A 57,671-nucleotide genomic window follows, 5' to 3' on the forward strand; every position below is an offset into this window, starting at 1 on the left:
ACATCCTGCTCGCGGCGGACACCGCGAAGTTCGGCCAGCCGGAGATCAAGCTGGGGGTGATCCCCGGGATCGGCGGTTCGCAGCGGCTCACCCGGGCGGTCGGCAAGGCGAAGGCGATGGAGCTGTGCCTGACCGGCCGGATGATGGGCGCCGAGGAGGCCGAGCGGGCCGGCCTGGTCTCCCGGATCGTCCCGGCCGACCAGCTGCTGGCCGAGGCGCTGGCGACGGCCGGGAAGGTCGCGGAGATGTCCGCGCCGGCGAGCATCATGCTGAAGGAGGCGGTCAACCGCGCCTTCGAGACCACCCTCGCCGAGGGCGTCCGCTTCGAGCGGCGGCTCTTCCACGCCGTCTTCGCGACCGCCGACCAGAAGGAGGGCATGGCGGCGTTCGCCGAGAAGCGGCCGGCGTCGTTCACCCACCGCTGACAACTGACGACCGCTGACAACCGGCGTACGGCGGCCGGCGGTTCACGGGCGCCGTCGGCCGCCGGCCGCTGCCCGGCGGCCGACCGGTCAGCGGTCGCCGGTCACCGGTCCGACTGCTGCTCGGCCGTCGCCCGACCGCCGCCCGCGTTCCCCGGCACCGTGTTGAGCCGGGCGAGTCCGCTGCGTGTCGCGGCGACCACGACCCGGTCGCCCGGCTCCAGGCCCCGGGTACGGTCCGCGTAGTTCCAGTGGTACACCTGCGGGCTGCGGGCCAGCCGGACGGCGAGGACCCGGACACCCCCCGGGTCCTCCAGGTCGTGCCGGTTCAGGCCGATCAGGCCGCTGCCGACCTCGGCCCGCAGTTCGGCGATCAGCAGGACGTGCCGGAACACCGACAGGGTGCCGAGCACCTCACGCCCCATCAGGGCCGCGGCGAAGGCGGGCGCCGAGAGGTAGGACGTCGAGCGGGACGCCGCGTTGTCCAGCGTGGCGTACACGTGATGGGCAAAGTTGTCGTCGAAGAGCCGCACGACGACCCGGACATCGGGCCGGACGGCGCGCGCCTCCAGGGCCGCCTCCAGGTTGGTCGCGTCGTCGCCGCTGACCGCGACCACGGCCCGGCTGCGCTTCAGCCGGGCCCGGCGCAGCTGCTCGGCGAGCGGACCGTCGTCGACCACCACCGGGACCCCCAGCGCGCGGACCGCGGAGATGCCGCGGGCCTGCGGGTCGCGTTCGAGCCCGACCACCGGGACGCCGAGGCCGTGCAGTTGGGCGACCACCCGGGTGCCGACGTTGCCGAGGCCGATCACGATGACGTGGTCGCGGGTGCCGGCGCCGGGGTTGCGGGGCTGACCGCGCCGTCCGGAGGCGAGGACCTCGACCATGATGGCCGTGGCGACCGGTGCGAAGGTGATCCCGCAGAAGGTGATCACCACCTGGGCGATCCGCTGCCAGGTGCCGCCGGTGCCCGTCCCGGCGGCGGCGTCGGCGGGCTGGTCCGGCTGAGCCGCGCCGGCCAGGTCGAGCAGCGAGACGTACAGCGACCAGCCGAAGTCGCGGTTGAGGTACCAGAGCAGGCCGAAGGCGAGCAGCACCGCGGCCAGGGCGGTGATCAGCACCAGCCGGAGCCGGGCGCTGGTGAAGAAGCGGAGGGTGTCGAGCAGCCGCCAGCGCAGCCGGCGCCACCAGGCGATCCGGACCGGGGGCTCGCTCGGCAGGGTCTGCAGCGCCGCGACCCCTCCGCGACCCTCGGCGGCGGCCCCGGCGACCCCGGCGACCTCGCGGGCGGCGGTGTCGGCTTCGGCGGCCCGGTCGGCGGCGACCTCGGCGGACTCCACGGCCTCTGCGGACTCCGCAGACTCGGCGGCCTCGGCGGCCTCGGCGGCAGGTTCCCGGGCGGCCTCGCGGCCGGTGTCCCCGTCCCCGCTCCCGGGCGTCCCGGCGGCCCCCTCCGCCCCGGCGGCCCGGCGGGCGGCGGCGCCGGAGCGGATCGGCCCGTCGTCGCCGAACTCCCTGGCCAGCCGCACGAAGGACGCCGAGTCGCCCTCCTGCTCGGGGAGCAGCCGGGTGCGGCCGAGGTCCTGGCGGTCGATCCGGTCGGCGACGACGCAGATCCGGTGGGAGTCGATGTCGTCGTCGTAGGCGATGTGCAGGAAGCGGTCGCCGACCTGGACGGAGTTGGGGCGGGAGAGCGCGGCGGCGGCGAAGGCGGGCGCGGCGGTCGCGGAGCCGGAGAGCGCGGTGCCGTTCCTGAGCAGCCGTTCGATGTTCTCGCCGAGCCGCTGGTTGAACATCCGCAGCACGATGCGGATGTCGGGGTTGTTGCCCTGGGCGGAGAGCGCGGCGTGGATGTTCTCCTGGTCGCGGCCCTCGACCAGGGCGATGCCCCGCGCGGTCTCGACCCGGACGGCGCGCAGCGCCTCCTCGGTGACGCCGGCGTACTCGACGACGGCGGCGACCCCGTCCAGCTGCTCGATCTGCGGTGCGTGGTCGCGGGTCCGGTCCGGGACGAGGACCACCACGGGCACTTCGTAGTGTTCGACGAGTTCGAGCGTGAGGCGGTGGGCGAGCGCGTTTCCGCCGCAGACGATGTAGTGCTGGCTGATCGGTTCGACCGGAGGGGTCCCCCACCCTTCAGAAGTCATATCGCCGGACGATATCGACGCGAGGCGAGGCGGAGATGGACGTCCGGTGGCCTAGGGGAAACAGCCGCGGGGGGAAACGGCGGCGGTGCGGAACGGCCGCGCCCTGAGCCGGGCCGCTCCCCCGAACGGGTGCATCCGGCGGGCGGTGCGCGGCACACGCGGAGATCGTGAGGAACGCCGACCCGCTCCGCTCCCCCAGGAGGACGCCACCGTGGTCTCCCCGATCATCACTCCCGACGGCTCCCCGGTCCGGGGCCCGCTCGGACTGCTCGCCAAGGCCGCCTGGCAGGTCCTGCTGGTCGCCGGGCTCGTCTCGCTCGGCCTCGGGATCATCGTGTTCGTCTGGCCGGAGCAGACGCTGCTGGTGGTGGGCGTCCTGTTCGGCCTCTACCTGCTGGTCATCGGCATCGTCCAGCTGGTCGCGGCGTTCGGCACGCACGCCACGACGGCGCTGCGGGTGCTGGCCTTCATCAGCGGGGCGATCTGCGTGCTGCTGGGCCTGCTCTGCTTCCGCAGCGCGGCCCGGTCGTTGCTCCTGCTGGCGATCTGGATCGGCATCGGCTGGCTGTTCCGGGGCATCACCCAGCTCGCGGCCGTGATCTCGGACGCGTCCATGCCCGCCCGCGGCTGGCAGGCCGTCGCCGGGGTCGCGAACACCCTGGCGGGCGTGCTGCTGATGGTCTGGCCGGTCGGTTCGATCACCGCGCTGACCATCCTGTCCGGGTGCTGGCTGGTGATCCTCGGGTTGGTCGAGATCGTGACGGCGTTCCAGGTCCGGAGCACGGCCGGCCGGATCCCCTCCGGCGTCTGACGCCCCGGCCCCGACCCCACCCGGGGCCGGGGCCGATTCACGGATCGGGGGGTCAGTGCCAGGCGGGGGCGTCCGTCCCCCAACGCCCCGGCGGGCGCGACCACCCCGCCGGGGCGCCCGCGTACGCGACGGGCGACAGGGCGTGGCGCAGCCGCCCGTACGGCGAGTCGGTCTCGGTGATCCAGCGCGCCGGGTCGTACGGCTCGTCGTTCGGAAGGACGCGCGGGTCGGCGGTGGGCGCGATGCCCTCCAGCAGCCAGGAGGCGGTGCCGGCCAGGGAGTAGCGCAGCCGGCGGCCGCCCGGGCGGGTGGTGCGCTGGTCGGTGAGGGCCCGCAGGACCCCGGCCGCGATCAGGTAGCCGGTGCCGTGGTCGAGGGCCTGGGCGGGCAGCACACCGGGGCGGCCGTCGGCGCCGGCCTCGATCCCGGCGATGCCGACGCCTGCCTGGACCAGGCTGTCGAAGCCGCGCCGGCCGGACCAGGGTCCGGTCCAGCCCCAGGCGTTGAGCTGTGCGACGACCAGCCCGGGGCGGCGTGCGAGCAGCGCTTCGGGGGCCAGGCCGTGGGCGTCGAGGGAGCCGGGGCGGTAGCCGGTGACGACGACGTCGGCGGTGGCGAGCAGGGTCTCCAGGACGGCCCGGTCGGCGGGGTCGGCGAGGTCGAGGCGGGTGGAGCGCTTGCCGAGGCCCGTGTCGACGTGGGCGTCCTCGGCCTCGGGGAGCCGGGGTGAGTCGACCCGGAGCACGTCGGCGCCGAGCAGGGCGAGGGTGCGGGTGGCGACCGGTCCGGCGATGACCCGGGTGAGGTCGAGGACGCGGATCCCGGCGGCGGGGAGCGGGGCGGGGCCCAGGGGCCGGGGGGCGGCCTCGTCGACGACCCGGGACTCGACCAGCGGCAGCGCGGTCTCCCGGACCGGCGCGACGGCGACAGCGAGCGCCCCCGCCGCGTACGCGCGCTCCTGGACCGACGCGGCCGGCCGCTGCCGCAGCTCCGCGGCGAGCCGCTCGGGCCCGGTGTCGGCGGGCAGGCCGAGGGCGGTGAGCAGCCGCTCGCGGTGGTGCGGGTAGTTCGCGTGGGTCCGGAGCCAGCCGTCGGCGGTCTGCCAGAAGCCGGAGAGGGGCGCGAAGGAGACCGGGGTCCGGCCGTCGATCCGCAGGTGGCGTTCGCTGACGAAGGCGGTGGCGACGGCGCCGTGGTCGATCCCGACCTCCGGTACCGGTCCGCCGGACCGCAGCGCGGCGAGTTCGGCGGCGGCCAGCGAGCAGGCGGCGACGGTGGCCCGGGCGAGGCGCAGGACGGGGAGCCGGGAGGGCAGCACCGCGTCGGGGCCGTGGAAGGCGACCCGCTCCAGCAGGTCCGCCGGCCCCCCGAGGGCGGCCCAGGCATCGGCGGTGGGCAGGTCCCCGACGGGCACGGGACCGGGGCCGGACGGTGAGGACGTCGAACGGTCTGTCATGAGCGCATTCTGCTCCCGTCCTCAGGCGGTCGCCGTGACACCCGCCACAAGCATCAGCAGGACCGCCGAGACGACGGTCATCCGGCGGGCGGCGGCCGGGTCGGCGCCGAAGCGGCCGCCGAGCCGTCCGCTGGCGTGCGCGACCAGCCCGTAGACGACGGCGCAGGCCAGCACGTTGAGCGTGCCGAGCACGAGCACCTGGCCGCCGACCGGCAGCCCCGCGGCGGGGTCGACGAACTGCGGCACCAGGGAGAGGTAGAGCAGCAGGCCCTTGGGGTTGAGCAGCGCGGTGAGAGCGGACTGGCGCAGCACCGTGGCCGTGGGCTGCGGCCGGGGTGCGGCGAGGGCGGTGCCGCCCCGTCCGCGGCGGAGCGCGAGCAGCATGGTGACGGCGAGGACCAGCAGGTAGACGGCGCCGGTGACGCGGAGGACGGGCAGGGCCGCGGGGACGGCCCGCAGGGCCGCGGCGAGTCCGGCGCTGGAGAGCAGGGTGTGGACCGTGTAGCCGGCGCAGACCCCGGCGACGGCGGTCAGTGCGGCGCGCCGGCCCTGGCCGAGGCCGCGGGCGGCGATGTAGAGCCAGTCGGGGCCGGGCGTACAGACCAGTAGCAGGTCGACCCCCAGGAAGAGGAGGAGGGCGTGGGTGTCCATGGCGGTGACCTGTCGTGCTCGGCCGGGCGGGTTGCGGTCACTGACGGTAGCCGGATCGGCCTGGCACGCGATGGCTACTTCGTGCCCGCCTTCACCATCTTTTGGCAGAATATTGCGTCATGGACCGAATTGACCGCAGAATCCTCCACGAGCTCCAGCAGGACGGCCGTCTCAGCAACGCCGAACTGGCCGCCCGGGTCGACCTCACCCCCTCGCCCTGCCTGCGCCGGGTCCGGCAGCTGGAACAGGACGGCGTGATCCGCGGCTACCGGGCCCTGCTGGACGGCGCGGCGGTCGGCCGCGGCTTCCAGCCCTTCGTGACGATCACCATGCGGCACGAGGACCAGGTCACGGTGGCGGAGTTCGAACGGCGGGTGGCCGAGCTGCCGGAGGTGGTGGAAGCGCACCGGCTGTTCGGGGAGCCGGACTACCTGTTGCGGATCGCGGTGGCGGACATCGCCGCGTACGAGCGGTTCATCACCGACGTGCTCTCCGGGCTGCCGGGGATCGCCCAGGTCAACTCCCACCTGACGATGAAGCAGGTCAAGACCGACCGGGGCATCCCGACCGGCGGCTGACCCGCGCGCCGTGGCCGGCGCGGCCGGCGCTCAGAGGACGCTCGGGAGACGCTCGGGGGCCGTCCGGAGCGCCCTCCGAGCGCGCCCGGAGGGCACTCAGAAGGTGAACCGCAGCGACCGGACCCGGTGGTCGAAGCTGGACGGGACCAGCTCCGGCTCGCCGACCGAGCGGATCCCGGGCAGGCGGGTGAACAGCTCCCGGTAGAGCACCTTCATCTCCTGCCGGGCGAGGTGCGCGCCGAGGCAGTAGTGCGGTCCGCCGCCGCCGAACCCGAGGTGGGGGTTGGGGCTGCGGGTGATGTCGAAGGCGTCCGGGTCTGCGAAGACCGTCTCGTCGCGGTTGGCGGAGCCGAAGTAGAGCACCGCCTTGTCCCCGGCCCTCAGCAACGGGCCGTCGGGGCCGCCGAGCCGGTGGTCGACGGCCAGGGTCCGGCGGAACTGGATGATCGGGGTGGCGTGGCGGACGATCTCGTCGACCGCCCCGCCGAGGTGCCGGTCGAGGTCGCCGACGAGCAGGGCCCGTTGTTCCGGGTGGGCGGTGAGCAGGTGGAGGCCGTGGGCGAGCGCGTTGCGCGTCGTCTCGACGCCGGCGACGAGCAGCAGGGAGAAGAAGGCCCCGAGCTCACGGCCGGTCAGGCGGCGGCCGTCGACGTCGGCGGTGACGAGGGCGGTGACGAGGTCGTCGGCGGGGCGGCGGCGGCGCTCGCGGCCGAGGTCGGCGACCATGCCCTGCATCCGGGCCAGTGCCAGCAGGCCGCGGCCGGGCATCCGGAGCCGGGCGCGCAGCGGGCGGGCGACGCCGGTGTGCTCGGACGCGTGGTTGACCTGGTCGAGGATCACGCGACGGGGCTCCTCGGGGATGCCCATCATGTTGCAGATCACCTGGAACGGGAGCTCGGCGGCGACCGCGGTGACGAAGTCCTCGGGGCGCTCGCGCTCCACCCGGTCGACGAGGTCGGCGGCGACCCGCCGGATGTCGTCCTCGACCTTGGAGATCAGCCGCGGGGTGAAGGCCCGGGAGACGATGCGGCGCAGCTGGGCGTGGCGGGGGTCGTCCAGGTTGACCATGGAGTCCCCGAACAGCAGCCGGACCCAGCGCGCCGGTTCGGGGGTGGTGACGCCTGGTCCGCTGAGGAAGACGGCGGGGGTGCGGCCGGCCTCGACGACGTCGGCGTGCCGGACGAGGGCGTGGAAACCGTGGCCGGGGTGCCCGGAGCCGGGTCCGCCGAACCGGGCCGGGGCGGGGAGGCGGCGCAGTTCGGCGAAGGCGGCGGCGCGGACGGCGGCGGGCAGCCGCCAGAACGCGGGGTCGGCGAGGTCCACGGCGGGGACGCCGGCGCCGGGCACCCCCGCGTCGGCCTCGGGTGCGGCCTCGGGTGCGGCCTCGGCGTCGGGTGTGGCGGCGGTGCTCATGCCTGTCCTCCTGCCCCCTCACACCCCGTGTGCGCGGGGTCACATCGCGGGGTCACATCTAGTACGTACCGGAAAGGAAGCTGTCAAACCGTGCTGCTGGTACGACTAACGGGTATTCAGGCACAGACGTCGCAAGCGGGACGTCCGTACCGTCATGAACCAGCCACCGCACGGCCCCCGGCCACCCCACCCGTTCCCGCCGCCCGCACAGGGCGGTAGTGCCCGAACGGCTTGCCCGGGACAGCGGTGCCCGTGGTGGTCGGACGTGGCGGGACGGGGGCGGAACCGGCCAATACCCGAGGGTGCGGTACTGGCCGACGGAGGCGGGTGCGACGATGAGTGTCATCGTGATGACCGACCGGATCCGCTCGCTGCGCGCCGTGGTCTTCGCTGCGCTCTGCGTAGCGCTGGCCGCCGCGGCTCACGTCGCCATGGCCGGCGCCGGGATCTCCCCCCCGGTACTGGCGGGCGCCTTCGGTCTGACCCTCGGCCTCACCTGGCTGCTGGCCGGGCGACAGCGGGGGCTCGGCCTGATCAGCGTCTGGATGGTGGCCGCGCAGACCGCGCTCCACCTGACGTTCGAACAGGCCGGAACGCTCGCCGGGGGCGGCGGGCTCGGCCGGCTGGCCGGGACCGACTGGGCCTCGCTGCTGCTCTGCAATCCGGAAGCCTCTCCCACCGGCCTCTCGCCGGACGACCTGGCCCGGATGGCCGGACTCGACCCGGCAGTGCCACCGGCCGTCACGACGGCAGCCGTCCAGCACCACGCGCACGGCGCGGCGACCACCGCGGACCCGTCCGCGCTGTCCGGCGCCGCGACGTCCGGGGACGGTCTGGCGGCCCACGGGACGGCGGCGCACGACATGGCCGCGCACGGCATGACGCCCGGCATGATCACCGCCCACGTGCTCGCCGCGCTGGCCTGTGCGCTGCTGCTCTGGCGCGGTGAGACGGCCCTGGCCCGGTTGTTCGAACTGCTCGGTTCGCTGGGCTCGGTGCTGGCGGGCGCACTGCTGGTGCCGCTGCTGGCCCTGCTCGGCTGTCCGGTCGGCCTCCGGCCGCCGACCGCACCGAGAACCGCCGGCCACCGGACCCGGCCGCCCCGGCTGGTGCTGCTCTCGCACGCCCTGGTCCGACGCGGTCCGCCGGTCCTCGCGCTCGCCCGCTGACGCGCCCGCCGCCTCCCCCGACACCACCGGTGTCCGGGGCGCGACGGGCAGGTCGCCCTGCGCCGTTCCGCCGGACACCGCGCACTCCCGAGTACCGCTACTCCGGAGTGCGTCCGGCGCCGCCGCGCCGCCAGGGCCCGGGCCCGGCACGTGCCGCCGCCCCCGCAGTCATGCGGGGCGACGTGGCACGACCGGCCCACCGACGCCGAGGGTGCCGCCCGCAGCGGCACCGCCCCTGTCTTCCCCTCAGGACCTTCCATGCCTGACTACGACGGCGCACCGGCCTCGTCCGGCGCCACCGTCCTACCGCGTCCGCCCGTCGTCCCCCTGCCCGGGACGGCCCGATCCAGCACTGCCCCGGCCCGCGTCTCCGCGGTCCGCGTCGCCGCGCTCCGCCGCGAGGCGGGCGAGGAGCCCCGCGGACCAGTCGTCGGAGGGTCCGTCGGTCCGGTCCGCGAGCAGTGGGCCGCGCAGTCGCTCCGCCTGCTCCAGCCAGTCCCGGCACGCCGCGCAGCGCGCGACGTGCTTGTCCAGCCGACGGTCCGGCACACCGGCGGGTTCGCCGTCGAGGCGTGCGGACAGAGCGGTACGGAGTTGCGCGCATCTCATGTGACCATCGTCCCGCACCCGCCCCGACGTGCGACCGCCCGGGTGGGAGGCCGCCGTGGATGACGAACAGCTGACCGCGCTCGCCCTGGCCGCCCGGGAGGGCCGGCCCGCCGACGTCGAGGCCTTCGTCCGGGCCACCCAGCGGGACGTCTGGCGGTTCGTCGCCCACCTCACCGACGTCCAGTCCGCCGACGACCTGGCCCAGGAGACCTTCCTGCGGGCCCTGCGCAGCCTGCCGGGGTTCGCCGGACGGTCCTCCGCCCGCACCTGGCTGCTGTCGATCGCCCGCCGGACCGTCATCGACCGCTACCGCACCGCCGCCGCCCGGCCCCGCTGCGCCGCGCTGCCGGACTGGCAGGAGGCCGCCGAGCGACAGGGCACCGCGCCCACCGCCGGCTTCGAGGACGGCGTGGCGCTCGGCGACCTCCTGGACCGGGTGCCCGCCCAGCGGCGCGAGGCCTTCGTGCTCACCCAGGTGGTCGGGCTGAGCTACGCGGAGGCCGCCGAGGTGGCCGGCTGCCCGGTCGGCACCGTCCGCTCCCGGGTGGCACGGGCCCGGGAGGAGCTGATAGCCCGTCTGCGGGCGGCCGAGACCGGCGACGCGCCTCCGGGAGCGCCCGCCGAGCTGGCCGCCGCCTGCTGAAGCGGTCGGCACGCCACCGGCACCGACCACGTCGGCCGACCGCCGGCACCGCACCGACGCCAGTACCGCGCCTCCGGAGGGCGGCGCACGGCGGGACTCCCCGCCGTGCGCCGCCCTCCGGCGCGTCCGGAGGCCCCCGGGCGGACAAGATCGGCCACGATCGCCATGATCCGGCCAAGTCATAAAAATCCCTCACCTGTTCGGAACTCACCCTCGTGTGCCTCCGACTGCTGTACCGGACACCGCCGCCGAGGTGGTGTCCGGACGGCACGGGGAACGGACGGAGGATGACCCATGGCAGCGCAGCAGTCGCCCGCCACCAGCAAGGCGGGTGACGACCCGGCGCGGTCGGAGGACCGGTGGAGCCTGGTCCTGGCCGCCGGGCTGATCTCGTTCGTCGCGATGCTCGACATGAACGTCGTGAACCTCGCGCTCACCGACATCGCCGACGCCCTCGACGTCTCCTCGACCACCGCCCAGTGGGCCGTGCTCGGCTACCAGCTCCCCCTGGTGGCCCTGCTGCTTCCCGCCGGGCGGTGGCTCGACCAGGTCGGCATCCGCTCCGCGCTGCTCTTCTCCCTCGGCGGCTTCGCCCTGTGCAGCGCGCTGGCCGCCGCCGCACCGTGGGCGAGCTGGCTGATAGCCGCCCGGCTGGCCCAGGGCGCGTTCGGCGCGGTGCTGTTCGTCCTGATGCCGGTACTGGCCGCCACCGCCGTACGGCCCGAGCTGCGCGGGCGCGCGATGAGCGTGCCCGCCACCCTGGGCCCGCTCGGCGCCGTCCTCGGCCCGGTGATCGGCGGCCTGCTGCTGGACCACGTCGGCTGGCGGGCGATCTTCCTCGTCAAGCTGCCGATCTGTCTGGCCGCCTGGCTGATCACCCGGCGCGACGCCCCGCTCGGCGGGCGCCTGCGACTGCCCGACCGCAGCACCCTGGGCGACGCCGCGCTGATCGGCTCGGCGGTGGCCGCCGTCCTGCTCGGCCTCACCCTGGCGCCCGAGGCCCCGCTCTGGCTGCTGCTCCTGCTGCCGGCCGTGCCGCTGACGCTGTTCTGGCTGCGCCGGCCCGGCGGGAAGCCGGTCGCGGCCGTCATGCGGGCCTCCGGCACCGCCGCCGTGAACGGATCGGTGCTGGCGCTGGCCGCCGGGTTCGCCGCCAACCACTACCTGCTCGCCCAGTACCTGCGCCGGGACGACGGCGTCAGCGCGACCGGAACGGCAGTCACCATGCTGGCCTTCCCGCTCGGCATGGTGGTGGCCGGCCGGTTCGGCGGACGGCTCGCCGACCGCTGGGGAGCCCGCCCGACCGCGCTGACCGGCGCCGCCGTGACCGCCTTCGGCCTGCTGCTGCTCGTCCCGGTGGATACCGGCTGGTCCTCGGCCGACATCGCCTGGCGCCTGGCAGTGGCCGGCATCGGCATGGGCCTCAACGGCGGCCCCGTCCAGGCCCTGGTGATGACTTCCGCCCCGCGGGAGCAGATGGCCACCGCCGGCTCGGCCGTCCAGCTCGCCCGCAGCCTCGGGTTCGCGCTCGGCCCGGCGCTCGGGACAGCCGCCACGCTCTACGGCACCACCGAGGTCGCCGGGATCCACGCCGGGCTCCTGCTCGCCGGACTGCTCACCGCCCTCGCCGTCGTCCTCCTGACCCTGCACCACCGCGCCGCCGGAGCCACCGGCGGCGACAGCACCACCAGCACCAACCGGACGATCCGCAGCAGAGTGTGACCACCGTCGCACCTCCTCCTGCGCACCACAGATCCCGACCGGAGGAAACACCCGCATGACCGACACCGTCCACGACCCGGCCTCGGCCGGCCAGACCGGCGCGGCAGAGACGACGTCGACGGCACCCGCCGCCGACGCGTCGCGCTGCCCGTTCGGCTACGACGAGCTCCCCGATCCGGTCCCGCTGTACGGGCCGGAGTACAAGAGCGACCCCTATCCGCTGTACCGGCAGATGCGCGCCGCCGGCCCCGTGCACCGGGTGAAGTTCCCGAGCGGTGTGGGCGCCTGGCTGGTGACCGGCTACAAGGCCGCGCACGAGGCGCTCAACGACCCCCGGTTCGGCAAGAACCACGACCTCGGCAACGAGGAGTGGCTCAGGCTCGCCTCGATCATGCCGGAGCCGCAGCACTCGCAGCTCCAGGTGCACCTGCTCCACCAGGACCCGCCGAAGCACACCACGATGCGCCGGCTCGTCCTGGACGCCTTCTCACCGCGCCGCGTGGAGTCGCTGCGCCCGCGCATCCAGGAGCTGGCCGACGCCCTGATCGACGAACTGCCGGAGACCGCCCCGGCCGGCGGCGCCGACCTGGTGGCGGGCTTCGCGGCCCACTACCCGTTCCGGGTGCTGGCCGAGGTGATCGGCCTGCCGCAGGAGCTGGCCGTCCGCTTCGACCGCGACTGGGGCAAGGTGGTGCAACCGGTCGGCCCGCAGGACCCGGGCCGACCGGCGTACGAGGGCCGGCTGCACGGCCTGCAGAACTACATCGCCGAGGTGGTCACGCACAAGCGCGCGACCTACGACCCCGCCGGACCCGGCGTGGACCTGCTCGGCCGGCTCGTCACGGCGTGCGACGCCGGCGAGTTGAGCCCCGAGGAGCTCGACTCGATGGTGTTCCAGCTGCTGGTCGCCGGCCAGGAGCCGGTCACCAACCAGATCACCACCATGCTGATCACCCTGCTGCGCCACCCGGAGCAGCTCGACCGGCTGCGGACCGCGCTCACCGCGGACGACGGCGACCAGGCCGCCGGCCCGCGGCTGCTCGCCCGTGCCATCGAGGAACTCCTCCGCTACGACGGCGCGTTCGAGCTGACCACATGGCGGTTCTTCGCCGAGGACAGCGACCTGCACGGGACCACCGTCCCGGCCGGCGACTCGGTGATCATCTCGCTCAACGCCGCCAACCGTGACGAGGAGCAGTTCCCGGACGCCGACGTCCTGGACTTCGACCGCTCCCCCAACGCCCACATGGCCTTCGGCCACGGTATCCACTTCTGCCCCGGCGCGTCCCTGGCCCGGGCCGAACTCCAGATCGCCATCGGCACGTTGCTCACCCGTCTGCCCGGCCTCCGGCCGTCGGCCGCCGACGGCGAGGAGATCGACTCGCTCGCCTGGGTGCCCGCCGTCCTGGCCCGTGGGGTGAACCGGCTCCCGGTCGCCTACGACAAGCGGTCCTGACCGGTCCGCCCCAGCACCGTCCGGCATCCACCACAGCGTCCCGGCGACCGTCGCCGGGGCGTGGCTCCGCCTGCCCGAAGCCCGTACACCGTTCCGTGGAGGACCAGCATGCCGTCCGCCGGCACTGTCACCAGCAACTCCCAGCCCAGCAACGCCCAGTCCGGCAGCACCCGGACCGGCGACACCGGATCCGGGTACACCGCACCGGACGCCCAGACCGTCGCCCGCATCTCCGCCGAGATCGTCGACCTGCTGCTGCCGCACCGCCGCGCCTCCGACCCGGAGATCGACACCACGCCCGAAGACTTCCCGCTCCAGCTGGAGCAGTTGGCGGACTTCATCACCGCCGGCGACCCGATCCTGTTCACCCTGCCGGGCTTCCCGTGCAAGTCGCCCAACCTCGCCAAGGTGCTCAGCCACCTGCCCGACGAGGGCGAGCGGCTCTCGCTCACCTTCCTCAACGGGCTCTGCGAGCAGATCGGCAAGCTCTACGAGCCGGGCGCGCAGATCCTGATCTGCTCGGACGGGCACATCTTCGGCGACCTGATCCACGTCCCCGACGACCACATCGACGAGTACTCCGACGCACTGACCGCGATGATCGAGCGCGAGGGTCTCGCCCACCTCGCCACCTTCGACCTGCGGGCCGTCCTCGGCGACCTGCCCTTCGACGAGAAGCGCGCCCGGGTGCACGAGAAGTACGCGCCGACCAAGGAGGAGCTGCGCGAGCAGATCCTGACCGACGAGGAGACGGCCAAGCTCTATCGCGGCATCACCCGCTTCCTCACCGAGGACACCTTCGGTTTCGAGGGCACCAAGTCCGCCCTGCAGCGCGACTGCCGCGCCCGCGCCTACGGCGTCATCCAGCGCAGCCGCGCCTGGGGCGACCTGATCGCCGAGCAGCACCCCCGGTCGTTCCGGCTCTCCATCCACCCGCAGAAGGCCGGCGTGCTGAAGTTCGGCATCCGGCTGCTGGAGCACTCCGACGTGTGGATGACCCCGTGGCACTCCTCCGTGCTCCACCGCCAGGACGGCGGCTGGGAGTTGATGCGCAGCGAGGAGGCCGCGAAGGTCGGCCGACTGGTCGAGCGCAACGGCCGGCCGAGCCACTACGAGACCTCCTGAGGCTCAGCCGGGGCCGGCAGCGTCGCCGGCCCCGGCTCCAGGCTCGACTCCAGACTCGGCTCCAGAGCCGACTTCCGGTTCGACTTCCGGCCCGGCTTCCACCTCGCCCCTGCGCCCACCGATGCCGTTGCCGTTGCCGTTGCCGCGAGGGGTAACGGCGCGACCGGGGCCACGAGGTCCGAGTCCGCCGGGCCGGCCTTGCCGAGGTCCGCGGCCCCCCGGCCGGGTGCGCCCGCGGGCGTACGGTGGTCGAAGGCGATCAACGGGTCACCGGTGAGCGGGTGTTCGACGACCGCCGCCCGCACCCCGAACACCTCGGCCAGCAGCTCGGCGGTCAGCACGTCCCGCGGCGTCCCGGACGCCACCAGGGTCCCGCGGTGCAGGACGTGCAACCGGTCGCAGACCGAGGCGGCGGCGTTCAGGTCGTGCAGCGCGACCAGCGTGGTACGGCGCTGCTCGCGCAGCAGCGCGAGCAGCTCGACCTGATGCCGGACGTCCAGGTGGTTGGTCGGCTCGTCCAGCACCAGGACGTCCGGTTGCTGGGCCAACGCCCGCGCCAGTAAGACGCGTTGACGCTCACCACCGGAGAGCTGGGCGAACCGCCGGTGATCCGCGTCCGCCATCCCGACCCGGACCAGCGCGTCGTCGACCAGCCGGTGGTCCTCGGCGTCGTCCCCGGCGAACGCCTTCTTGTACGGGGTTCGACCCATCGCCACCACCTCGCGGACGGTCAGCTCGAAGTCCCCGCCGCGTTCCTGCGGCAGCGCCCCGATGTGCCGGGCCGACTGCGCCGGGGTCAGCCCGGACAGCTCCCGGCCCGCCAGCAGGACGCGCCCGGCACTCGGCTTCAGGTGCCGGTAGACGGTGCGCAGCAGGCTGGATTTGCCACTGCCGTTGGGACCGACCAGGCCGGCGATCTCACCCTCCTTGGCGACCAGGTGAACGCCGGAGACCACCGTCCGCCCCGCGAGGGTGACGCTCAGGTCCTCGACCGCGATTCTCAATTCCGCTCCAGTCGTCGGTCCAGCAGGTAGAGCAGGGTGGGCGCGCCGAGCAGGGCGGTGACCACGCCGATCGGCACCTCCTGACCGTCCAGCACGGTCCGGGCGAGCAGGTCGACGATCACGAGCAGCACCGCGCCGGTCAGTGCGGAGAGCGGCAGCAGGCGGCGGTGGTCGCCGCCGAGCAGGAGGCGACAGACGTGCGGGACCATCAGACCGACGAACCCGATCGCACCGGAGACGGCGACCAGGACACCGGTGAGGACACTGGTCACCGCGAAGATCTCACGGCGCAGCCGGACCACGTCGACGCCGAGACCGGCCGCCGTCTCGTCGCCCATCAGCATGGCGTTGAGCCCCCGGGCGCGGCCCTGGAGCACGGCCAGCCCGAGGACCACGGCGACGGCGGGGACGACGAGCTGCCCCCAGGTGGCGCCGCTCAGGCTGCCCATCAGCCAGAACAGCACGCCCCGGGTCTGCTGCTCGTCCCCGGTCTGCAGCACCAGGTAGCTGGTGAGGCCGGTGAGGAACTGGCCGATGCCGATGCCGGCCAGCACCAGGCGCAGCGGCGAGAACCCGCCGCCGCGCCTGGCCAGCAGCCAGACCAGGGAGAACGCGGCGAGCGCGCCGAGGAAGGCGGCCAGCGAGACGGTGAGCCCGGCCACGCCCCCGAGGCTCATCTCCAGGCCCAGACCGGTCCCGAGGACGATCACGGCGACGGCGCCGAGCGAGGCACCGGAGGAGATGCCGAGCAGGTACGGATCGGCGAGCGGGTTGCGGACCAGCGCCTGTACGGCGGTGCCGACCAGGCCGAGCCCGGCCCCGACCATGGCCGCCAGCAGGGCGCGGGGGACGCGCAGTTGCCAGACGATGAGGTCCCGGGTGCCGGGCGCCGGGCTCTGCCCGGTGAGCCGGCGGCCGACCACCGACCAGACCTCGCCGGGCGGGATGTCCACCGAGCCGAGCGAGACGGCGGCGGTCAGCGCCACGACGAGGGCCGCGGTGAGGACGGCCGCCAGCGGCCCGGCGCGCAGCGCACGGCTGCGGCTGTGCCGGGCGGCGACGGTGGCCGACGCCACGGCCTACTGCCCGTTCTTGACGAGCGTCGGGTGGACTGTGGCGGCGATCTGCCGGACGGTGTCGGCGTTGCGCACCCCGGCGATGGTGGTGGTCTCGGAGCCGATCCGCAGGAAGTGCCCCTCCTGGACGGCCTTCAGCCCCTGAGTGGCCGGGAAGCCCTTGAGGTAGGCCTCGGCCTCGTCGAAGGCCTTACGGTTGGCCTCCTCGCTGCCGCGGTTGCGCACGGCGAGCTGGATCCAGTCCGGGTTCTTCGCCACCACGTCCTCCCAGGAGACGGGCCGGAAGTCGGCGTCGCAGTCGGCGAACACGTTGCGCGCACCGGCCAGGGTGATCACCGCGTTGGCGACCTGCTTGCCGCAGACAGCCATCGGTTGCTTTGTACCGGCATCGAAGTCGAAGAGGAAGTAGCCGGGCCTCTCTGCTTCGGCAATCGTGGCGGTGGCGGTTCGCACCTCACCGATCTGCTTCTCCATGGCGGCGACCAGTTCCTCGGCGCGGGCGGCGGTCCCGGTGACCGCGCCGAGCCGGCGGATGTCGTTCTCGATCTCGGAGAGGTCGGTCCGGGGCCCCTTGGCCGCCTTCGGGGTGCCGGCGCACGCGGTGGAGAGCAGCAGGACGTGCTGGATGCCGACCGCCTTCAGCTCCTCCTCGGTCGGTCCGGCACCGGCCGCGCCCATCATCGGCATCGGCCCGAAGGTGTCGACGTAGAGGTCGGCACCGGAGCCGAGCAGCTTCTCCTTGGGGATCAGGGCGTCGCCGAGCACCGGCACCTTGGCCCCCTGCTCGGCGACGGCGGCCGGCAGGCTTCCCTTGCCGGGCGGGAAGCCGGTGCCGATCACGCGGTCGCCGGCACCGAGCTGGAGCAGCATCTCCAGACCGGCCGCGTCGGTGGTGACGATCTTCTTCGGAGCCTGCTTGACCGTGGTCTCCTTGCCCGCGCAGTCGGCCACCTTGACCGGGAACGCGCCGGCGGCGGTCGCCTGTGCGCTACCGCCGCCGTTCGAACCGTCGCTGCTTCCTCCGCCGTCGCTCGAACAGGCGGTGGCGAACAGGGCGACGGCGGCCGCGATACCGCAGAACACGCGAGGGCGCATCAGAACTCTCCTGGTCAATGGTCGTGCTCGGGCCCGTCCTACGAACCCGGACCAGGTAGTCGGCCGTGGTGCCCGAGCGGTTCCCACGAGTTTGCCCGGACGGGCGGCTCCGGATACGTCTAGGGTGGCGCGATGACCTCCCCTTCCGCCCCGTGGACCTCAGCGGGCGCCCCCTCCACAGCGGCGGGCACGGGACCCGCTGACGCGGCGTCGGCCGGAGCGGCGCCCGCGGGTACGGTGCCGGTCGACGATCTGGGTCTGACCGTTCCGCTCGGTCCCGCACCCGTCCGGCGGGTGGTGTCGCTGGTCCCCTCGCTCACCGAGGCGCTCGCCGCCACCGACCCCGGTCTGCTGGTCGGTGCCACCGACTGGTGCAGCCACCCGGCCGACCTGGCCGTCACCCGGATCGGCGGCACCAAGAACCCCGACGTGGCCCGGATCGTGGCACTCGCTCCCGACCTGGTGGTCGCCAACGACGAGGAGAACCGGCGGCCCGACCTGGACGCGCTGCGCGCGGCCGGTCTGCCCGTCTGGGTCACCGACATCCGCACGCTCGACCAGGCGATCCACTCGCTGCACCGGCTGCTGACGGTCGGCTGCGGCCTGCCGCGCCCGGGGTGGCTGGACGCCGCCGAGTCCGCGTGGGCGGCGGTCCGGCCCCTGCCCGGTCCGCCCCGCCCGGCCGTCGTGCCGATCTGGCGCCGCCCCTGGATGGTGCTCGGCCGCGACACGTTCGCCGGTGACCTGCTCGGCCGGCTCGGCGTCCGGCTCCTGCACGCCGACGGTCCGGACCGCTACCCCGCCGTCCCGCTGCCCGACCTGCTGGCCGCCGGGCCGGAGTTGGTGGTCCTTCCCGACGAGCCCTACCGCTTCACCGCCGACGACGGCCCGGAGGCGTTCCCCGGCCTTCCGGTCGCCCTGGTGAGCGGTCGCCACCTCACCTGGTACGGACCGTCCCTGGTGGAGGCGCCGGAGGTGCTCACCGCCGGACTCGCGCGGGCGCTGCCGCAGTAGCCGGGCGCGGTGGCAGGGCTCGAACGCCGCCTCCCCACCTGACAGTCGGACGATCGGGTCGTCGTACGATGTCGGCTTCTCACCGGATCGGCCGGTGATGTACGGGGGGGACGGAAGCACGTGAGTGCAGTACGGGCGAGTGCGGTACGGGTGGGTGCCGTGCGCGGAAACGCGTCACGGCGAGCGCTGGTGGCTGTCTCGGCGGCAGCCGTGTCCACCGCGCTCCTGACGGGATGCGGCACCAAGCAGGCCGACGAACGGGCCACGGGGACGTCCGCGACACCGGCCGCGGCCACCACGGACGCCTCGCCGTCCGCGACACCGACCCCCACGCCGAGCGTCTCGCCGAGCACCTCGCCGTCCGCGACCGCGTCCACTCCGACGACGCCGAGCGCGAGCACCGGCCCGTCGCCGCACGGCACGGCGTCCAAGTCCGCGAAGCCGAGCCCGACCGCCACACGGTCGCCGAGCACCGGCCCGGCGGCGAACGCTGCCAAGCCCGGCAGCGCCAAGCCCGCCGAGACCACACCCGCGCCGCAGGCACCGCCCGTCGCCGCGCCCGTCGCGCCGCCGGCCGGCGCCGCCGTCGCAGCCGCCCCGGCACCCACCGCGAAGCCGGGTCCCGTCGCGCCCCCGCCGCCGCCCGCGCCCGCGACCCCGCACGTCCCGCCGCTGCAGAGCAGCTGCACACCGACCAAGCCCCAGCCCGACGACCCCAAGGAAGCCGTCGCCGCCGCACTCACCACCGCCGCCGGCACGTCCCGGACGCTGTTCCTCAGCAACGGCGGCACCGACAAGCTCCCGCCGCTCCCGGTCAACCTGGTGAAGGCGATCGCCTGGCAGGAGAGCGGTTGGCAGTCCGGCATCCTCGCCTGCGACGGCGGCATCGGCACCATGCAGATCATGCCCGCCACCGTGAGCTGGATGAACAGCAAGTTCGGCACCGCCTCGGACCCGAAGACACTGAACGGGAACGTGCAACTCGGCACCCAGCTGCTGGACTGGCTGATCGCCTACTACGGCGACTCCTCGTTCGGCGGGAAGTACGACCTCTCCCCCGACGCGGCCACCGGCAAGGCCCCGCTGCTGGACCTGGTCATCGCCGCCTACAACGCGGGCGCCGGCAACGTCCACTACAACACCGTCACCGACCCGGCCACCGGCGCGACCACGGGCAGCCTGGTCATTCCCAACCCGGGCTACGTCGCCAACGTCAAGGCGCTGATGGCGAGCCAGCCCTGGAACAAGGCCGGCTGACGCTCCTCCGGCCGCCGTCCCGCGGAGAAGCGGGACGGCGGCGGCACGGACGACGGAAGGGCCCGGTGGAAGCGGTGCGTACCGCTTCCACCGGGCCCTGGCGCTTCCGTCGTCAGGCGCGCGCCGCCGTCACGGCGGTGCCCAGCGCGTCCTTGATGCGCGGGCCGAGACGGGCGAAGCCCAGCTCCTTCATCGCGGCCCGGAGCAGTTCCTCGTCGCTCCGCCCGACCCCGTCGCCGTCGATCCAGCGCACGATCGCGAGCAGTTCCTCGGCGGAGTAGGCCGTCACCGGGCGACCCGGCGTGAACGCCGGCTTCGCAGCCCGAGCGGCCGGAACGGCGGCGGGCTCCACGACGACGGGCGTCTCGGGCTCGGCGTCGACGACGACATCCGCCACCACGACCGGCTCGACGACCGGCTCCGGAGCAACGTCCTCGACCGGCGCCTCGACGACCGGGACCTCCTCGGCCACGGCGGGCGCGGCCTCGTCGGCCACGGGCTCGGCGGGAGCCTCGTCGACGACCTCGACAGACGCGGTCTCCACCACCACAGCCTCGGCCATCTCGGCCTCGACCGGCGCCTCGACCACCGGAGCCTCGACCGCTGCAGTCTCCTCGACCACCGCGACCTCGACGGCAGCAGCCTTCTCGGCCACGACCGGAGTCTCGACGACAGGCTCGGCCACGACCTCGACGACCGGGACCTCCTCGGCCACAACCTCAGCCTCGCCCACGGCGGGCGCAGTCTCCTCGACCACGGGCTCGGCGGAAGCCTCGTCGACGACCTCGACAGACGTGGTCTCCACCACCACAGCCTCGGCCATCTCGGCCTCGACCTTCTCGGCCTCGACCGGAGCCTCGACCACAAGCTCGGCCACAAGCTCGGCCACGACCTCAACGGCCGGAGTCTCCTCGGCCACGACCTCCACCGGAGCCTCGACGACCGGAGTCTCCTCGGCCACAACCTCGGCCTCGACCACGGCGGGCGCAGTCTCCTCGACCACCGCGTCGGCCGGAGCCTCGACCTCGGTCACGACCTCCTCGACCGGCTCGGCGACGGGCTCGGCCTCCGTCTCGTCCTCGGCCGTCCTGTCCTCGGTGTGGGTTTCGTCGGCGTCAGCGGCCTCGGCCTCGGCCTCCACGACGGGAGTCTCCTCGGTCACCGTCTCGACCTCTGCGGCCGAAGGCTCCACCGGTGCGGCGCCGACCAGGTCATCGGCAGCCGGCGACGGAGCGGGGAGAGTGACGACGAGCGGCTTCTCCTCGACGGTCGACGCGACGACCGTTTCGACGGCCGCCTCGGCCTCCGCCTCATCGGTACCCGGGGCCTCGGAGACCGGGGCCTCGACCTCGACCGGCGACTCATCGACGCCGGCCTCGGCGGCGATGTCCGCGGCGGTGTCCGCGACGCCGTCGGTCTCGGTGTCCGCGAGATCGGTCCCGGCAGCCGTCGGGGCCTCGGTCTCGACGACGTCGGCCTCACCGGCGGTCTCGACGTCGGCCGCCTCGGCCTCCGCCGTGGGGGCCGGTTCGCCGCTGCCCGCGAGGCCGTCGCGCTGGCCGCCGGCCAGCGCCTGGCGAGCGGTGTAGGCGGCCTCGGCAGCGCGGCGGTCCGCGCGGGAGGCCGTCAGCTCGGAGAGGAGGTCGGCGAGGCCGGCGTCCTCCAGGGTGGCGCGCAGGGTGCGGATGGTGGGGAGGCGGTAGAGGGTGCCCTCGTCCGCGGCGAGCCGGTCGACGAGGTCGACGAGGTCCGGGAAGGACAGCGCGTCGAGGTCCTGGCCGGGCAGCAGCCGGGCGAGGTCGCGCAGGCCGGTGTTGATGGCCTCGAACGCCAGGGCGGTGCGGTGGACCAGTGCGCCGTCGGCCGGCGGGACGGGCAGGGTGCCGGCGGGGGCGAGGGCGGTCCAGGCGCGGCGTTCGACCTCCGCCGACGCGAGTGCCTCGTGCAGGTCCTGCGGGCGCGGTCGGCCGGAGGTGGCGGCGAGGGCGGCGGCCTGCTTGCGCAGCGAGCGGGCGCGCAGCCAGGAGAGCTTGACGCCCCGCTCACGGCGCCAGGCCCGGTCGGCGGTGGCGGCGACGAGGGTGCCGAGGTCGGCGTCGTAGGCGGCACCGGTGAGGATGGTCGAGGTCCGGTGGACGAGCTGCAGCATCTCGACCAGGACGGCGGTCTTGCCGACGGTGTCCGGTGCGTCGATCTTGACCTCGGCGGCGAGCGCGGTGATGTCCTCCCAGGTCTGCTGGAGGTCGTGACCGCGCAGCTCGGCGAGGACGGTGGAGGCCGCGCGGGCGTCCTCGGGGCTGGCGACGGTGTCGACGGCCGCGTACCAGGCGTGGGTGTCGGCGGTGAGGGTGAAGGCGCCGAGGTCGGCGTACCGGCCGAGCTCTTCCCGGAGGTCGGTGTCGGCGGTGACCGCCTGGCCGCGGGTCTGCTCCAGGTCCTTGGCGTCGGTGGCGTCCTTGGCGTCCGCGGCGTCGGCTGCGTCGGCGTTGCGCGAGTGAAGCACTGTCATGTGAGGTCCGGTTCTGGGCGACTGCGGCGGGGCTGGCGTCGAGGGGGACGGCGGTCCGGGTGCGCGTGGGGCCCCGGCGGGAGGGGCCAAGGGGTGCGCGGTCGGGCTGCCTGTTGTGGAGGCCAAGAATACGGGTGCCCGTTCGAGCCTTGCACGCACCCACCGTCCATCGGTCGGGTGTGGCGTGCCATACCGCTCACCTGGCCGCTACTCGGGAGGGCCGGGCGGGTGGTCCGGTGTTCGGCCGGGCGGGTGGTGCGTGGGCGCCCCGTGTGTTCCCGGCCGCCGGATCCGCTCCGTCGGCACCGTGCGGAGCCGGTGCCCGGGCGGCGGGCGGTACCCGCTGCGACCGAGGGCGGCGAGGTCGACCGGCGCGAGGTACTCGGAGAGCGCGGTCCGGTGCCACCACGCGCCGGTTTCGCGAAGTTCGCGCCAATCGGTGAACCGGTAGAGGTGGAGGGTCGCCCGGACGTGGGTCGGTGGGGCGTCGGGGAAGGGGTTGTGGCGCAGCAGGCGGAGGGTGTCCGGGTCGTTGACCAGCAGTCGGGCGACGAAGGGCAGGAACCAGGGCCGGGCGTACGCGGGCGAGATGCCGGCGAACCACATCAGCCAGTCGAGCCGCAGGTGGTAGGGGGCGTACTGGCGCGGAAGGCGGCGCACGTCACCGGGCTTGCCCTTGAAGCCGTACTCCTTCCACACGGTGTGCCGGGTGACGGCCGGTTCGTCCGTGCCCTCGACCACGACCTCCTGGCGGAGCCGGTTGACGCTGCCGAAGGCGCCGTAGGAGTTGACCAGGTGGAGGCGGTTGAAGGAACGGTTCATGACCTGGCGGCGGGAGACCATGTTCCGGACCGGCCAGTAGCTGAGGACGAGGACGGCGGCGGCGAGGGCCAGGACCAGTGCCTCGTACCAGGCGGGCGTGGCACCGTACGCCCGGGGGTGGGCCGGGAGGCCGAGGCGGGCGGGGTCGACGGCGGCGAGGGCGAGGGCAATGGTGAGCCAGTTGAGCCAGGCGAAGTTGCCGGAGGCGATCAGCCAGAGCTGGGTGGCGATCACGACGCAGGCGGCGAAGGTGGCGACGGGCTGCGGGAGGAGCAGGCAGACCGGGACGGCGAGCTGGGTGACGTGGTTGGCGGCCACCTCGACGCGGTGCAGCGGGTCGGGCAGGCGGTGGAAGAACCAGCTGAGCGGACCGGGCATGGGCTGCGTCTCGTGGTGGTAGCGCAGGCAGGTCAGGTCCCGCCAGCAGCTGTCGCCGCGGAGTTTGATCAGGCCCGCGCCGAACTCGACCCGGAAGACCAGCCAGCGCATCAGCCAGAGAACCGGCGCGGGCGGGGCGGTGTCGGCGTTGCCCAGGAAGGCGGCCAGGAAGCCCGCCTCCAGCAGCAGTGACTCCCATCCGAAGGAGTACCAGGTCTGTCCGACGTTGACGATCGAGAGGTAGAGGACCCAGAGCGCCGCCCAACAGAGGATCGACGCCCAGAGCGGGACGGCGTCGCCGAGTCCGCCGGCGAGGGCGGCGGAGAGCGCGGCGCCGGTCCAGGCGACGGCGGCGAAGAAGCGGTCGCTGTAGTGGAGGTGGAAGAGACCGGGCGACTGCCGGAACGGGACCCGGGCGGTGAAGCGGGGCACGGGCAGCATGCCGCCGGCGCCGATCAGGGCGCGGAACTGGAGGGCGGCGGCGAGGAAGCCGGTCAGGTAGACGGCGGCCAGCAGCCGTTGCACGAGCAGTCTGCTGAGCCAGTACTCGGGTGCCGCGAACCACTGCATGCGGCCCATGCCTACCATCGCCGCCCGTCGCGCGGGGCGCGGGTGCGGGGGCCCGGCGGCCGGTTCACCCGGGCGGTGGCCGTCCGGACGGCCGTCCCGGACGGGCCCGGTACGAACGGCGGTCGGTGAGGTCGGCCGGGAATCGACGGTGGGCCGGGTGTCGGCGGCGCTCGGCCGCGAGCTGCGCGCCAGGACCGGCGCGAGGAGGAGAGGGGAGGAGAGGGGAGGAACGGGGCAAGCGCGGGGAAGCGCCGGGAGGAGCGGGGTGGCGTCCGGGACCGGCCGCGCCGCTATGGGCGCCGTGGCGGGGAGCCTCTCCTCGGGGGTGAGAGGCTCCCCGCCACGGTGGTACCGGCCCGGTGTCAGCCCGGGAGGACCAGCCCGGTCCCTCCGGCGCCGAGGCCCGGACGGACGGCGGGGGCGGCGCCGTTCTGCTGGAGGCGGTCGACCAGGAGCGCGGCGAGCGTGCCCAGTTCCTCCTCGGTGCGGGACTGCGCGGTGACGTCCATGCCGACGGTGAGCACACCGTTGACCTGGCCCGTCCGGGCGGTGCGCAGCGGGGTGCAGGTGAAGCTGAAGATCTGCTGGATCCGCTGGGCCTCGGGCCGGGCGGACTGGATGCGGACGTCGTTGAGCACGGTGGTGCGGCCGGTGTGGTACGCCTCGGAGACCGCCTGCTGGAGGCCGGCGATGCCGAGCTGCGGGTAGGCCTGGCCGATCGTGCCGTACGCCGCGGGGGCGCCGAAGATGTCGGCGTGCTGGGCGTTGGCGTAGCGGATCTCCTGACCGGGGCCGTCGGTGAGCATGATCGGGAAGGGCGAGCCGTCGAAGGCCGCGAACATCTCCTGCTGCTGGGCGAGCAGGTTGTCGCGCAGCCGGATCTCGGAGAGCAGGGCCTCGGCGAGGTGCTGGATGTCGCGCAGCCGCTCGCGTCCCCACTGGCGGGGTTCGCGGTCGAGGACGCAGACGGTGCCGATGACGGTGTTGGTGTCGTCGACGAGCGGGGCGCCGAGGTAGGCGCGGACGCCCAGCTCGTCGACGACCGGGTTACCGGCGAACCGGGGGTAGGCGAGGATGTCGTCCAGGGCGAGCGGCGAGCGCTGGGCGACGACGTGCGGGCAGAAGCCGTGACTCAGCGGCATCTCGCGGGTCGGGAGGTCGAAGGCGATCCCGCGATCCGCCCAGGAGGCACCTCCGTCGGACGTGACATCGGCGGAGTTTGGCGGAATGTAGAGCCCCCGGAACATCTGGCGCTCGTCGTTGATGAAGTTGACCATCGCGATGGGGGCGCGGGTGATGCTGGCGGCCAAGTGGGCGAAGCGGTCGAAGGCCTCGTCCGCCGTCGGTTCGTTGAGACCCAGGCTGCGCAGCCTGCGGGTCCGCTCGGACTCCCCGGCGGCACCCGGGAACTGGCCTTGAGTGCTCATCACATCAGTCATGGCGCACATGTAATCAGACATGCGGCGCTTTCCGCGCTCCCGGCCCACCACATCCAGCTTGCTGATGCTCAGTCAAAGGCGCATGTGGACGGCGACGCGGTCGACCCGGGAAAGCGGGTTGGATCATTTCCCCCTCCTGCGACCATCTCAATCCTCGGTCGAACTCGGATGATCAGGATCTCGCCAATCGAAGATCAACTATGGAGCACTACCAAGCCACATATGACAATGAGCCCTGCCGAAAACGGTGGTTTCCTTCGGGCAGCGTTGGACATCGCCGATACTCCGCGCGCACCGGCTGCAATGGGGCAACCGGCCGCCACCCACCCCCACGCCTGGGCGACCGGAGCGGATCGGCTGCACGGACGGAGGCACGACCACCAGACGATCCGAGAGGACCCGGGCATGGCGATGGACTACTTCACCGACGAGCGACACGAATACCTCCGAGCGGAGGTAAGGGAGTTCGCGGAGAAGGAGATACGCCCACAGGTGGCCAGAATGGAGGCCGACCGCCGGGTCGAGTTCGAACTGTCCCGGGAGATCGCCCGTCGTGGCTGGATCGGAGTCACCATCCCCCGCGAGTTCGGTGGGCTGGGCCTCGGCCACCTCGCGAAGACCGTGATCGTCGAGGAGCTGTCCCGGGTCAGCGGCGCGATGGGCGCCATGGCCCAGGCCTCGCAGCTCGGTGTCGCCAAGGTCATCCACTTCGGGAACGACGTCCAGCGCCGCCACTGGCTCCCGAGGTTCGCCTCGGGCGAGTCACTGCCGACCATCGCCGTCACCGAGCCGGAGTCCGGCGGCCACGTGCTCGGCATGACCGGCACCGCCCGGCGCGAGGGCGACGAGTACGTCCTCAACGGCCGCAAGTGGTTCGTCGGCAACTCGCACATCGGCGACGTGCACGGTGTGGTGTTCCGGACCGGCAAGGGCAGCCGGGGCCTCTCCGCCTTCCTGGTGGAGAGCGACCGCCCCGGCTTCCGCACCGGCACGCTCGGCTCGCAGAGCGGCCTGCACGGCTTCAGCTTCGGCGAGATCCTCTTCGAGGACTGCCGGATCCCGGTGGCCAACCGGCTCGGCCGGGAGAGCCAGGGCCTGGACGTCGCCTACTCCTCCTCGACCCTGTACGGGCGACTGAACCTCGCCGCCGTGGCGCTCGGCATCCACGTGGCGATCGTCGAGGACACCGTGCGGTTCGCGGAGGGGCGGATGCTCTACGGCAAGCCCCTCTCCCAGCTGCCCAACATCGCCCTGAAGCTGGGCGAGATGCAGTCCCGCCTGATGACCGCCAAGCTCGCCGCTTACCACGCCTCCCACCTGCTGGACCACGGCAAGGCGTGCGACGCGGAGCTGATGAACGCCAAGCTGGTCAACACCGAGTACGCCCTGGACTCGGCCCGCAACGCGATGGAGATCCACGCCGCCCGCGGCCTGCAGACGGAGTTCAACATCGAGCGCTACCTGCGCGACGCCACCCACGTCTACCCGCCGGCCGGCACCTCCGACATCCAGCGGCTGCGGCTCGGCCAGGTGGCCTCGGGCACCTACGGCAAGCAGTGGTCCGCCGAACTGTCGGGCCTGGCCAGCTGGGCCTGGACCGAACTGGCCCAGCGCGAGGCGGCGGCCGAGGCCGCCGCGGAGGTCGGTGCGGTGTTCCGGATGCCGCTGGCCGGCTGAACCGCACCGGCGACGACCGGCCGGGAGCCCGGAGGGGCTCCTTCGGGATCTCTTCCGGCGAAACGGACGACTCTTCGGAACAGGCGCCCTTGACCTGTCCCTGACGGCCTTCCGGCGACCACCCCTCGGCCGCCGGAAGGCCGTCCGGCGTTTCCCGGAGCTCCGCTGACCAGCGGCGATCCCCGGCCCGACGGTCCGTCCGGGAACGGACCCATCCGTCACCGGCCGTTTACATATCGTCAGTTGATGTTGCAGTGAGGGCACCTGGGGCTGGTAGCGTGCCTGCAGTCGGCGGCCGTGCTGCACCCGTCCGGACGGTGACACCGCGTCATCCACGTCGGCGACCCTTCCGGGACCCGCCGGTCGTGGCACCCCCGAAGCCCCGGCCGGTACCGCACACGGGCGACCCCGCCGCTCGGCCCTGCTACAAGGAATCAGATGCCAGGCATATCGGCCCCCCGCACGGGCCACCGCGCCGGCCGGTCCGGCTCCCTCCGCAGCTCGCTCCTCGCGCTCGCGCTGGTCCCCTGCCTCGGCCTCGCCGCCGCCTGGGGCTACGCCGCCTACCTGCTGCGCGACTCCGGAGACACCACCGCCCTGTACGCCGGCAGTGCCGTCTTCGCCGCCGTCCTGCTCTGGAGCCTGGTCCGCGGCATACGCGTCGCGCGCTCCCTCCCGGCCAGGCTCTCCGGCCTGCGCGAGGACACCCTCGCGATCGCCCAGCACGAGATCCCGCAGGTGGTCGGCCGGCTCCAGTCCGGCGAGTCGGTCCCGTCCCCACCCGCCTGGGCCCCCGCCCGCAGGGTCGGCGACGAGGTGCAGCAGACCGCCGACGGCCTCGCCGCGGTCCGTCAGGCCGCGGTCGCCGCCATCATCCACCAGGCCCAGGGGCGCGAGGGGACGAAGAAGGTCTTCCTCAACATCGCCCGGCGCACCCAGATCCTGATCCACCGCCAGATCAGCATGCTCGACGCGCTGGAGCGCGAGCACGAGGAACCCGAGCTGCTGCGCGAACTGTTCGCCGTCGACCACCTCGCCACCCGGATGCGGCGCAACGCCGAGAACCTGGTCATCCTCGGCGGCGCCCTGCCCGCCCGGCGCTGGCGCAACGCCGTGCCCATGGTCAACGTGCTGCGCAGCGCCGTCTCCGAGACCGAGAACTACGCCCGGGTCGTCGTCCAGGGCGTGCCCCGCTCCTCGCTCAGCGGCCAGGCCGTCGCCGACGTGATCCACCTCGTCGCCGAACTGATCGAGAACGGCACCACCTTCTCCCCGCCGTACACCCAGGTCCAGGTCTCCGCGCAGGAGGTTCCGAAGGGCCTGGCCGTCGAGGTCGAGGACCGCGGCCTGGGCATGGGCGAGGACGAGTACGAGCGCCTCAACGACTACCTCGCCAACCCTCCCGAGCTCGACGTCTCCGCGCTCGGCGACGACCTGCGGCTCGGCCTCTTCGTGGTCGCCCGGCTGGCCGCCCGGCACGCCATCCAGGTCACTCTGCGCCCCTCCCCCTACGGCGGGACGCGGGCCGTGGTGCTGGTTCCGGTGGTGCTGCTGGAGCAGGCCGAGCAGGCGGCCTCCGTTCCCGGCCTGCCGGCCGGGGCCCGGGTCACCCGAACTCCGGTACCGGAGCCGCTGCCGGGCCCGGACGCGGACCTGGGCGAGATCGACGAGGAGCTGTCGGGGGCCCTGGCCGGCGTGCTCGGCGGGCTGCTGGGCACCGGACCGACGCCCGGTTCCGGCGGCGCACCGGACTCGGCGCCGGGCGCGGTCGTGGGCCGGAGCGCGGACACCACCGCGGACACCACCGCGGTGACCGGCGACCTCGGCTACGTCCTCCCCGGCCACGTCCTTCCCGGCCAGGCCGTTCCCGGCCAGGTCGCGGGTGGGCCCGAGTGGCACGAGGCCCCGCTCGTGGACGGGACGCCCGCGAACGGCGTCCCGGTCGCCGGAACGACCGGCGGCGAAGGCGGGCTCGCCATCAGCGAGTTGCTCGCGCGCTACCCCATGGGCGGCGCACGGGGCGAGAACGACCCCGCCGTCAACGGCGGCCTGCAGGTGGGTGCGCAGATCCCCGGACTGCCCGGTGCGGTGGTCGTCCCACGACCCGTGCTGCCCCTGCCGTACGAGGAGCAGCAGGCGGGCGATCCGGCCGCCGGTCCGTCGGCCGGTCCCGCCGGGCCGTGGGAGAACGGCTCCGCGGAGACTCCCGGCGCCGGCTCCGACCGCGGCGACGGCAGCGGGAGCCACGCGCTCCCCGCCGCGCCCCGCACGCCGACGCACCAGCGGGCCGAGGACGAGGCCGCGGAGCACGGCCCCGACGGCGAGCTGCGCACCCCCCGCGTCCTGCCCCAGCGGGTCCGCAACGCCAGCCTCGCCGAGCAGTTGCGGGAGGCCCACGCCCCGGGCGCCATGCTTCCGCCGGTGGCCCACCCCGGCGCCCCGGCCACCGGCCCCGGCGCCGCGGCCCAGGGCCGGGACAACCCGTTCGGCCGGACCGGACTGCAGGGCGGAGCCGACCCGTACGGCCGGCCCGGACCGGCGGCCCCGGCCGCCGACGACCTGATGCCTCAGCGCTCGCGCGCGACCATGGCCGCCATCCAGCGCGGCACCCGTACCGCCCGTGCGGCGGCACCCGACTCGGACGCACCGGCCACTCCCTCTGCACCGGCCGCACCTTCCGCAGCTAAGGAACAGCAGTGATGACGCAGCACACCGACACCCAGCGCGACCTCAACTGGCTGCTGGACCAGCTGGTGGCGCGGGTCCCGGAGACCCGGCACGCCATCGTCCTCTCCGAGGACGGCCTGCTGGTCGGGCTCTCCCAGGGCCTGGACCGGGCCGACGCCGAGCACCTCTCCGCCGTCGCCTCCGGCCTGCAGAGCCTCGCCCGCGGCGCCGGGCACCGGTTCAACGGCGGCCGGGTCCGGCAGACCGTGATCGAGATGGACCAGCTGTTCCTGTTCGTCACGACCGCGGGCCAGGGCGCCCGGCTCGCCGTCCTCACCAGCGAGGCGGTCGACGCCGGGCTGATGGCCTACGAGATCAACATGCTGGTCAAGCAGGTCGGCCAGTACCTCACGGCGGCGCCGCGCAGCGACGCCGGCCTGTCGGGCGCGGGTGGCAGTGCGTGACCGTCGACGCCGAAGAGGCCTGGTTCTTCGACAAGGACGCAGGCCATCTGGTCCGTCCTTACGCCATCACCAACGGGCGCACCGGACCGGTCCGTGACGGGTTCGCTCTGATCACCCTGGTGGTCACCGCCGACGCGCGCACGGACACCAGTCGGCTGACGCCCGAACCGGCCGCGATCCTCGACCTCTGCCGCGAACGCCCGCTGGCGGTGGCCGAGATCGCGGCCAGCCTGGACCTCCCGGTGAGCGTGGTCAAGGTGCTGCTGGACGACCTCGCCGAGGCCCGGATGATCCTCACCCGGGCACCCGTGCAGCTCGCCGAGGCGCCGGACATCTCACTGATCCGGGCCGTCATCGAGGGCGTGCGCCGGCTCTGACCGGCCGTCGCCCGCCCGGCCGTCCCCGCGGCCGTCGCAGTCCCCCGTTCATTCGTGTTCCGTTCAGTTCCCTCCCAGGAGACCCGACGTGACGACCCAGAGCCTGGTGCCGGGCGCGGTCAAGATCCTCGTCGCCGGCGGCTTCGGCGTCGGCAAGACCACCATGGTCGGCTCGGTCAGCGAGATCGAACCGCTCCAGACCGAGGAACGGATGACCCGCGCCAGCATCGGGGTCGACAGCCTCGACGGGATCCAGGGCAAGTCCACGACCACCGTCGCGATGGACTTCGGTCGGATCACCGTCCGCGAGGACCTGGTGCTCTACCTGTTCGGCACGCCGGGCCAGTTCCGGTTCTGGTTCATGTGGGACGACCTCGCCCTCGGTGCGCTCGGCGCGATCGTGCTGGCCGACACCCGGCGGCTGGAGTCCAGCTTCGCCGCCGTGGACTTCTTCGAGCAGCGCGGCATCCCGTTCGCCATAGGGGTCAACTGCTTCCACGGCCGCCGCGACTGCACCCCCGAGGACGTCCGGCGCGCCCTGGACCTCGACCCGGGCGTCCCGGTGGTGCTGTGCGACGTGCGGGACCGCGCCTCCAGCAAGGAGCTCCTGCTCGCCCTCCTCGACCGGGTCCACCGGGAAGCACTCGCCGCGCATCGCTGACGGGCCGCGCGGCTTCCGCGCGGCGCGGCGCGGCGCGGCGCCGACGGACGACTCGCGGCCGGGCCCCGGTCAGGTCCTGACCGGGGCCGCCGGCGTCAGCTCCAGCTCGTACAGGGCCCGGACCAGGGGTGCCAGCTCGGGGACGTCGGCGGCCTTGGTGAGCGTCGCCTCCAAGGCCGCGTCGTGGACCGGCCGGGCGGCCGCGAGGAGCTCGCGCCCCTGCGGGGTCAGCTCGGTGTAGATGCCGCGCCGGTCGTCCGCACAGAGGTAGCGGCTGAGCAGCCCCCTGTCCTCCAGCCGCGTCACCAGCCGGGTGGTCGCGCTGCTGCTCAGCGCGGCCGCCCGGGCCAGCTGCTGCATCCGCATGTGCCAGCCGTCCTGCCGGGAGAGGGCGTCCAGCACCGTGTACTCGACCACCGAGAGCCGGTGCTCGGCCTGCAGCGCCTTCTCCAGCGCCGTGTCGATCTGACCGTGCAACGCGGCGAGCGTGCGCCAGCCGCAGGCGCGGATCTCGGCGGCATCGTCCTGGATACCCATGGCTGGAGCCTCTCTGCTGCCGGTCGTCCCTCTGGCGACGGTCCTGCCATCGCCTGTCGTCCACTGCCGGTCGGCGGTAGGACGACCGGTCGAACGTTTCATGTCCTCCCAGTATGCCATTCGGCGCCGTTTACCTGCTTGTGCAAGTACCTCCCCTTATGGCTGGGATGACAGCTGTGAATGGACGGACGCCCCCTCCCCGGCAGGCACCGGCCCGGCGGCGGGCACCGGCCCGGACATCGCGGACGTCCAGGCGGTCGCGCAGAGCGCCGAGGCGAGCTCCTCCCCGTACCAGGCGGCTGCCAGCCAGGCCACGGCGAACGCCTCGTGGTCGTCCGCGACCACCCGGCCGAAGACGTCGCGCGGCTGGTCCGCAGCCGCCGAACGGAGCCCGTCGAGCAGCGCGGCACCGGTGGCCAGACCCGCCGACCGCAGCCGTGCCCGGTCACCGTCCACCGACCGCGCGCCGTCGGCCGTCCGCACGGTGAGGGTCAGCGCGGCCCGGCCTCCGGTCACCGCCTGCTCGACCCGGCGGGTGAGCAGGTGGACCGGGGCCGCGGGGCCCTCCCGGTCCGGGAGGGCCGCCAGGGGTCCGGGGGCGGAAGGAGCTCCGGTGAGGCGTGACGCGCCCTCCGGTTCCGCGCCGGACGGGGTCGGGGCTTCGGCCGGGGTCTCGGCCGGGAGGACGAGATCCGCCCGCTGGAGCCGCTCCAGACCCAGGTTGACCCGGTCCGCCCGGTCGGTCAGTGCGAGCGCCGGCTCGCCCGGGTGCGGACCGTCCGCCGGCGCCCCGACCGCAAGCAGCCGCAGCTCCGGCCGGGCCGCCCGCTCCAGCCGGCCGACCACCCTCAGCCGCAGCCCGGGAGCGGCGGCGAGCAGCGCGAGGTTGCCCCGGTGGGCCAGCCCCGGGTGGTCGTGCGCGGCGCGGAGCACCACGACGGCCCCGCCGCAGTCGGCCAGCAGTTGCAGTGCCCCGCCCGGCCCGTACGGAACGGCACCGATCAGCGTCACCTCCAGGAACAGCAGCTCGCTCCCGGCGGGCCTGCCCTCCGGGGGCAGCGCCGCCGCCGCGAGCGCCCGCTCCACCTGCGCGGCGGGCGGCTCGGCCCACAGCCTGGCGATCGGCTCCGCCGTCCACGCGGCCCCCGAGGCGCGGACCGCGCGGACCGCGGCACCCGCGCCGAGCCGCCCGCCCGCCGACCGGGTGGCGCCCTGGACCGCCAGACCGGCCCGGGTGAACTCGCGGTGGCTGAGCAGCGCGTCCCCCAGCCGGATCGCCCGGTTCCCGGCACCGACCGCCTGCGGTGCCGCCGTCGTCGCGTCGGCGTGCGGCATGATCTCGGCGATCGTGTGCAGGCCGCCGCCCGCGTCGACCGCCCAGGTGACCGCACCCGCATGGGTGGGCGTCAGTACCGGTTCGCTGAACAGCCCGTACAACCGCAGAGCGCCTGCCTCGCCGTACGCCTGGCGGGCGGTGCCGCGCAGGCCGGCGATGCCGACCGGGACGACGGACGGGGTACCGTCCGGGGCGCCGTCCGCCGGACCGGCCGGGGCGGCGGACGCGGCGTCGGCCAGGGCCGTGGTGAGGCCGAGGAGCTCGCGCAGGGCGGCGACCAGGTCGGCCAGCCGGTGGTCCGGCTCCCCCGAACGGGCCGCCCGGACCCGGGTGACCACCGCCACGGCCGCGGCCGACGGCCGGTACAGCCCGGCCAGCCGCGCGCGGTGGGCCGCGCGCAGCAGCTCCGCCTGGAGCACGGCGCCGGCGCCGCCCACGCCGGCCGCCAGGACGGCGGCGCCCGCCCGGTGCAGGTGGTGCACGGCGGCCACCTCGGCGGCGGCGAGGACGTCGGGGGGCGCGCCGTCACCGGTCCCGGAAGCGGTCCCCGCAGTGGTCCTGGCAGTGGTCCCGGCAGTGGTCCCTTGAGCGGCGACCGGAGTGCCGGCGGGCGGGGCCGCGGCGGCCGGCCCCGCCCCGTCCGTACCGGCGCCTCCGGCGCCCGGTCTCCCGGCCGGTTCCTCGTCCGTGATCGGGCAGACGGTGACCGCCGCCGCCCGGTGCACGCACGCGGGTGCCAGCAGGCAGCCGCAGCGGACGTCGGCCTGATCGGCGATCACCCCGCCCGGGGCGTGCAGGACGAGCTCCGCCTCCTCGTCCACGGCGATCCGCCAGTCGTCGCCGGTGCGCTCCACCGGGCGGCCCGCCAACTTGGCCGCCGCGCTGTCCAGCCGCTTCTGCAGCCGGGCCGAGAGCCCCGCCACCACCTCGGCGACCACCTCCGGCCTGATCGCCGGCCAGTCCGCCCCGGTCTCCTGCACCGCTCCCACCGCTCCCGTCTCCGTCATCGGACCTTCTCCCCCACCCAGCGGGCCAGTTCGAGCGGGCTGAGCGCCGCCACCGGCATCCCGGCCGCGACCAGCCGGCCCGCGACCGCCTTCGAGTACCGTGCCGTCCCGGTGTCGTCCAGCGCGGCGCAGCCGACCAGGTGGCAGCCCGAGTCGACCAGCGCCCGGGTCTGGGCGAGCAGGCCCCCGATCGGGCCGCCCTCCTCGAAGTCGCTGACCACCGCGACCAGCGTGCGGGACGGCACGGTCACCAGCTCCCGCGCGTACTTCAGGCCGGCGGCGATGTGCGTGCCGCCGCCGATCCGGACCTCCAGGAGCAGGCTCAGCGGATCCTCCACCCGGTCGGTCAGGTCCACCACCTCGGTGGAGAAGGCGACGAAGTGGGTGCTCAGCGAGGGCACCCCGGCCAGGATCGACGCGGTCAGCGCCGCCCAGACGGTCGAGGTCTCCATCGAGCCGGAGACGTCGACGACCAGGATCAGCCGCCAGTCGGACGCCTTACGGGCCCGGGTGCGGAACACCGGCCGCTCCGGGACGATCACCAGGCCGCCGCCGGGGCTGCCGGGCGGGCCCGGTTCGGCCGGGCGGGCGGTGGCGAGGTTCGCGCGAATCGTCCGGTGCAGGTCCAGCCCGCCGCCCGGGCGGCGGCTCGGGCGCGGCACGCTGATCCCGGTGAGGGCCGGGCGCAGCGTGGTCGCCAGCTCCCGGGTCAGCTCGTCGACCAGGCGGCGGACCAGCGGGCGCAGTCCGGCGATCCGGGCCTCGGGCAGGCCGCCCGCGTGCTCCAGCACGGTGCGCAGCAGGTCCACGGAGGGGCGGACGGCGCCGGGGTCGATCGCCGCCAGGGCGTCGGTCCGGCCCTGTTCGACGGCCGCCGCCAGGACCTCCTCCCGGATACCCGGCCCGAACAGGGCGATGAGCTCCTCGGACCACTCCCGCACGCCCGGGAACGGCGCCTCGCGTCCGCCGCGGTTCCCGCCGCCCCGGCCGTCCAGGCCGGGGCCGGAACCCTCGCCGTGTCCCGTCCCGTACAGCTCGTCGAGGGCGGTGGCGAGCCTGGCGGAGCGCCCGCCGAGGCCGCCGTCGCCGGGCCGGCCCAGCAGGAGCCGCCACCGCTCGGAAGGGCCGAGGGCACGGGCGGGACCGGCTGCGGGGTCGGCCGCAGGACCGGCCGGGCGGTCGGCGGACGGGTCTGCGGCGGGGACGGGTGCCGCGCCGGACGGGCGGGCCGGAGTGCCGCCGGGAGCCGGGTGCGCGCCCGCGCGGTCCGGCGCGGAGAGCGCCGCCGGGAGCAGTCCTCGACGGCCCAGTGCGGCCCGGGCGGCCAGGTCGGCCCGGGACCAGTCGGCGAGCAGGGCCGGCGGCACCTCCTCGGGCAGGACGTCGAGACGGGCGCCGAGCCGCTCCTCGACCAGGGTCAGCAACCGGTCGCGGGCGGCCGGGCTGAGAGTGTCGAAGCCGCCGCGCAGCGCGGGCAGGCGGTCCAGGAAGGCGCCGTCCGCGAGGGTGACGACCCGTTCCAGCACCGGTTCGAGGACTTCGGGAGCGCTCGCGAACAGGCCCTCGGCCGCCGTCAGCAGTCCGACCAGCGACCGGCCCAGAGCCTGCCGTGCCTCGGGACCGGTGGCCCCGTCCACCCAGGAGGCGGCCCGGCCGCCGAACACCGCGGCTTCCTCGTGTCCGAGCAGCACCCGCACCGCACCTGCCGCGCCGCGGACCAGCGGGCTTCCGCCGTCGGAGAGTTCGGCGAGGGCGTGGCCGAGCCGCAGGCCCCCGGCGAGGTCGGCCCGCCGGGCCAGTTCCACCAGGGCCCGGGCGTCGGCCGGCTCGTCCGAGCCGCCGAGCCCTTCCAGTTGCCGGACCGCGGCCACCGTCACCACCTCCGCGGCGGCGGCGAGGGCCTCGGCCCTGCCCGACCGGGCGGGGCCGGGTGGTGCCGCCGGGCGGTCCGCGTCGTGATCGGCGTCGCCGCCGGCGTCGTGACCGGTGCCGGACGGGTCCGGGGCGAGGCCGGGGACGTGGCCGGCGCTGAGCCGGTCGACGAGGGCGAGGGCGTCGAGGAGTTCGGGGAGGGTCCCGCTCTCGGGGAGGACGGCGGTGAGCTGGGCGAGGCGGGAGTCGGCGAGGGCGGGGAGCCCGCAGGCGGCCGCGTCGGCCAGGCCCCGCAGGACCTCGCGCGCGGTCGGCCCGTCCGCCTGCCGCTCACGGCGCAGCTGTTCGCGCAGGGCGCCTTCGGCCGCCTGGGCCGGGGTGACACCCCTGGTACCGGCGACGGTGAGCATCGCGGCGGCGGTCGGGGTCCACTGGACGCGCCAGCGGGTGGAGAGGGTCTCGGTACCGCCCGCGCCCGTGGTGGCGACCGGGTCTCCGTACGGGACGCCGCAGACGGCGAGCCGCTGCAGGAGGAGTTCGCGGCGCCGGTCGAGGGACGACCGGAGCGGGTCGAGGCGGAGATCGCGCGGGGCGGACTCGGCGGTCTCACCGGGGCCGGGCAGGCCGAGTTCGGCGAGCAGCGCCTCGACGGCGGGTGCGAGGCCGCTGCGCGGGGCGGCCGGCGCCGGCCGGCCGGTGCGGGTGCCGACCAGGACACGTTCGAGGGCGCGGGCGACGGCCCTGCCGCGGCCCAGCGGCTCGCCCTGGGCGAGGGCGGTCTGCACCGCCTCGATCAGTTCGCCCCGGCCGGGCGCGGCGAGCCCGCGCAGCCGGGCGAGGTCGCCGGCGATCCGGACGATCTCGCGGGCGTCGGCCGGGCCGGAGGGGTGGTCCTGGTTGCGGAGCGCCTCGCAGATGCGGACGGCGGTCGTGGTGAGCGCCTCGGCGAGCCGGTCCGGGTCGCCGCCCGCGTCGAGCACGGTGTGCTGCCACTCGGGGTCGCGGATGCCGGCCGGGTAGCCGGAGCGGGCGTCGAGCAGCGGGTAGGTGTAGGGGATCAGCGAGACGACGTGGCCGCCGCCTGCGGAGGCCGGGTCGGCGGGGTCCGCGGCCCGGGCGGCGTCCCCGGGGGCGGCCGGGCCGGCGGCCGTCAGCGCGGGGGCGTGGAACGCGCCGATCACGGCGGCCACCCGGCGTCCACCCGCCGCGGCCTCCTCGATGCGGGACCGCATCCAGTCCTCGCGCCGCAGGTCGTACGGGTCGACGCCGGGGCCGCCCTGGGCGTCCCGGCGCAGCGCCCAGCCGACCAGCAGGGCGGCGCGGCGGACGGCCTCCGGTGCGGAGCCCGGGGCGGCCGTCTCGACCAGGCGGTCCCAGAGGTCGTCGTCCTCGCGGCCGGTGAGGCGGTGCCGGAGGGCGTCGGCCACCCCCGGCAGGGGGCCGGCGGCGGCCCGCTCCCCCGCCGCCGGGGCCGAACCGCGCCCGGCGCCCCGTAGGGCGAGCGGCAGGTCGCAGGCGACCGTCTCGACGCCGTTGCGGCGGGCCCAGCGCAGGGCGGCCAGCTCCGGCGAGAAGTCGGCGAAGGGGTAGAAGGCGAGCCCCCCGGCGCCGCGCCCCGCGTCACCGCCGTCGTCCGGGCCGCCGGGCGCGGCGGCGAGGGCGACCGGCGCCCGGGTGGACTCGTCCGCCAGCCAGTCCAGCCAGGGCTGGAACTCGGCGGGCAGCTCGACGAGCAGCACCTCGGGCCGGGCGGCGTCGAGCAGTGCGGGCACGACCGCGCTGAGCGAGGGCGCGTGGTGGCGCACCCCGATCAGGTACGGCCCGGGCGCACCGAGGCCGGAGTCGGCCAGCCGGGCCGCTTCCGCCTCGACCACGCCTCGCGGGTCGTCGACGCCCGCCTCGTCGGGCAGCACCGCGCTGCTCATGTGTTCACCTCTCCGGTGTGGAACGGATCTGGATGGGGCCGGGCCGCCGGGCGGGCGGGTCGGCCGGGGGGACGGGGAGCCGCCGCGGTGCCGACCGTCGCCGGGTGGCCCGGGTGCGGTGCGGCGGCGGGCGTTTCGGGGCCGGGTGCGCCGGTGCGGGTCGCGCACACCGCGCACCGGGCCCGGCGACGGTGGCCGCCGCAGGCCCGGCGGATGCCGTCGGGGCCCGGCCGGAGGCCGCCGGTCCCGGTGGCGGTGTGCGCGGTCACCTCACGACTCCAGCGCCGTGCGGAGGTCCCAGAGCGTGCGCCAGGTGCCGGCGCCCTGTTCGGCGCGCCGGCGGACCGGGCCGTCCCAGTAGCCGAGCAGGCGGGCGCCGTCGGCGGGGTCGTCCTTGCGGACGACCCCGATGAGCTGGCCGGGCAGGCGCCCGAGCAGGTCGCCGCCGTCGGGGAGGTAGGCCGCGGTGACGCCGAGGGCCGTGGCCACGGAAACGGCCTCGGCGGTGCTCATCACGGTGGACGGGCGTTCGACGTCCCAGCCCTCGGTGGAGCGGCCGGTCCGCAGGTCCCGGAAGGCCGTGACCAGCGCCTCCAGGACCGCGTCGTCGACCGCGTAGGGGGCGCCGGCACGGGCGACCGCGGCGGTGGACTGACGCCGGACCAGCTCGACCTCGGCGGCCAGGCTGCCGATCGGACCGACCGTCTCGAAGTTGAACCGTCGCTTGAGCGCGGCGGACATCTCGCTGACGCCCTTGTCCCGCAGGTTCGCGGTGGCGATCAGGGTGAAGCCGGGCACCGCGTGCAGCTGGCCGTCCGGACTCCCGGCCAGCTCCGGGACGGCGATCCGCCGTTCGGAGAGGAGCGAGACCAGGGCGTCCTGGACCTCGGGGAGGCACCGGGTGACCTCCTCGACCCGGGCGACCGCGCCGGTGGTCATCGCGGTGAGCACCGGGGACGGCACCAGGGCCTCCCGGCTGGGGCCCTTGGCCAGCAGGAGGGCGTAGTTCCAGCCGTACTTGAGCTGGTCCTCGGTGGTGCCGGCGGTGCCCTGGACGGTGAGTGCGCTGGTGCCGCAGACGGCGGCGGCCAGGAGTTCGGAGAGCATCGACTTCGCGGTACCGGGCTCGCCGACGAGCAGCAGGCCGCGCTCGCCGGCGAGGGTGACGACGCACCGCTCGACGAGGGCCCGCTCGCCGACGAACTTCTGCTCGATGACGAGGCTCTTCCGCCCCGCCTTGAGCTTCTCGCCGTCGCTGCCCATCACGAAGGTGATGACGGCGCGCGGGGTGAGGCGCCAGCCGGGCGGCCGGGGGCCGGAGTCGTAGGCGGCGAGGAACTCCAGTTCGGCGGCGTGGCGTTCCTCGGGCGGGACGACCTGCCGGGTGGCCGCGGGTTCCGTGGTGGTGGGGGTGGTCATCGGCGGGCCTTCCTGCGCTTGCCGGTCTGGAGCTCTTCGTAGCCGGGGGTGTCCCCGTCGGTGACGCGCTGCCAGGCCCGGGTGAACAGCTCCGGGACGGCGTGGCGGGGCAGCGCGGTCCGGTGGGTGGGCAGTTCGTAGAGCCCGGCCTTCCAGGTCTCGGCGGGCAGGGCGGGAGTCTTGGCCTCCTGCCAGCCGCCGGGGAGGAAGAGGGTGCGGCCCGCCCGGGCCCGCTTGGCCTCCAGGACCAGTCCGGATCCGGCGAGTTCGGCCCGGGCCCGCTTCAGGCGGGCGGGCTTCCAACCCGTCCAGCGGGCGGCGTTGCGGTCGGTCGGGTCGGGGAGGGCGAGCAGTTGGAGGTAGAGCGCGGCGGCGTCCTCACCGAGCTCGTGGGTCTTGGCCACCTCGGCGACGAGGTCGGGCACGCTGACCTGCGGGTGGTGCGGCCAGGACACGTCGGAGTCGGCGGCCCCGTCGGCCCCGTCGGGGTCCGGAGCCGGTCCGGCGCCCGGCAGGGCGGCCAGCCGGTCGAGCTCGCCGCCGACGATCGTCCGGATCGCGAGCACCTGGTCCGCGAACCCGTAGCCCTCGGCGAGGCCGCCGAGCAGCTCCAGCACCGGGTCGTCGGCCCCGGTGAGGCCGGCCGGGCGCAGCCAGATCTGCTCGTCGCCGTGGCCGGGTGACAGGACGACGGCGTCGCCGCACCGGACCAGGCCGTCGGTGTCGGCGCCGCCCTCGACGGGCAGCCCGAACCGGGAGCGCAGCACCTCGGAGACCGGGCGGCCCTTGACGGTCTGCACGTAGCCGTAGCTCAGCAGCAGCTCGGGGTCCGCGAGGCGGGCGCGCAGCGCGACGGCGGCCCCGGGCAGCGACGGGCGCAGCGGGCTCTCGTAGGGCAGGTGGTAGGCGAGCCAGCGGACGGCGTCGACGGCGCCGGTGAGGCTGTCGTACGCCGGCAGGGCGGCGGGGTCGTCGGGGCGCAGGCGCAGTGAGCCGTCGTCCTCCTCGGGGCGGAGCCGGTGGCGGGTGGTGCGGCTGAGCCACGGGGTGCGGGCGACGTTGAGGATCTCCTCGATGTGCGCGATGGTGGCGCCGCTGACGGTGGCCTGGATCTCCTCGGGCAGGGTGACGAGCCTGCCGAGGCGTTCGGTCCAGAGCGCCGCGGCGGCCGCGGTGTCGGGGCCGTCGGTCCAGAGGCTCGCCGGGTCGGCGGGCAGCAGGGCCGCCCAGACGTCGGTGAGGACGGTCCGGTCCCGGTCGCGGACCCAGTCCCGGGCGGCCTTCGCCTCGGAGGACTTGAGGCCGTACTCCTTGAGCCGGTCGGCGGGCAGCGGCGCGCCGTACCACTGGACGAGGGCGGCGGTGGGGCTGAGCAGGAGGGTGGCGCGGACGGCGCCGATGCCGCTGCGGTCGCCGAAGTCGGCGGCGCGCTCGGCCCGGTGGGGGATGCCGCCGTGCAGGGCGAGCAGGGCGGTGAAGCGGGTGACCCAGTCGGCGGTGAGGGTCTCCTCGGTGCTGCGCTCCTGCTCGGCGCCGAAGTGCGCGACCTGTCCGAACGCTCCCGAGGGGTCGTGGTCGACGGCGAGCCAGTGCACCCGGTCGTTCTCGTGGTGGCGGCAGCCGAGGATGACGACGGTGCGCTCGCCGTGCCGCCACACCTGGCCGGCCCGCTTCTCGTGCTTGCCCTTGGTGGCCTTGGGGTCGGTGAGCGGTTCGGTGAGGGTGACCTCGCGGACCGTGGCGCCGCGGTCGGCCAGGGGGCCGGCGGTGAGTTCGGTGAGCAGCAGCGCGAGCGAGGCGCGTGCGGCGTCGGAGGTGAGCGGGGCGGCGGCGGCGTAGGCGGCGGTGCCGAGCCGGCCGAGCAGGTGCAGCCAGCCGTGGTGGTTGTCGTCACCGTGCAGCTTGATCCGGTGCGGCGTCGTCCAGCTCTCGCCGGTGGCCGCGGGCGGTGCGGCGAGGACGGCGGTGACGGCCCGGAGGTTGTTGAGGACGCGCCAGTTGGCGGACCGCTCCCAGTTCCGGCCGAAGCCACCGATGTCCGGCAGCAGGAGGGTGACGGCCTCGCCGAGGTCGTAGTCGGAGCCGTGCTCCGGCCGGTAGGCGAAGGCGGTGGTGCCGCTGTCCGCGGAGGCCTCGGCCTCGGCCTCGGGCTGCGGGACGTACCGGGAGATCGTGTCGAGCAGGTCGGCGGCGGTCCGGGCGAGCCCGGTGACCCCGGCGAGCAGCAGCCGGTCCCCGATGCCGGGGAGGATCCCGGCGACGTCCTGGACGGGGAGCCCCTTCTTGGCCTTCTTGCCGCTGACCAGCCGGCGGCGCACACCCTGGGTGGTGAGCCAGAGCTGGCGCTCCTCGGGGACGGGCTCGGCGTCGACCGGCCAGGCCGCGTCGATCAGCCGGGCGGCCTGCTCGGCGGTGACGGTGCGCAGGTGGCGCGAGCCCTCCTCGTCGCGCGGCCGCAGGACGTGCCAGTAGGGCAGCGGGGGCACCAGCGCGGTGCCGGCGGCGCCGCGGCCACCGGGGCGGCAGAACCGGACATCGGCGGTGGCTCCGGCGGCGTCGCCCTCGACGACGGCCGGCCCGGCGACGGTACCCGTGGCCGTGGCGCCGTCGGTCGGCAGCACGAAGGCGAGGTGGTCGTTGGGGAGTTCGACGAGCAGCGGGTGGGCGCCACCGGGCAGGCCGAGCCGGCCGAGCGGGTAGAGCTTGGCGTGGTCCCTGGTGTTGTGCAGGACGAGGGTCGTGCCGTCGGCGGTACCGGTGGTGACGCGGCCGCCCTCGACCCGGAGCCAGCTGCCGACCGCGGAGCCGTCCGTGCCGAGCGGGGTGTCCTCCAGCCCGGGCCGGAGGGGCAGCAGCAGGGTGCGCCGGACGTCGAGCCGGCCGGCGGCCGCGGTGGCGGCGATCCGGGGCGGTTCGGCGGCGCGGCCGAGGGTGCCGGTGGCCGGGTCGAGTTCGGTGAGCGCGGCGGTGCCGCGGCCGTGGCGGACCGTCCAGTAGCCGGTGCCGTCGCCGAGGACCTGGTACTCCTCGGGCATCCGGGTGTCACCGGGGTGCAGCGGGCGCTCGCCGGTGCTCCTGCCGCCGCCGGGCAGCGGGAGCGACGGCTGGTCGGGCTCCTGGGACCCGCCGTAGTAGTAGGCGATGGTCGCGCCCCCGAGGTCGAAGATCTCGGCGGGACGGCTGGACCAGTAGGCGCGCTGCTTGCGCTCGTGGAACCAGGCGACCAGCAGCTCGCCGTCGACGAAGCGGAACCGGGGCCGCTGCCAGGACTCCTGCTTGTCGGGGATGCGGACGGCGTGTTCGAGGAGGATGCCCTCCGCGCCGACCACGAGGGCCTGGTCCCCGCGGACCAGGATGAGGTGCGGCCAGGCGTCCTCCAGGATGAGGCCCTCGGGGAGCGTCTTGCTGTCGCCGAAGCCAGGGGCCTCACTCTTCTTGACACCGAGCCGGGCGAGCGCCTCCTCCAGCGCGGGCCAGCCGAGTTCGTCGAGGATGCCGGTGCGCAGGCTGCGGGCGAGCAGGCCGGCCACGTCGAGCGCGGCGATCCGCTCGGCGGCGGCCGGGTTCTCGGTGCGGATGGCGGCGCGGCTGGAGGACAGCCCGCGCAGCAGTCCGACGGCGGTCGAGAGGCCGCGGACGGCGGCGAGCTCGTCGGCCCGCGCGTCGGACCACTCGACGAACAGCTCGCGCAGCACCGGTACCGCCGTCACGCCCTTGGTGCCGGCGGCCTTCCAGACGTCGGGGACGGCGGCGCGCAGGGACGGCCGGAAGCGGGCGTCGGCGGCGACGGCGGCGAGGTCGCGCCCGTCGGTGCCGGAGGCCTGGACCCAGCCGGAGAGGTGGAAGGTGTGCCCGTCGGACGGGTCGGCGACCGGGACGCCCTCGGCGAGCAGCAGATCGAGGAGTTCGATCTGGGTGGCACTGCGGCGCACCCCGGTGAAGAGGTCGACCGGGACGGCCTCGGCGCGCAGGCGCGCCGCCATCCGCGCGGCCAGGGCGAGGGTCTCGGCGCTGAGGCCGCGATCGCGCCAGCCGCGGCCGAGGTGGTTCACCCAGCGCTGAAGCCAGGCGGCGGCGGGTTCCGCGGGCGCGCCGCCGTCGATCGGCTCGGCGGAACCGGCGGGCGCGGCCGAACCGGTGACGTCGGTGAGCAGCCGGTCGGCGCCGCTCTCGGAGAGGACGGTGAGCCAGGCGGTGTCCTGGCCGTCGCGGTCGTCGGAGCCCGCGGGGTCGGGCAGGATCTCCAGCAGGCGGGCGCGGACGGTGTCGTCGCGCCGGGCGAGCTCGATGACGGCGTCGTGCCAGCTCTTCCAGAACGCGGTGGGTGCCCGGTTGACGGCGGGCGAGGCGAGCAGCTCGGCGAGCAGGACCCGCTCGTGCTCGTCGCGGTCGAGGCCGGCGGCCCGGAGCAGGGCCCGGGCGTCCTCGGCGACCCCCGCGTAGGGGGCCATCCCGGCCGCCGAACGCTCGGTGCAGAGCTGGCTGAACCGCTGCCAGGCGGTCACCGGGTCCAGCCGGACGCTCAGCTCCTTGACGTACTGACGGAGCGCCTTGACGGTGAGCGCGCCGGCGAGGGCGAACTCCAGGAAGACGGCGCGCAGCCGCTCCTCGTCGACGGTCAGGTTGTGGGTGCGCTCGGCGTCGCGGGCCTTGCCGAAGAAGGTGCTCGCGTAGGTCTGGTTGCCCTGTTCGAGGAAGATCCGACCGACCTGCTCGCAGTAGGTGGGCAGGAAGTGCGGCACCGCGCGGCCGAGCCGCTTGGCCAGCTCCTCGAAGCCGTCCTTGGCGTGGCCGGGCTTGGACTTGGCCTGGCGGGCGAGCCGCTCCATCTCCTTGACCAGCGCGAGCGCGTGGTGGCCGTTGGCCGGGTCGTGGACCAGCGCCCAGGCCGGGAAGCCGAGCGCCTCCTGCCGGACCTGGCCGACCTCGGCCGGTTCCCCGGCGGGCACGAGGCCGAGGAAGTCCACCGCGAGGTCCTCGGCGGGACCGAGCGCGCCGGGCACCAGGCGGACGATCCGGCGCTCGCCGAGCACCGGGTGGGCGTAGCTGCGGGCGGTGAGGACGTCGGCGACGGCGTCGGGCGCGCCGGCGCCGGGCAGGGTACCGGGCGGAAGGACCGCCCCGGCGTCCAGCAGGCGCTCGCTCAGTTCGGTCCCGCGTGCGGTCCCGCGCTCGGCTCCGGTGGTGCTCATTCGGCTTCCTCCCCTTCGATCGTGCGGCCGGCGTACAGCGCGGCGGCCATCCGCGTCCCCTCGGACCAGGCGACCGGTCCGACCTCGGCGAGCGGCAGGACCTTGCCGTCCGGGCCCGCCCAGCTCAGCGAGCCCGTCTCGCACTCGTCGTACTCGTAGTAGTCGCCGACCCAGACCCGGGCCTCCAGCGCGCGGCCGTCCTCGACCACGGGCAGCACGGCGTGACCGCCGCGGACCCGGTAGCCGAGCCGGGCGCACCGGCCGAGCAGGTCGCGCAGCGCCGCGTAGTGACCACCGGCGTAGGTGTCGACCTCGGTGCCGGTGGTGCCGGTGGTGTCGGCGGGCCGGTGCCAGACCTCCCGGTACAACTGCTGGACCTGCTGGGAGACGCCGAGTTCGACGGCGAACTCGCGCAGCTCGTCCAGGTCGGCCAGCAGGACCGGGTGGGGTATCAGCAACTCGTCGGCGGTCAGGCGGACGGTGTCGCCGTCGAGGTCGACCAGGCCGATCCCGCGCTCGGCGTCGGCACCGCGCAGGAACCCGGCGACGGCGCCGTCGGAGCCGGTGACGACCAGGTCGCGCAGGACCTCCTGCCAGGCCTCGTCGGCCCAGACGGCCGTGACGACGGCGGCGGGCACCGGCAGCGAGCGGACCATCCACCGCTCGACGCTCTCCAGGCAGCCGCGCCGGTGTGCGGCCAGCCACTCGGTGAGCTGCTTGAGCCCCACCACCACCGGATCGTCGTTGAGCTTCGACGGAAGGCTCTTCAGCGGACGCCCCGCCGCATTCCGGCAGAGCACCTTTCCCTCTTCGTCGAGGGCGACTTGATAGCCACCCGCACCCGTATCCACCCACGCCACGGCCGCTCTCCTCCCAGCTGGTCGGTCAGTGATGGAAGGAACGTAACGGGACACACTGACAACGCGACCGGCGGGGGCTGGCCCCGAGCGGATCCCGATTCCAAACCCCTCGAACGAATGAACTAGCGCAGCACAGAACGGCAGCGCAGAACGGCTGCGGAACAGCTGCGGGAAACGGCCCCGGCGCACGGACGCCGGGCGCCCCGGGGAGCGGGGACGCGGACCGGAGGCCCGGCGCGGGGCGGCGGAACGGGGCGGCGGAACGGGGCGGCGGAACGGCCGGGCGGAGCGGCAGGACCGGCAGACGGGTCCCGCCGGCAGGGCGGGCCCGGCGAGCCGCTACGAGACGGTCAGGCGGAGGATGCGGTCGTCGCCGGGGCGCGGCTCATCGCGGCCGTCGGTGTTGTTGGTGACGAGCAGCAGCGTGCCGTCCCGGTCGGCCACGACGGTCCGCAGCCGGCCGTAGTCGCCCGACAGGAACTCCTGCGGCTCAGATGCGAGTTGATCCCCGTTGAGCGGGACGCGCCAGAGCCGCCCGCCGCGCAGCGCGGCCAGCCAGACGGCACCGTCGGCGTAGGCGATGCCGCTCGGGGAGGCGTCGGCGGTACGCCACCGGGCGACCGGGTCGGTGAACTCCGGGCGACCGCCGACGCCCTCCACGGTCGGCCAGCCGTAGTTGCCGCCGGGAGTGATCAGGTTCAGCTCGTCCCAGGCGTCCTGGCCGAACTCGGAGGCCCAGAGCCGGCCCTGGGGATCCCAGGCGAGGCCCTGCACGTTGCGGTGGCCCAGCGACCAGACCGGCGAGCCGGGGAACGGGTTGCCGGCGGCGGGTGCGCCGTCCGGAGCGAGACGGAGGATCTTGCCGCCCAGGGAGTTACGGTCCTGGGCGAGTGCCTTGTCGCTCGCGTCGCCGGTACCCGCGTAGAGGAAGCCGTCCGGACCGAAGCCGATGCGGCCTCCGTTGTGCCGCGAGCCGTGCGGGATTCCCTTCACCAGGACTTCGGGAGCGCCGAGTTGCTCGCCCGCCGGACGGGTCGGGTCGTAGTCCAGCCGGATGATGCGGTTGTCGTCGGCGGTGGAGTGGTAGGCGTACAGCCGGTGGTCGGTGGCGAATCCGGGCGAGAGGGCGAGTCCCAGCAGGCCGCCCTCCCCGCCGGAGGCGACGCCGGCGACGGTGCCGACGTCGGTCCTCGCGCCGCCGTCGGCCGCGACTCGGACGATCCGGCCGTTGTCGCGTTCGCCGACGAGGAGGTCCCCGTCCGGAAGGACGGCCAGGCCCCAGGGGGCGTCGAGGTCCTGCGTGACGGTCGCCCGGACGTTCACCGCCGGTGCGGCGGGGGGCGTGGCGGCCGGGGAGGTCGCGGGCGGCGTCGCGGGTGTCGTCCCGGCGGCCGTCGGCACGGGGGCCGGCGAGGAGGCGACGAGCGTGCCGGTGGGTGCCGGGTCGGCGGCGCGGTCCGGCGCGGCGGCGGAGGAGCAGCCCACGACGGCGGCCGGTCCGAGAAGCAGGGCGAGCAGGGCGGCGGCGGAGCGGCGGAGCATCGGTGACCCTCCCGGAGGCGGCAGGCGCATGGCGACACGAACGTCCGGCGGACGCTCTCCCAGCAGACCACATCGCCGGACGGCACGGTCAGCAACCCGCCGCGCCCGCACGGCCGACCGGGCGGTCCCGTCCCCGCCCTCGCTCCGGTGGAGCACCGCACGGGGGGGGGCGGGCACCTGCCGCCGGGCGAACTCGCCCGATTCCCGCACGGGCCGCGACATTCATCAGTAAGGTGTCACATGTGACGCATCTTGCGAACGGCGTGATCCGCCCGTTCTGGCCCGCCACCGACTATCCGGCGCTGGCCGCGCTCCTGTCCTCCGCCGGGCCGGAACAGGTCACGGCGGCGGAGCTCCGGGCGCAGGACGAGGTGATGCCTCCCGTCGGCAGCCTTGCCACCGACCCCGACGGCCTCCTGATCGGGCACGGCCGGATCCGTCTGGTGGATCCCGGGCCGAGCGGCGGGCTCCTCGCGTTCGCGACCGCATGGCGGGCTCCCTGGACGCCGCCGGGCGACGTCGCCTCGCTCGTCGTCGGCACGCCGGGCCGGGCTCCGGAGCTCCTGCTCCCCCTTCTCGACGGGATCGAGGACTGGGCCCACGGCGCGGGCGCGCGCCGGCTGCTCGGCGAGCTGCCGGACCACGGCGAGTCCGCCGGGGCCGCGCCCGACGCCGACGGAGCCGACGCCCACCGGACCGCCGGCGGAAGCGGGGGCGAGGGCGACGGCGACGGCGAGGGGCGAGACAGCACCGACGACAGCGGCCGGAGCGCACGCGGCAGCGGCCACGCAGGACTCCTTGATCTGCTCATCGCCCGTGGCCACCGCATCGACGCCCACATCCGCACCGCCACGGCCCGGCTGGAGCCGCGCACCCTCGCCCCGCCGCCACCCCTCGGCATCGACCTCCGCACGCTCGCCACCTCCGGCGCACCGCAGCCGGCCCGGCAGCTCCACCGGCTCTACCGCGAGACGTTGAGCGACAACCCGGGCTTCACCGACGCGGTGCCCGGCTTCGAGCGCTGGCACGCCGAGGCGTTGTCCGGCCAGGGCTGCCGCCCGGACTGGGTGTTCACCGCCGAGGCCGCCGGCCGGATCGTCGGCGTCACGGCCGTCCGCGAGACCGCCGACCCGCGCGTCTGCCACATCGACTTCACCGGCGTCCTGCGCTCCTGGCGCGGGCGCGGACTGGCCCGGACGCTCAAGCTGCACGCCGCCCGACACCTCGCCTCCCGTGGCGTGCGGACCGCGTGCACCGAGGTCGAGGCGTCCAACATCCCGATGATCGCGGTCAATTCGGCTCTCGGGTACGAGTGGGGCCCCGGCCACCGCCGACTGGTCAAGCTCCTCCGGCCCGCCGGGAACCGCCGACCGCAACCGCCCTCCGGCCGGCGCGAAGGCCCGAACGCCGTCCGCCCGTAGCGCGGTCGACCGACACCCACGGGCACACGGCCGCCACCCGCCCCGGGGGCGACGACACACGCCCACCCGGGGCACCCGCCCAAGCCCCGGTCCACACCCCCGACCACCTTCCCGCCACGGCCTCCCGCCCGTCCTCCCGCCCCTCCGGGGATCATTGACACCTCCTCAGATGCCATTTAACGTGTGGCATGTGAAATGGCACAGGCAAAGGGGGAGCAATCATGCCTGGTGAGACTGCACTTGACGAACAGGTTTCCTCGATCGTCCGGGCGGCGGGGCTGGTCCGGCCCGGAAACCGTTTCTTCGCGAACGCGCGGCTGGTGGACGACGTCCCGCCCGCGAACGCACTCGCCGTGGCGCGGCAGTGGGAGGCCATGACCAAGGCCTTCATGTTCACCACGATCGGCGGACTCGGCGCGGCCGCCCGACACTTCGCCGCGCAGGAGGCCCCGGGGCGGGAGACCCTCGCGGCCTTCCAGACCGCATTCCGGGTGATCGGCGACGACCTGGACAACCTGGCGGACGACTTCGGCGCGGTGGCACCGGGCGGAGCGGCGGGCATCCACTACCTGTGGTGGGCGGACTCGATCGTGGCGCCGCTGGTGAAGGCCTCGGGCGAGGAGTCCGCGCCGGCGCTGCCCGCGGGCGTCGCCCGGCTGCTGGAGGCGATGGACGCACTCGCCGACCACCGGCTCGGCGCGGCGGTCCAGTTGCGGGTGGTGGAGGCGATCGCGCTGGACATCGCCGTCGCGTTCCGGCGCGTGTACAGCAAGGTGCAGGTCGGCGGGGAGAAGCTGTTCGCGGACTCCGACGCGCTGGTGTGGATCGACGCGCACATCAAGGCCGAGACCAGCCACGCCAAGTCGGTCAGCGACGAGGAGACCGGCATGACCGCGCTGGTCGAGGGCGAGGAGGACGCGGCCGAGCTGCTGCGGCTCGCCACCGGGTACGCGGCCCACTGGGCCGACGCGCTCGACGACTTCGCCGACCAGCTCTCCGGCCCGCTCGCCGCCGGGACCCCGGCGCAGGCCACGGCGCAGGCCTCCGCGAGCTGATCCGGGGAAGGACGTACGGAACCAAGTGAACAACGAGCCACTGAACGACGTCGTCGACGCGGTCAACGCGCTGCGCGGCTCGGTCCGGCGCGACGAGCTGCGGGACGAGGATTTCCTCAAACGCCTTTCGCACGAGCTGACTTCGTCACCGGCCCTGCGGAACCTGCCCGCCGCGCAGGCGCTGGCCGAGGACGTCCTGACGTTCACCGAGGACCCCCGGCTGCTCCGGACCAAGGCGCACATCAACGGCAGGAAGGACGGCCACGTCCTCTCCCTGTTCGACGCGTCCTACTTCCCGACCCTCTCCCTGGACTTCCTGGCCTACCGGCCGCTGCCGACCGACGAGGGCCTGGAGGTCCGGTACCCCAGCCCGACCCTGCCGGTCACCATCGAGCGGATGTCGAAGGGCTTCGAGGCCCGACCGGTCGTGGCGCTCTTCCCGGAGAACCACCTCGACGGCCGGCAGGAGAGCGGCGACCTGATCTTCTACTTCATCGACAAGTTCGTGGAACGGCACCTGCGCCTGACCCGCCTGCTCACGCGGCACGTCATGGCACCGGGCTCCTTCCCGCTGGTCGAGACGGCGGGGCCGGCGGAGGTCGAGCAGGCGTCGTCCTGGTGGGTGCGGCTGCACGAGTACCACCACCGGCAGGGCGACATGCCCATCCCGGACTTCCTCCCGGTGAAGAAGCTGAAGCCACTGGCCGGCCTGGAGGAGCTGCGGGTCGACGTGTCCGCGATGCTCGCCTGCCTCCACGACCCGGGCCTCTCGGAACGCGACGCACGGCTCGCCTACGAGTACATCCTGTCCGAACGGCTGCTGCGCTACGCCGTCGAGGGCATCCCCCGGCCCAACTACGACGCCGTCGCTTCGCAGTTGCTGTTCAACTACCTGCTCGCCGCGGACGGCATCCGGGTGCACGGCGGCCTGATCCATCTGCGGCCGGGCCTGCCCGCCGTCCTCGCCGAGTTCCTCGGCGAGATCCAGGGCATCGAGCGACGGATCCACCGTGAGCCGGCGGAACAGGTCCAGGACCGGCTCCTGCAGTTCACCAACCGGTACACCGACTACGACGAAGCGGCGAAGGACTACCGTCACATCCCGTTCTTCGCCGACGCCAAGCAGAGGTTGGGCGTGTGAGTACGACGAACGCAACGACGAGCAGCACGACGAACACGACGACGACCACGACGGCGAGCGCGCCGGTGAGCGCGCCGGTGAGCACGTCGGCGATCAGGATCCCGATCTTCCAGGTGGACGCCTTCACCGACCGGCTCCTGTGGGGGAATCCGGCGGCCGTCTGCCCGCTCGACAGCTGGCTGCCCGCACCCGTCATGCAGGCCATCGCCCTGGAGAACAACCTCCCGGAGACCGCCTTCATCGTCCGGAACGGGGACGCCTACGACCTGCGCTGGTTCACCCCGGCCACCGAGGTGGACCTGTGCGGGCACGCCACGCTGGGCGCGGCCCACGTCGTCCTGACCCACCTGGAGCCGGACTGGAACGAGGTGACGTTCCACTCGGCCAGCGGACCGCTCGTGGTCGCCCGGCAGGGGGACGGCGACCGGTTCGGGCTGACCTTCCCCGCCCTGGAGTTCACTCCTGTGGACCCGCCGGCGGACCTGCTCCGCGGGCTGGGACCGGTGGCACCCACGGCGGTCTACCGGTCGATGGACTACATCGCGGTCTACGAGAACGAGGCACAGGTCCGCGCGGTGGTGCCGGACCCGCGCGCGCTCTCCGCGCTCGACCTGCGGGGCGTCGTCGTCACCGCGCCGGGTGACGGGGCCGACTTCTGCTCGCGGTTCTTCGGGCCGAAGCTGTCCATCCCCGAGGACCCGATCACCGGGTCGGCGCACTGCGCGCTCGTCCCGTACTGGGCGGAGCGACTGGGCCGGACCCGGCTGCACGCCCACCAGTTCTCGCCCCGGCTGGGCCGGACCCGCACGATCAGCCTCGACTGCGAGCTGACCGGCGACCGGGTCGGCCTGATCGGCGCGGCACGACCGTACATGACCGGGGTGATCCAGCTCTCCGAGGAGGACCTCGACCAGAGCCCGGATCCCGCGCGGCGCCCCTGACCGGGGCTCCGCCCGGACCCCACACCCCAGCCCCCCGTCCAACCCCAGACCCCAGAGGGACGACATGCGCACCAATCGAGTTTTCCACGCGGTGGACTCCCACACCGAGGGCATGCCCACCCGGGTGATCACCGGCGGCGTCGGGGTGATCCCCGGCGCGACGATGGCCGAACGCCGGATCCACTTCCGCGACAACCTCGACCACATCCGCACCCTGCTGGTGACCGAGCCCCGTGGGCACGCGTCGATGAGCGGGGCCATCCTCCAGCCGCCGACCCGGCCCGACGCGGACTGGGGGGTGCTGTTCATCGAGGTGTCCGGCTACCTGCCGATGTGCGGCCACGGCACGATCGGTGTGGCGACCGTACTGGTGGAGACGGGCATGGTCCCCGTGACCGAGCCGGTCACCACGGTGCGCCTGGAGACCCCGGCCGGCCTGGTCGTGGTCGACGTGGCGGTCACGGACGGGGTCGCGAAGCACGTCACCCTGCGGAACGTGCCCGCCTTCGCGGAGCGGCTGGACGCCGAGCTGGAGGTGCCCGGGTTCGGCACCGTCCGCTACGACGTGGCGTACGGCGGCAACTTCTACGCGATCGTGCGGCTCGACGACTACGGGCTGCCGTTCGACCGGAAGGCCAAGAACGAGATCACGGCCGCCGGGCTGGCCACCATGCAGGCGATCAACTCGACCGACGAGCCGGTGCACCCGGAGGACGCCCGGATCCGCGGTGTGAAGCACGTCTACTTCGAGGCGCCCGGCTCGGACGCGTCGTACTCCCGTCACGCGATGTCCATCCACCCGGGCTGGTTCGACCGGTCGCCGTGCGGGACGGGCACCAGCGCGCGGATGGCGCAGCTGCACGCACGCGGCGAGCTGGCGATCGGCGCCGACTTCGTCAACGAGTCCTTCATCGGTTCGAAGTTCACCGGCCGCCTGGTCGAGGAGACGACGGTCGCGGGCCGTCCGGCGGTCGTGCCGACCGTCACCGGACGGGCCTGGATCACCGGCACCGCGCAGTACTTCCTGTCGCCCGACGACCCGTTCCCGGCCGGCTTCGAGCTCTGACCCGACCCCTCCCCGGCCTCTGGAACAGAAGGGCACGCCTCTCCATGGCCTCCGTGATACTCGGCCGCATCCCGTTCGACGACGAGCGCCTCGCCAAGGACGTCGCCCGCCTGGCGAGCCTCCCGGTCCCGCAGGAGCCGTACCAGGTGTTCACCACCGGCACCTGGCTGAACCTCAACCTGTGGAACGCCTCCGGCGACCACGGCGACGGTTTCTGGTACGGCCACGAGCAGCGGCCGGGGCAGCCCACCGAGCTGCTCGACGAGGTCCCGTACCTCCGCGAGGTGCTGGCCGAGTGGTTCGACGGGAGCCGGCTGACGATGGTGCGCGGGCGCAACGTCTCCGAGTTCTCGATCATCCCGCACCGCGACTTCATCGAGGCCGGGGACGTCACGGAGTTCTTCCGGGTGATCGTCTTCCTGGAGGACAACGAGCACGCCGTCAACTCCGACGAGGACATGGTCTTCCACATGCGCAAGGGCGAGGTGTGGTTCCTGGACGCCGCCCAGATCCACGCCGGGATGAACATGTCCTCGCGCAGCCGCTGGTCGCTCTGCCTGGACTTCGCTGCCGGTCCGGGCTTCCGGCCCGCCGACATCTTCGCGCGGCCCGAGCTGTACCGGCCCGACCTGGAACCCGCCCTGGTGGAGCGGCGGCCGGCCGCCGCGGACCTGCCGGAACGGCTGCGCGCCCTGGGCACCGTCGTCTCCCGGTACAACATCAAGGACATCGCGTTCCTGCTCGGCCGGATCCACTTCGCCGAGGAGGTGCCGATCGGGGCCTCGTGGGACTGGCTGGTCGACATCACCCGGGAGTCCGGCGACCCGGAGCTGATCGACATCGCCGAGCGCGCCAGGAAGTTCTTCGTCCTCTCCCGCGAGGTCGGCGAGGACTTCGCCTTCCTGCCGTGCTGAGCGGACCCGACGAGGGGCGGTCGCCGCGGGCGGAACTGGTCGAGCACATCACCGAGGTCTGGCGGGACGTGCTCGGCGTGGACCGGATCGACCCCGACCAGGACTTCTTCGAGCTCGGCGGTCACTCGCTGGGGGCGATCCGCACCGCCTCCCGGCTCGGGGAGGAACTCGGCCGCGACCTCTCGTTGCGGGTGATCTTCGAACACCGCACGGTCGACGCGCTCGCCGCCGCGATCGTCAACGACGACGGGGTGGCATGAGCGGCACTGACGACACCGACCGCACTTCCCGCGCGAGCGGCACGGGTGGCACGAGCAGCACGGGTGGCACGAGCGGGACCGACGACCTGGCGGGAGTGCCGGGCATCTTCCGTGCGGTGTCCGGCGCGGCGGACTTCGCGCGCGCCGTCGCCGCGTTCGGGTCCGGGGCGGAGGACGCCGTCCCGGTGTGGATCGGCGACCGCTCCGACCTCCTGGCGGCCCTCGACCTCGCAGCGGGCCTCTACCCGGCCCGGCGGCGCCCGCCGGTGTGCGCGGCGGGGGTCGTGGTGGGGGACGTGCCGGCGACGATCCGCGCGTTCGCCCGCCCGCTCGCCCGGCACTGGACCGAGCACGGCGCGCCGGCGGCGCACGGGGCCGGCCGCACCACCGGCGCGCCGCCCGCGGACGACGGCCCGCTGGTCGTCCTCGGCCGGTACGAGGACCTCCGGATGGACGTCATCGGCCCCGTCCTGGTGGACGCGTACGCCCGCGGCCGGGACGTCTTCCTGCTGACGGGCCGCGACCTCCACTCGCTCACCTGGGCGATCGCCAAGCAGTACGGCGAGGTCCACCCCGACGGTGCGACCGGGCTGTTCACCGACCTCGACACCCGGCCGGTGGCCACCTCCGCGACCTATCACGACGCACGCACCGTCAGCGGCGCGGACCTGGTCCGCCTCACCGCCGAGCGGGTCTGGCGACGGGTGCTGGTCAGCGGGCACGGCACCGAGGACAGCATCAACCTCGGCGCGCACACGGTGTGCGGGCTCAGCCCGGCCGCCGGCCCCGGCCGGTCCGGGCCCACCTGTTCGTACGGCCGGGGCTGCTACAAGCCCGAGGACAAGCTGATCCCCGCCCACCGCGTCCGGGCCGCCGAGTTGGTGCTCAGCGGCTGCGACAGCGGCGCCCTGGCGGACCTCGCCACCTACGACCCCCGCTACCAGCTGCTCCTGAACGCCGTCGACGGCCCGGCCCAGGCGGTGGTCGCCGCGCTCTCCATGCACCAGTCGGCCCGCGTCGAGAACCTCGTCTGGCTGGACTCGGCGGACGGGGACGGGAGCACCGCCCGGCGGCTGAACGCGAGCCTGTACGCCCTGCACCCGTACCCCACGTTCATCCAGGTGGGGCTGCCGAGTTCGGCCTACCCGGGGGCCTCGTCGCCCCAGGAACCGGCCGGGGCACCGGCCGTGGAGTCGGCCGTGGAGCCGGACGGCGGGCCGACCGGGAAGGCGGCCGCGGGGTCGGCCGTGGAGTCGGCGACCGAGCAGGCCGGGTGGGTCGGCGGCCTCTCGGCCCGGGCCCAGGGGTTCCTCATGACCGGCATGCTGCCGGCCGCGCACCCGCTGCGAGAGCCGCTCGGGCAGCTGGCGGAACGGGCCGAGCTGACGGCCGTCCGGCCGGTCATGGGTCCGGCCGCCGACCGGGAGGCGTTCGTCGGCACGCTCCGGGAGGAGGCGCGGGTGCTCGACCGGGCGATCGCCGTCCGCATGTCGGAGCGGCCCGACGACCCGCTCTCCGAGTTCCCCCGCTTCTTCGGCGACCGGAGTTCGGTCGCGCGGACCGAGGCGGTGACCACCCCCTGCGTCCTGTGCGGGCGGGAGGCCTGGCAGTACCCGCGCCGCGGGTTCACCTCCCGGGTCCCGCTCACCACCGCCCACGTCTGCCTGAGTTGCGGCCCGGTCGGCTACTGGACGGACGGCGCGGCGCGGCTGCTCGGTGCCGCCTCCGCCGCGACCGTCCCCGCCGGCGGGACGCTGCGGATCGAGGTGCCGGTCGTGCCGTCGCGCCCCGGGCCTGTCCAGGTCGGCGTGCTCCTGCCGTGGAGCGTCCGGGCCGCCGTCTCGCCGCCGGTCCAGGCCGTCGGACCGGGGGCAGCCGGGTCCGACCCGCGGGCGGGGCGGCCGAGTGCCGTCTTCGAGGTGCACCTCGACGCGTCGGCCCCGCCCCAGGAGCACCACTTCACCGTCTTCGCGGTGCAGGACCTCGCGTTGTCCCTGCTCCGCTGCCCGTTCGCCGTCCTGCCGGCCGGGGAGGTCTAGATGAACCGGACCCTCCACGCGGCGGTGGCCCGCCGGGCCCTGCTGACGCCCGACCGTCCGGCGCTGGTCGAGCCCGGAACGACCGTCACCTACCGGACCCTCGACCGCGCGGCCGACCACCTGGCGTCGCTCCTCACGGACCTCGGCATCGGGCCGGGAAGCCTGGTCCCCGTGATCCTCCCCCGGTCCGCGCGCCTGGTCATCGTCCAGTTGGCCCTGCTGAAGTGCGGCGCGGCCTACTCCGTGCTCGATCCGGGGTGGCCCCCCGCGCGGTTGGCGTCGCTGGTCGGACGGCTGCGGTCGCCGCTGGCGGTGGCGGACGAGGCGGTGGCCGCCCGGGCGGTGACGGACCTGGCCGGGGCGCAGGACCCCGGGCCGGAGGGACCCGGCCCGACGGACGGGCACGGCTTCCCCGTCTGGACGCCGCCGCTGGAACCGCCGGCCGAACTCGCGGACCGGGCGGGCGCACCGGTGCGGCGGGCGGCCGACGGCGAGTCCCCCGCCATGGTCATCTTCACCTCGGGGACCACCGGTTCACCGAAGGCCGTGGTCCTGCCGCACCGGGCGGCACTGCGGCTGTTCGACGGGACCGGCCCGGCGTCGTTCGGCCCGGGCCACGTCATGCCGCAGGTGTCGAACGCGGCCTGGGACATGTACGCGCTGGAGGTGTGGGGCACGCTGGTCGCGGGCGGGACGTGTCTCCTCCCCGGCCCGGGCGCCCCGCTCTTCCTCCCGGATTCGCTGCGTGCGGCGGTCGCCGGGCACGGTGCCGACACGGTGCACCTGCCGACTTCCCTGTTCAACCTGTTCGTCGACGTGGACCCGGGCTGCTTCACCGGTCTGCGGGCCGTCCTGGTCAGCGGCGAGGCGATGTCCGGCGCCCACGCGGGCCGGTTCGTACGGGCCCATCCGACGGTCCCGCTGGTGAACTGCTACGGGCCGGTCGAGTGCTGCATGTTCGTCTCCTGGCACCGGGTCTCGCTCCCGGACTGCGACCGGCCCGACGGCGTGCCGCTCGGCACGGCGGCTCCCGGGACACGGCTCCTCGTCCTCGCGGACGCCGGAGCGGACGCCGGAGCGGACAGCGGCGCGGACGGCGACGGCTTCGGCGACGGCTTCGGCGACGGCTTCGGCGACGGCTTCGGCGAGATCTGCCCGCCCGGAAAGGAGGGCGAGATCTGCGTGGCCGGCGAGGGCCTGGCCCACGGCTACCTGGGACAGGCCGGTCTGACGGCGGAGAAGTTCCGCACCCTGACCGTCGACGGCGTGCCCACCCGGGTGTACCGCACCGGCGACCGGGGACGGGTGGACGACGACGGCCTGCTGCACTATCTCGGCCGCGGGGACCGCCAGGTGAAGCTCCGCGGCTACCGCGTGGAGCCCGCCGAGGTGGAGCGCGCCGGGCGCGCCGTCCCCGGCGTCCTCGACTGCGCCGCCGTCCCGGTCCGCGAGGCCGACGGGAGCTGCCAGTCGCTGCTGCTCGCCTACACCGTGCGGCCGGACGAGGAGGCCGACCGTGCGGCCGGCTCCGCCGACCCGCTCGGGGTGCGCGCCGCCCTGGCCGCGGTGCTCCCCGGGTTCCTGGTGCCCGCCCGTGCCGTGGCCGTCGCGGCCCTGCCGCTGACGCCGAACGGAAAGTTGGACCGTGCCGCCCTGGAGGACTGGGGACGCACGCAGAACCGAAGGAACAATCATGGCTGATCGCCGACCTCGCCTGCTCGTCGTGGGACTGGACCGGTACACCCTCGACGCGTGCGTCCGCCTGGACGTGGACGCCGTCGTCGTCCGCGGCGCGGCGTCCCGGGACGACGGGCTGATGAGCGTGCCGCCCGAGCTCACCGTGCTGGACGTCGACGACCAGAGCAGCGTCGAGAGCGTCCTGGCGGCACTGCGCCGGGCCGGGCCGGACGCCGACGGCTTCGACGCCGTCCA

General features: G+C 74.7%; 42 protein-coding genes and 1 pseudogene (1 of these 43 running past the window's edge). 25 read left to right on the forward strand and 18 right to left on the reverse strand.

Going from position 1 to position 57,671, the window contains the following annotated elements:
• A partial coding sequence (locus PUR56_RS27150; protein ID WP_329950841.1) for an enoyl-CoA hydratase-related protein occupies positions 1 to 425 on the forward strand: 425 nt, incomplete at its 5' end.
• A 101-nt stretch (positions 426 to 526) separates the two neighbouring features.
• Here PUR56_RS27150 and PUR56_RS27155 read toward each other — a convergent pair.
• Complete coding sequence (locus PUR56_RS27155) at positions 527 to 2,569, reverse strand: NAD-binding protein (RefSeq protein ID WP_329950842.1); 2,043 nt, start codon at positions 2,567 to 2,569, stop codon at positions 527 to 529.
• 211 nt (positions 2,570 to 2,780) lie between these two features.
• Here PUR56_RS27155 and PUR56_RS27160 point away from each other — a divergent pair, with 211 nt between their 5' ends.
• Complete coding sequence (locus PUR56_RS27160) at positions 2,781 to 3,380, forward strand: HdeD family acid-resistance protein (RefSeq protein WP_329950843.1); 600 nt, start codon at positions 2,781 to 2,783, stop codon at positions 3,378 to 3,380.
• Positions 3,381 to 3,432: 52 nt separating this feature from the next.
• On the opposite strand, the gene PUR56_RS27165 is transcribed toward PUR56_RS27160, so the two are convergent.
• Positions 3,433 to 4,836 carry a CoA transferase gene (locus tag PUR56_RS27165; RefSeq protein WP_329950844.1) on the reverse strand — a complete coding sequence of 468 codons (1,404 nt, stop codon included), beginning with the start codon at positions 4,834 to 4,836 and terminating at the stop codon, positions 3,433 to 3,435.
• 21 nt (positions 4,837 to 4,857) lie between these two features.
• Complete coding sequence (locus tag PUR56_RS27170; protein ID WP_329950845.1) at positions 4,858 to 5,487, reverse strand: LysE family translocator; 630 nt, start codon at positions 5,485 to 5,487, stop codon at positions 4,858 to 4,860.
• 119 nt (positions 5,488 to 5,606) lie between these two features.
• Between PUR56_RS27170 and PUR56_RS27175 the strand changes: the two genes are divergently transcribed.
• Positions 5,607 to 6,065, forward strand: a complete 459-nt coding sequence (locus PUR56_RS27175; protein ID WP_329879077.1) for an Lrp/AsnC family transcriptional regulator — start codon at positions 5,607 to 5,609, stop codon at positions 6,063 to 6,065.
• Between the two features lie 96 nt (positions 6,066 to 6,161).
• On the opposite strand, the gene PUR56_RS27180 is transcribed toward PUR56_RS27175, so the two are convergent.
• Complete coding sequence (locus PUR56_RS27180; protein WP_329950846.1) at positions 6,162 to 7,478, reverse strand: cytochrome P450; 1,317 nt, start codon at positions 7,476 to 7,478, stop codon at positions 6,162 to 6,164.
• Between the two features lie 335 nt (positions 7,479 to 7,813).
• Between PUR56_RS27180 and PUR56_RS27185 the strand changes: the two genes are divergently transcribed.
• Entirely contained in the window at positions 7,814 to 8,647 is an 834-nt protein-coding gene (locus PUR56_RS27185; protein WP_329950847.1) for a hypothetical protein, read from the forward strand.
• A 303-nt stretch (positions 8,648 to 8,950) separates the two neighbouring features.
• Here the strand turns inward: PUR56_RS27185 and PUR56_RS27190 are convergent, their stop codons facing one another.
• Positions 8,951 to 9,256: a zf-HC2 domain-containing protein gene (locus PUR56_RS27190; protein WP_329879074.1), complete on the reverse strand. Its 306-nt coding sequence runs from the start codon at positions 9,254 to 9,256 to the stop codon at positions 8,951 to 8,953.
• A 55-nt stretch (positions 9,257 to 9,311) separates the two neighbouring features.
• Between PUR56_RS27190 and PUR56_RS27195 the strand changes: the two genes are divergently transcribed.
• The 4 genes from PUR56_RS27195 to PUR56_RS27210 all read left to right on the forward strand — a co-directional run bounded on the left by PUR56_RS27195 (position 9,312) and on the right by PUR56_RS27210 (position 14,202).
• Positions 9,312 to 9,899, forward strand: a complete 588-nt coding sequence (locus PUR56_RS27195) for a sigma-70 family RNA polymerase sigma factor (RefSeq protein ID WP_329879073.1) — start codon at positions 9,312 to 9,314, stop codon at positions 9,897 to 9,899.
• 294 nt (positions 9,900 to 10,193) lie between these two features.
• Positions 10,194 to 11,621, forward strand: coding sequence for an MFS transporter (locus PUR56_RS27200; RefSeq protein ID WP_329950848.1), 1,428 nt, complete (start codon positions 10,194 to 10,196; stop codon positions 11,619 to 11,621).
• 55 nt (positions 11,622 to 11,676) lie between these two features.
• Positions 11,677 to 13,077, forward strand: a complete 1,401-nt coding sequence (locus PUR56_RS27205) for a cytochrome P450 family protein (protein ID WP_329879071.1) — start codon at positions 11,677 to 11,679, stop codon at positions 13,075 to 13,077.
• A gap of 108 nt (positions 13,078 to 13,185) precedes the next feature.
• Positions 13,186 to 14,202: an isocyanide synthase family protein gene (locus PUR56_RS27210; protein WP_329950849.1), complete on the forward strand. Its 1,017-nt coding sequence runs from the start codon at positions 13,186 to 13,188 to the stop codon at positions 14,200 to 14,202.
• Between the two features lie 212 nt (positions 14,203 to 14,414).
• On the opposite strand, the pseudogene PUR56_RS27215 reads toward PUR56_RS27210, so the two are convergent.
• From PUR56_RS27215 to PUR56_RS27225, 3 genes and pseudogenes are all read right to left on the reverse strand, one after another.
• Positions 14,415 to 15,206: pseudogene (locus tag PUR56_RS27215) on the reverse strand (ABC transporter ATP-binding protein); the annotation flags it as partial.
• Complete coding sequence (locus PUR56_RS27220; RefSeq protein WP_329950850.1) at positions 15,203 to 16,282, reverse strand: FecCD family ABC transporter permease; 1,080 nt, start codon at positions 16,280 to 16,282, stop codon at positions 15,203 to 15,205. The gene PUR56_RS27220 and the pseudogene PUR56_RS27215, both read right to left, overlap by 4 nt.
• A gap of 3 nt (positions 16,283 to 16,285) precedes the next feature.
• Positions 16,286 to 17,377 (reverse strand): ABC transporter substrate-binding protein, encoded by a 1,092-nt coding sequence (locus tag PUR56_RS27225; RefSeq protein WP_329950851.1) that lies wholly within the window; start codon positions 17,375 to 17,377, stop codon positions 16,286 to 16,288.
• A 237-nt stretch (positions 17,378 to 17,614) separates the two neighbouring features.
• Between PUR56_RS27225 and PUR56_RS27230 the strand changes: the two genes are divergently transcribed.
• Both PUR56_RS27230 and PUR56_RS27235 read left to right on the forward strand, forming a co-directional pair.
• Positions 17,615 to 18,391 carry a helical backbone metal receptor gene (locus PUR56_RS27230; protein WP_329950852.1) on the forward strand — a complete coding sequence of 259 codons (777 nt, stop codon included), beginning with the start codon at positions 17,615 to 17,617 and terminating at the stop codon, positions 18,389 to 18,391.
• A gap of 210 nt (positions 18,392 to 18,601) precedes the next feature.
• Positions 18,602 to 19,648, forward strand: a complete 1,047-nt coding sequence (locus tag PUR56_RS27235; protein ID WP_329950853.1) for a transglycosylase SLT domain-containing protein — start codon at positions 18,602 to 18,604, stop codon at positions 19,646 to 19,648.
• Between the two features lie 112 nt (positions 19,649 to 19,760).
• On the opposite strand, the gene PUR56_RS27240 is transcribed toward PUR56_RS27235, so the two are convergent.
• The 3 genes from PUR56_RS27240 to PUR56_RS27250 all read right to left on the reverse strand — a co-directional run bounded on the left by PUR56_RS27240 (position 19,761) and on the right by PUR56_RS27250 (position 25,366).
• Positions 19,761 to 22,157: a hypothetical protein gene (locus PUR56_RS27240; RefSeq protein ID WP_329950854.1), complete on the reverse strand. Its 2,397-nt coding sequence runs from the start codon at positions 22,155 to 22,157 to the stop codon at positions 19,761 to 19,763.
• Positions 22,158 to 22,364: 207 nt separating this feature from the next.
• Positions 22,365 to 23,927: a lipase maturation factor family protein gene (locus PUR56_RS27245; protein ID WP_329950967.1), complete on the reverse strand. Its 1,563-nt coding sequence runs from the start codon at positions 23,925 to 23,927 to the stop codon at positions 22,365 to 22,367.
• Positions 23,928 to 24,289: 362 nt separating this feature from the next.
• The gene (locus PUR56_RS27250) at positions 24,290 to 25,366 is read right to left on the reverse strand and encodes a GAF domain-containing protein (protein ID WP_329879064.1); all 1,077 of its coding nucleotides are present in this window, start codon (positions 25,364 to 25,366) and stop codon (positions 24,290 to 24,292) included.
• Positions 25,367 to 25,771: 405 nt separating this feature from the next.
• Here PUR56_RS27250 and PUR56_RS27255 point away from each other — a divergent pair, with 405 nt between their 5' ends.
• From PUR56_RS27255 to PUR56_RS27275, 5 genes are all read left to right on the forward strand, one after another.
• The gene (locus PUR56_RS27255; RefSeq protein ID WP_380355478.1) at positions 25,772 to 27,043 is read left to right on the forward strand and encodes an acyl-CoA dehydrogenase family protein; all 1,272 of its coding nucleotides are present in this window, start codon (positions 25,772 to 25,774) and stop codon (positions 27,041 to 27,043) included.
• Positions 27,044 to 27,481: 438 nt separating this feature from the next.
• Positions 27,482 to 29,743 carry a sensor histidine kinase gene (locus PUR56_RS27260; protein WP_329950855.1) on the forward strand — a complete coding sequence of 754 codons (2,262 nt, stop codon included), beginning with the start codon at positions 27,482 to 27,484 and terminating at the stop codon, positions 29,741 to 29,743.
• The gene (locus PUR56_RS27265; RefSeq protein ID WP_329878217.1) at positions 29,743 to 30,174 is read left to right on the forward strand and encodes a roadblock/LC7 domain-containing protein; all 432 of its coding nucleotides are present in this window, start codon (positions 29,743 to 29,745) and stop codon (positions 30,172 to 30,174) included. Before PUR56_RS27260 ends, PUR56_RS27265 begins: the two co-directional genes overlap by 1 nt.
• A complete protein-coding gene (locus tag PUR56_RS27270) occupies positions 30,171 to 30,551 on the forward strand; it encodes a DUF742 domain-containing protein (RefSeq protein WP_329878219.1) in 381 nt (126 codons plus the stop codon). The genes PUR56_RS27265 and PUR56_RS27270 overlap by 4 nt, the downstream gene beginning before the upstream one ends.
• Positions 30,552 to 30,639: 88 nt before the next feature.
• Positions 30,640 to 31,212 carry a GTP-binding protein gene (locus PUR56_RS27275; RefSeq protein WP_329950856.1) on the forward strand — a complete coding sequence of 191 codons (573 nt, stop codon included), beginning with the start codon at positions 30,640 to 30,642 and terminating at the stop codon, positions 31,210 to 31,212.
• A 69-nt stretch (positions 31,213 to 31,281) separates the two neighbouring features.
• On the opposite strand, the gene PUR56_RS27280 is transcribed toward PUR56_RS27275, so the two are convergent.
• The 7 genes from PUR56_RS27280 to PUR56_RS27310 all read right to left on the reverse strand — a co-directional run bounded on the left by PUR56_RS27280 (position 31,282) and on the right by PUR56_RS27310 (position 46,902).
• The gene (locus PUR56_RS27280) at positions 31,282 to 31,749 is read right to left on the reverse strand and encodes a MarR family winged helix-turn-helix transcriptional regulator (protein ID WP_329878223.1); all 468 of its coding nucleotides are present in this window, start codon (positions 31,747 to 31,749) and stop codon (positions 31,282 to 31,284) included.
• A gap of 156 nt (positions 31,750 to 31,905) precedes the next feature.
• Positions 31,906 to 34,092 (reverse strand): hypothetical protein, encoded by a 2,187-nt coding sequence (locus PUR56_RS27285; protein ID WP_329950857.1) that lies wholly within the window; start codon positions 34,090 to 34,092, stop codon positions 31,906 to 31,908.
• Positions 34,089 to 37,889 carry a vWA domain-containing protein gene (locus tag PUR56_RS27290; RefSeq protein WP_329950858.1) on the reverse strand — a complete coding sequence of 1,267 codons (3,801 nt, stop codon included), beginning with the start codon at positions 37,887 to 37,889 and terminating at the stop codon, positions 34,089 to 34,091. The genes PUR56_RS27285 and PUR56_RS27290 overlap by 4 nt, the downstream gene beginning before the upstream one ends.
• Positions 37,890 to 38,159: 270 nt before the next feature.
• Positions 38,160 to 39,308, reverse strand: coding sequence for an ATP-binding protein (locus PUR56_RS27295; protein WP_329878229.1), 1,149 nt, complete (start codon positions 39,306 to 39,308; stop codon positions 38,160 to 38,162).
• Positions 39,305 to 44,500, reverse strand: a complete 5,196-nt coding sequence (locus tag PUR56_RS27300) for a hypothetical protein (protein ID WP_329950859.1) — start codon at positions 44,498 to 44,500, stop codon at positions 39,305 to 39,307. The genes PUR56_RS27295 and PUR56_RS27300 overlap by 4 nt, the downstream gene beginning before the upstream one ends.
• On the reverse strand, positions 44,497 to 45,360 hold the full coding sequence (locus PUR56_RS27305) for a DUF4132 domain-containing protein (protein WP_443034577.1): 864 nt from the start codon (positions 45,358 to 45,360) through the stop codon (positions 44,497 to 44,499). The genes PUR56_RS27300 and PUR56_RS27305 overlap by 4 nt, the downstream gene beginning before the upstream one ends.
• A 339-nt stretch (positions 45,361 to 45,699) precedes the next feature.
• A complete protein-coding gene (locus tag PUR56_RS27310; protein ID WP_329950860.1) occupies positions 45,700 to 46,902 on the reverse strand; it encodes a PQQ-dependent sugar dehydrogenase in 1,203 nt (400 codons plus the stop codon).
• 242 nt (positions 46,903 to 47,144) lie between these two features.
• On the opposite strand from PUR56_RS27310, the gene PUR56_RS27315 reads away from it, so the two are divergent.
• The 10 genes from PUR56_RS27315 to PUR56_RS27360 form a co-directional block, all read left to right on the forward strand.
• Complete coding sequence (locus tag PUR56_RS27315; RefSeq protein WP_329950861.1) at positions 47,145 to 48,323, forward strand: GNAT family N-acetyltransferase; 1,179 nt, start codon at positions 47,145 to 47,147, stop codon at positions 48,321 to 48,323.
• Positions 48,324 to 48,544: 221 nt separating this feature from the next.
• Positions 48,545 to 49,378, forward strand: a complete 834-nt coding sequence (locus tag PUR56_RS27320) for a DUF6202 family protein (protein ID WP_329950862.1) — start codon at positions 48,545 to 48,547, stop codon at positions 49,376 to 49,378.
• Positions 49,379 to 49,403: 25 nt separating this feature from the next.
• A complete protein-coding gene (locus PUR56_RS27325) occupies positions 49,404 to 50,519 on the forward strand; it encodes a DUF6421 family protein (protein ID WP_329950863.1) in 1,116 nt (371 codons plus the stop codon).
• A complete protein-coding gene (locus PUR56_RS27330; RefSeq protein WP_329950864.1) occupies positions 50,516 to 51,460 on the forward strand; it encodes a PhzF family phenazine biosynthesis protein in 945 nt (314 codons plus the stop codon). Before PUR56_RS27325 ends, PUR56_RS27330 begins: the two co-directional genes overlap by 4 nt.
• A 64-nt stretch (positions 51,461 to 51,524) precedes the next feature.
• A complete protein-coding gene (locus tag PUR56_RS27335; protein WP_329878242.1) occupies positions 51,525 to 52,526 on the forward strand; it encodes a proline racemase family protein in 1,002 nt (333 codons plus the stop codon).
• A 44-nt stretch (positions 52,527 to 52,570) separates the two neighbouring features.
• On the forward strand, positions 52,571 to 53,440 hold the full coding sequence (locus PUR56_RS27340) for an aspartyl/asparaginyl beta-hydroxylase domain-containing protein (RefSeq protein ID WP_329878244.1): 870 nt from the start codon (positions 52,571 to 52,573) through the stop codon (positions 53,438 to 53,440).
• Positions 53,434 to 53,700, forward strand: coding sequence for a phosphopantetheine-binding protein (locus PUR56_RS27345; protein ID WP_329878245.1), 267 nt, complete (start codon positions 53,434 to 53,436; stop codon positions 53,698 to 53,700). Before PUR56_RS27340 ends, PUR56_RS27345 begins: the two co-directional genes overlap by 7 nt.
• Positions 53,697 to 55,739, forward strand: coding sequence for a hypothetical protein (locus PUR56_RS27350; RefSeq protein WP_329950865.1), 2,043 nt, complete (start codon positions 53,697 to 53,699; stop codon positions 55,737 to 55,739). Before PUR56_RS27345 ends, PUR56_RS27350 begins: the two co-directional genes overlap by 4 nt.
• A complete protein-coding gene (locus PUR56_RS27355) occupies positions 55,740 to 57,440 on the forward strand; it encodes an AMP-binding protein (protein WP_329950866.1) in 1,701 nt (566 codons plus the stop codon). It begins immediately after the preceding gene.
• Positions 57,433 to 57,671 carry the 5' portion of an ATP-grasp domain-containing protein gene (locus tag PUR56_RS27360; protein WP_329950867.1) on the forward strand. It continues 1,087 nt past the right edge of the window, so 239 of the gene's 1,326 nt are visible here — the first part of the coding sequence; the start codon lies at positions 57,433 to 57,435; its stop codon lies beyond the right edge, outside the window. Before PUR56_RS27355 ends, PUR56_RS27360 begins: the two co-directional genes overlap by 8 nt.

Source organism: Streptomyces sp. BE303 (genome assembly GCF_036290945.1).
GTDB lineage: Bacteria > Actinomycetota > Actinomycetes > Streptomycetales > Streptomycetaceae > Kitasatospora.

Coding starts and splice junctions, on each gene's coding strand:
- PUR56_RS27155 (WP_329950842.1), bottom strand. CDS start 2,569: ATGACTTCTGAAGGGTGGGGGACCCCTCCGGTCGAACCGATCAGCCAG.
- PUR56_RS27165 (WP_329950844.1), bottom strand. CDS start 4,836: ATGACAGACCGTTCGACGTCCTCACCGTCCGGCCCCGGTCCCGTGCCC.
- PUR56_RS27170 (WP_329950845.1), bottom strand. CDS start 5,487: ATGGACACCCACGCCCTCCTCCTCTTCCTGGGGGTCGACCTGCTACTG.
- PUR56_RS27175 (WP_329879077.1), top strand. CDS start 5,607: ATGGACCGAATTGACCGCAGAATCCTCCACGAGCTCCAGCAGGACGGC.
- PUR56_RS27180 (WP_329950846.1), bottom strand. CDS start 7,478: ATGAGCACCGCCGCCACACCCGACGCCGAGGCCGCACCCGAGGCCGCA.
- PUR56_RS27185 (WP_329950847.1), top strand. CDS start 7,814: ATGAGTGTCATCGTGATGACCGACCGGATCCGCTCGCTGCGCGCCGTG.
- PUR56_RS27190 (WP_329879074.1), bottom strand. CDS start 9,256: ATGAGATGCGCGCAACTCCGTACCGCTCTGTCCGCACGCCTCGACGGC.
- PUR56_RS27200 (WP_329950848.1), top strand. CDS start 10,194: ATGGCAGCGCAGCAGTCGCCCGCCACCAGCAAGGCGGGTGACGACCCG.
- PUR56_RS27205 (WP_329879071.1), top strand. CDS start 11,677: ATGACCGACACCGTCCACGACCCGGCCTCGGCCGGCCAGACCGGCGCG.
- PUR56_RS27210 (WP_329950849.1), top strand. CDS start 13,186: ATGCCGTCCGCCGGCACTGTCACCAGCAACTCCCAGCCCAGCAACGCC.
- PUR56_RS27225 (WP_329950851.1), bottom strand. CDS start 17,377: ATGCGCCCTCGCGTGTTCTGCGGTATCGCGGCCGCCGTCGCCCTGTTC.
- PUR56_RS27240 (WP_329950854.1), bottom strand. CDS start 22,157: ATGACAGTGCTTCACTCGCGCAACGCCGACGCAGCCGACGCCGCGGAC.
- PUR56_RS27245 (WP_329950967.1), bottom strand. CDS start 23,927: ATGCAGTGGTTCGCGGCACCCGAGTACTGGCTCAGCAGACTGCTCGTG.
- PUR56_RS27250 (WP_329879064.1), bottom strand. CDS start 25,366: ATGACTGATGTGATGAGCACTCAAGGCCAGTTCCCGGGTGCCGCCGGG.
- PUR56_RS27255 (WP_380355478.1), top strand. CDS start 25,772: ATGGCGATGGACTACTTCACCGACGAGCGACACGAATACCTCCGAGCG.
- PUR56_RS27260 (WP_329950855.1), top strand. CDS start 27,482: ATGCCAGGCATATCGGCCCCCCGCACGGGCCACCGCGCCGGCCGGTCC.
- PUR56_RS27265 (WP_329878217.1), top strand. CDS start 29,743: ATGACGCAGCACACCGACACCCAGCGCGACCTCAACTGGCTGCTGGAC.
- PUR56_RS27280 (WP_329878223.1), bottom strand. CDS start 31,749: ATGGGTATCCAGGACGATGCCGCCGAGATCCGCGCCTGCGGCTGGCGC.
- PUR56_RS27285 (WP_329950857.1), bottom strand. CDS start 34,092: ATGACGGAGACGGGAGCGGTGGGAGCGGTGCAGGAGACCGGGGCGGAC.
- PUR56_RS27290 (WP_329950858.1), bottom strand. CDS start 37,889: ATGAGCAGCGCGGTGCTGCCCGACGAGGCGGGCGTCGACGACCCGCGA.
- PUR56_RS27295 (WP_329878229.1), bottom strand. CDS start 39,308: ATGACCACCCCCACCACCACGGAACCCGCGGCCACCCGGCAGGTCGTC.
- PUR56_RS27300 (WP_329950859.1), bottom strand. CDS start 44,500: ATGAGCACCACCGGAGCCGAGCGCGGGACCGCACGCGGGACCGAACTG.
- PUR56_RS27310 (WP_329950860.1), bottom strand. CDS start 46,902: ATGCTCCGCCGCTCCGCCGCCGCCCTGCTCGCCCTGCTTCTCGGACCG.
- PUR56_RS27320 (WP_329950862.1), top strand. CDS start 48,545: ATGCCTGGTGAGACTGCACTTGACGAACAGGTTTCCTCGATCGTCCGG.
- PUR56_RS27335 (WP_329878242.1), top strand. CDS start 51,525: ATGCGCACCAATCGAGTTTTCCACGCGGTGGACTCCCACACCGAGGGC.
- PUR56_RS27340 (WP_329878244.1), top strand. CDS start 52,571: ATGGCCTCCGTGATACTCGGCCGCATCCCGTTCGACGACGAGCGCCTC.
- PUR56_RS27350 (WP_329950865.1), top strand. CDS start 53,697: ATGAGCGGCACTGACGACACCGACCGCACTTCCCGCGCGAGCGGCACG.
- PUR56_RS27355 (WP_329950866.1), top strand. CDS start 55,740: ATGAACCGGACCCTCCACGCGGCGGTGGCCCGCCGGGCCCTGCTGACG.